The organism is Lysinibacillus sp. Y5S-8 (assembly GCF_036894365.1).
GTDB lineage: Bacteria > Bacillota > Bacilli > Bacillales_A > Planococcaceae > Lysinibacillus > Lysinibacillus fusiformis_D.
Genome location: NZ_CP145889.1, coordinates 4,099,333 through 4,157,003, shown reverse-complemented (window position 1 = coordinate 4,157,003; position 57,671 = coordinate 4,099,333). Strand labels below are relative to the sequence as shown.

Here is a 57,671-nt window from a genome sequence, read left to right as displayed (position 1 = left end):
AATTATTAGGAGGTTGTTTCACTTGTTAAGACCACTAGGAGATCGTATTGTAATTGAACTAATCGAGGTAGAAGAGAAATCTGCATTCGGTATTGTACTACCTGACTCTGCAAAAGAAAAACCACAAGAGGGTAAAGTAGTAGCAGTTGGGACAGGTCGTGTATTAGAGAACGGGCAACGTGTAGAGCTTGACGTTAAAGTTGACGACCGCATTATTTTCTCTAAATACGCTGGAACAGAAGTTAAATTTGAAGGTAATGAATACCTAATTTTACGCGAAAGCGATATTCTTGCAATTATTGAATAAGTACATTATTCACACCTTAAATAAAGGTGAAGGCTTATTGTTTGTTTAACGAAAATGACAATAAGATGAAATTGATATAAATATATTGAAGAAGCTTAACGAATATTCCATTTCAGGAGGGTAAATTCTCATGGCAAAAGATATTAAATTCTCAGAAGACGCTCGTTCATTAATGTTACAAGGTGTAGATAAATTAGCGAATACAGTAAAAGTAACATTAGGACCAAAAGGACGTAATGTTGTTTTAGAAAAAAAATTCGGTTCACCACTTATTACAAATGATGGTGTAACAATCGCTAAAGAAATCGAGCTAGAAAACCCATATGAAAACATGGGGGCAAAATTAGTAGCAGAGGTTGCTTCTAAGACAAATGAAATCGCTGGTGACGGTACAACAACAGCAACAGTATTAGCACAAGCAATTATTCGTGAAGGCTTGAAAAACGTTACGGCTGGTGCAAATCCTGTAGGTATCCGCAAAGGTATTGATAAAGCAGTTGCTGCTGCACTTACAGAATTACACGCTATTTCTCGTCCAGTAAGCAATAAAGAAGAAATTGCACAAGTTGCTGCTATTTCTGCTGCAGATGATGAAGTTGGACAACTGATCGCTGAAGCAATGGAGCGTGTTGGTAACGACGGCGTTATCACAATCGAAGAATCTAAAGGCTTCACAACAGAACTTGATGTAGTAGAAGGTATGCAGTTTGACCGTGGCTATGCTTCACACTACATGGTAACTGACACAGATAAAATGGAAGCGGTTCTTGATAACCCATACATTTTAATTACTGATAAAAAAATTACAAACATTCAAGAAGTATTACCACTATTAGAACAAGTGGTACAACAAGGTCGTCCATTAGTAATCATTGCTGAAGACGTGGAAGGAGAAGCACTTGCAACTCTTGTTGTGAACAAGCTTCGTGGTACATTCAATGCTGTAGCAGTAAAAGCACCAGGCTTCGGTGATCGTCGTAAAGCAATGCTTGAAGATATCGCTATCCTAACTGGTGGTCAAGTAATTACTGAAGAATTAGGCTTAGACCTAAAATCAGCGGATATTTCTTCACTTGGACGTGCAGCAAAAGTTGTTGTAACAAAAGACAACACAACAATCGTTGAAGGTGTTGGCGGTGCAGACGCAATCGAAGGACGCATTGGTCAAATCCGTGCACAACTTGCTGAAACAACATCAGAATTCGATAAAGAAAAATTACAAGAACGTCTTGCAAAATTAGCAGGTGGCGTAGCAGTTATCAAAGTTGGTGCTGCAACAGAAACTGAGCTTAAAGAACGTAAACTTCGTATTGAAGATGCTCTAAACTCTACTCGTGCCGCTGTTGAAGAAGGTATCGTATCAGGTGGTGGTACAGCCCTTCTTAACGTCTATGCAGCAGTTGAAAAAGCAGCTGAATCAGTAGATGGCGACGTAGCTACAGGTGTGAAAATCGTTTTACGTGCTTTAGAAGAACCAGTTCGCCAAATCGCTAATAACGCTGGTCTTGAAGGTTCAATCATCGTGGATCGCCTAAAACGTGAAGAAGTTGGCATTGGTTTCAATGCAGCTACTGGCGAATGGGTAAACATGATGGAAGCAGGCGTAGTGGACCCAGCAAAAGTAACTCGTTCAGCTCTACAAAATGCAGCATCAGTTGCAGCGCTATTCTTAACAACAGAAGCAGTTGTAGCAGATATTCCAGAAGCGGCACCAGCAATGCCAGATATGAGCGGCATGGGCGGTATGCCAGGCATGATGTAAGTTTTAGTTTCAGCTAAAATTTTTGACTAAACATAACCACTTTCCATAATTTTATGGGAAGTGGTTTTTATAATGAATACCTTAAATGCACAGCGCTTGTAACAAGTATATCCCTCTATATTTGTCCCATTCAGTACTCTTTTTCCAATGAGATTTTTTTATAGTTGATGATCCATATAACAGCAGGGTGATTTCATCATAGCTCCAATAAATTGTTTAAATTACCTCCATCATCGATTGCTGATTTTCCTGTTGCCTAACCTCTAGTCAAGGTAGTTAGGTGAGGGGGGTCTAATAGCAATTCTCCTATAGCTAATTCCTCTAGTTCCCAATGAGATAATCATAAACCAAGCCCATAGTTAAAAATAAAAGCAAGCATTTTTACATTTAATTTTTGACTATAATTAGTTAATTGGAAATTCCTAAATTTTCTCTTCTATATAATAAATGGGATTTTTGAACTTATTGTTGTTATGCTCAACGAAAAAATAATTTTAGTGAATGAAAGCGCCATTAGTGGATTATTCATCTACTAAATGTATGAATAATCTATAATTAAAAATTTTCCTGTTGTTTTTCAAAAGATTATCACTTACAATACAAAATGAAAATGATAATCGTTATCATTAACTAATAGTTTGTTAGATAGAGGTGAAATCTTGGATAATCAGGAAGCTAACAGAATAGGAATGGGCAATATTTATTATGTTATTATCTTGCTTTTAATAGGTGCCATTTTAATATCTGCCGTTTTTTCTGTATCAATAGGACAAGTCAGCATACCTTTTAAGCAATCAATGGATATTTTGCTACATACTATATCCAACGGGAAGCTTGGCTCGCTTGATAATGTGGATAGCGAATCCTACTTGAATATTATTTTACAGGTCAGAATGCCTCGTGTGATTTTTGCATTATTGATTGGCGTTGGACTTGCACTATGCGGAACTGTCATGCAGGCGGTTGTACAAAACCCCCTTGCTGATCCATACATACTTGGTATTTCTTCAGGGGCGTCATTGGGTGCAACCTTTGCCATTCTAGTTGGTTTTGGAAGTAGTGCATTGTTGGCACAGTTTGGGGTAGCCTTTGGAGCATTTGCAGGGGCGATGATTACCTCTATGGCAGTGCTGATCTTATCCAGCATTGGTGGTAAAGCGACATCAGTCAAACTTGTTTTATCAGGTGTTGTCATTGGAGCATTATGTAGTTCTTTTTCAAGTCTTATTATCTTTTTTGCGAATAATGCTGAGGGCATTAAAACCGTTACGTTTTGGTCTATGGGAAGCTTGGCATCTGCTAGCTGGGATAAAACACCGATTTTAACAATTGTGATTGTGCTAGGGGCTGCGTTATTCCTTTTCCAACATCGTGTGCTAAATACAATGCTACTTGGAGATGAATCAGCTATCACATTAGGTATCAATCTAAGTGCTTATCGCAAATTGTACATGATCCTTACTTCGCTCATTACAGGAACAATGGTTGCTTATGCGGGTATGATCGGTTTTGTTGGTTTAATTATTCCACATATCACGAGAGGCATTTTTGGAGCAGACCATAAACGATTAATGTTAGGAACATTGCTCTTAGGTGGTCTTTTCATGATTTGGGCGGATATTCTGTCTCGAACATTAATCCAAAACGTTGAATTACCAATTGGTATCATTACTTCTGTCATTGGGTCGCCATTATTTATCTATATGATTGTAAAAAAAGGTTACAACTTCGGAGGGTAGAACAATGGAATTAGTAGCAAAGGAAATAGAGGTAAAGATCGGTAAAAAGGAAATAGTAAAAAACATATCCATTCATGTGAATAAGCAACAATTTGTGGGCTTAATCGGACCAAACGGATGCGGAAAGTCCACTTTGTTGAAAAGTATTTATAAAAGCCTTGTGCCTCAAAAAGGGATGGTTTTTTTAGATGATTTAGATGTTTTGAAGAGTCCTGAAAAAAAGATTTCTCAGCACTTAGGAGTAGTAGGGCAATTCAATGAAATGCATTTTGATTTAACGGTACAGCAAATGGTGATGTTAGGCAGAACACCTCATAAAAAAATGCTAGAGTCAGATAACCAAAAGGATTTTGACATTGTGGAAGAGGCGTTAACGCGCACGAACTTACAATCCTATAGAGGGCGTAGTTTTCTTTCACTATCTGGTGGCGAAAAGCAACGAGTTATTTTAGCAAGAACGATTGCTCAGCAGCCTAAATTTATGATTTTGGATGAGCCAACAAACCATTTAGATATTCGTTATCAAATCGAAATACTATCCTGTGTTAGAAGTTTAAATATCGGTGTTTTAGCAGCGCTTCACGATTTAGAAATGGCAGCCCATTACTGTGATTATCTCTATGCAGTAAAAGATGGTGAAATCTATGCGCATGGCACACCAGCAGAGGTTTTAACACCGGAAACAATAGAAGCTTTATATCATATTAAATGTCAAACGTTTACTAATCCAGTGACAAACGGATTAGGCTTTGCATATGGACTATAGGAGGAAAACCATGAAGAAAAAACTATTATTAGGAATTGGTTTAGCAGCTTTATTAACATTAACAGCTTGTGGTAACACATCAAAAAATACAGCTGAGGAAACACAAACAAAAGATTATTATCCACTGACAGTTGCTAACTTTGCAAAAGCTGAGGGAGGCTCAACGTGGGAAAAGAAAGATCAAGTATTCGATAAAGCACCTGAAAGAATTATGGCTAATACACGCCCAGCAGCAGAATTATTATTACATTTAGGATTAGGTGATAAAATCGTTGGTGTCGGAGCAAACTTTGGGGCAGTCGATAAATCTGTAGAAGAAGAATACGCTAAGTTAAATATTTTAAGTGATGAGTATGTAGGGAAAGAGGTTACATTAGGAACTGATCCTGATCTTGTATTTGGTCGCGGTGGCTTATTTGATAATGCTGAATGGGGCGTAGGGACAGTAGACTCACTTAATGAAATGGGCGTTAAAACATATGTTTTAGAATCATCTGTAACAGGTGGCACATATGATTCTATTTACAAAGATATCGAAAATATTGGTAAAATTTTCAAAGTGCAAGATAAAGCGGATAGCTTTATTAAAGAATTAAAAGGGCGACAACAAAACATTTCTTCAAAATTAGAAAGTATTAAAGAAGAAAAAACTTTTGCTTATTTGCATACAAATGATCCAAAAGAGCTTTTTGTATACCCAGCTCATGATGAAACATTCTTCAATGACGCATTCAAAATGGTTAAATTAGATAACATTTTCAAAGATGAAACAGGCGATGTAAGTGTTGAAACATTAATTGCAGCAGATCCAGATGTATTAATTCTTCCTAACTGGGATGGTTCTGATCTAACAAAAGTACGCGAAGAAATTTATGCAAATCCTAAACTTTCAAGCATGAAAGCTATTAAAAATAAACAAATTTATATCGTAGATTATAATTACATGTTTGGTTATGGCTACAACACAATAGATGGAATGGAAGCATTAGCAAAAGAGATGTATCCAGACTTATTTAAATAAGAGAGTCGATTAGACGACTTAAAAAAGGGGGAGAAATTATTAATTTCTCCTCCTTTCATGTTGTTGAAAAAAGGTAATGTCAACGGTATAATAAGCAATTTTGTAAGGCGAGGGGTTGATTTCCGTTCCGCCAGCGTCCTTTCCAGGGGGCGTCCGATGAGTCGCTTCACTCACTGCGTTCGCTCCAGGGTCTCACCTGTGACGCTAAATCCCCTAGGAGTGACACTGGCTCCACTCCAATCAACCATTCTGCAAAAGTGTCTTTTCCTGAACAAAATAGCCCATTATTTATATTATAAGAGAGGATAGCCTCTTACTTTCAATTTGGAGAAGTGATGTGTGACAACACCCCTCCATAAAAGAGTAGTGAATACCTTCACTTTTTTGCTAAAAAGTGAACATTTTTATGGATTGGAGTGGAAGGCTACTTGACTCCCGTGGGAATAGCGAGACAGGCGAGCCCCTGCACGAAGCGGTAGCAGAGGAAGCGGCTCGGCGCTCGCCCACAGGAAAGCAAGTAGCCTGCAACGGAAATCCTTTTTCACCTTTCACATAAATTCTATGGATGGTTTTGTTTTTCAACACTATGAAAGGGGGAGAAGTTATTAATTTCTCCTCCTTTTTGTTATAGAAATGGAAGCAGCTCTCTATTAAACATTGTAATTGTTTCAGTAGATGGATAAAAGATGTTGTGAATCGAGAACGAGTTAGAAAGTTCTTTCTTGGCTCGCTTAATATTAATGGTATCAAACAAATGAGGTTTATAGCACATGCCCAACCAAGCAATGCTCATTGCTGATTCTGCAAAAGCCTGTATTTCTTAAATTTTCGTTAAACACCAGAGAGGTGTACTTAAAAAAGTATCCCACTCTGTTAGTGTTAACGATATGCAAATAGCTGTATATCCTGTTTGATTATCTTATGTTGACTTGACTTGGAGCAGGGAAGTAGCCTGTATCTATTCCATATTGAATCATTCTGTGAATAAAGGCTGTATTAGGTACTGCACATTCAATTTTCGTATTGACTAAAAATTCTAGTGTTTTTTTGCAATTGAAAATAAACGGGGAATCACCAGCTCCATCACCTTCAAGCTGAGCAATGGCTAACGATAAATATTCCTGTGCTTCTTTTGTATGCTCACTATACAATAGCCAATTTGTATATTCCTGTGCTGAAACGATTGATAGATCATAGCCAAATTCCTTAATCATGTCGATTAATTCTAAATAAGGAAGCGATACAGGATTACATAAATGGAAGACATGACCGTTTGCTGCTGGCTGATTCGCCAGAGAAACGAGTGCTTGGCTCGCATAATTAATAGGAGTAAAGTCAACATGCCATTGTGCGGTAGGTGTTTTACCTAAATAAAGCATCGATTTAATCATACGGTAAAAGGCATTGTCATCAATATTACGTTGGAATTTGCCTGTTTCAGAGTGACAACTTAAATTTCCTACACGATAAATGGAAATAGGAATGGCATCATTTACAGCATTTCGAACAAGATTTTCCGCCTCTAGCTTACTTTGGGTATACACATTATTAAGCTTCACATCGTAATTAAAATTACCTTTTGCCTCATTTGAGCCCCATTGAATGGCAGCTAACTCCTCTGGAATACCAATGGTTGATACATAATGGAAATGCATACCTGGTTTTCGTTTAGCTATTTCAAGCAAATGGCGAGTACCATACACATTGACATTATTGAAATGGTCAGCCGCACCGAAATGACGTACATCGGCACCACAATGAATGATTGCATTGATTTTTTCCAGCAACATTTGTTCAGCTTCATCAGATAAATCAAGTTGTTGCTTTCCTAAGTCGCCTGGGATAACTGTGACACGCTCTTTCATAGGATGAACAAGATCGTTGCCAAAGTAAAATTGCATACTATCCATTAGCTTGTCCTCAATCGTTGCATGGGTACCTGGTCGAATAAGACAGTAAATATGTGCATTTGTTGCTGTTAACAGTTCGTATAATACATGGCTACCTAAATAACCTGTAGCTCCTGTTAATAATACCGACGTCATTGGCAAGGGCCTTACGGTTTGAGAGACTTGCAGCGGACTTGGCTCCATTAAATCCTTAAAAACAAGATTAGCTGGTTGCTCTTGAACGTCATTAGCTTCCGGCTGATAATGACGAATATATTGATCTAGCTCTGCAATCGTTTGGTAGTGGAAGAAATCTTGTATTTTTAAGAATGGTATATGCTTTTTCACTTGTACAAGAATTTCCAGCACTTTTAATGAATGACCTCCAATATGGAAGAAATTATCGTGAATGCCTATTGGCTCGATACCAAGTGCCTTTTCCCACGCGGTAGCTAGCAGCTGCTGTGTATTATTTTTGGGTGGGCTGTATGCATGGCTACGGGATAAAATCACTTCCAGTGATGCTAGTTGTTTTCGATCGATTTTTCCTGTAGGAGAAAGCGGCATTTCAGGCAATTCTATAAAACGCTCAGGCACCATATAATCTGGTAGAAGAGTTGACAGGTAGTCTCTTAAAATATCTTCCTCAAGTTGTATACCACTAGTCACAGTATAGTAGGCAAATAAATGATTGTTACCATCGGACTTTTTCTTCGCAATGATTACGACTTCCTGAATGTTAGGATGATTGCTTAACACCGTTTCAATTTCTCCAAGCTCAATACGGAAGCCCCTTACTTTGATTTGTGAATCCTTGCGCCCAACAAATTCAATAATACCACTAGGTAATAGGCGAACTAAATCACCTGTACGATACATTTTTTGTTCTGGCTTCAATAGATGAGGTACAAATACCTCAGCCGTTTTTTCTGGCTGATGTAAATAGCCTGCTGCTAAACCAGCACCTGCAATACATAATTCTCCAGTTTCATGAACTGGGCAAAGCTGCTCATCATCATTAACAACATACATCTCATAATTAGCGATTGGTCTGCCAATAGGAATACTGGATTGTTTATCTATTATAGAATCCTTTATCTTGAAGTAAGAGGACAATACTGTACATTCAGTTGGTCCGTAAAGATTAATAATTTCTGTAGTTAATCCAAATTTTTCATGCCATTTTTGAACGACAGCAGGTAATAGGGCTTCGCCACCAACAGATAGGTAGTTTAATGTTGTCAGTTTTTCTCGGTATTCCACAGGTAAATGTGTTGCTAGCTGTGTAAAGAAAGCATTGGGTACAGTGGCAGCGGTTACTTGCTCACGACCAATCATATCAGCAAATGCTTCAATCGATAGACGTTCCACACTTGTTAGCATATGCAGCCTTGCTCCAGAAAAGAAAGCGGTAAAAGTCTCTGTTACTGATGGGTCAAAACTATAGGAGATAAACTGAGAATATACATCGTCTTGCGTTGAATGGTAGATTCTTTGATTATCTGTAATCAAATTAATAACAGATTCATGTTTAAGCATAACCCCTTTTGGTTTGCCCGTAGAACCAGAAGTATAAATAATATAGGCTAGGTCGGATGGATGTATTCCACAAGTTAGATTTTCCTGTGAGTAGCCTTTTTCTGATTGGTTGATCGTTAACACTGTACGTGTTTGGGAATCATTATGTATGAAATCATTCAGTAATGCTGTATGTTCGTTTTTTGTTAGAATAAACGGGGCACCTGTATCGTTTAATAGATACTGACACCGTTCTTTCGGGTAGCTTGGATCAATAGGAACATATACACCACCAGCTTTCAGGACACCTAAAAGGCTGATGATTGTTTCTTTACTTCGTTCCATAACGATTGCCACATAGTTTCCTTTTTGCAGACCGTTTGCTATTAGCATGTGAGCAACTTGGTTGGATTGTTCATTTAGCTGATGGTAGGTCATCTTGCCATTTTTAAAGGATAATGCAATGCGTTCAGCAAATTGCTGTGCTGCCTGATAAAATACGTCAGGTATTGTGGTGTTTTGATCGTAGTCAGCTAATGTTTGGTTTAAAGTTTGATAGGCTAGTAAATCTTCTTCGTTCAACAGTTGTGTACGATTGGATGGTAGAGTTTGTGGCTCATAAGAATGCGTATTATTCTCTAATGGGTATACATCAAATTCTCGTTTATTATTCAATCATGACAACTCCTATTTTAGAAAAGGGCAGACACTTATGAAGGAGTGTTTATGCCATTAGTTCCACAGAAAATGAATCATTCTCAGAATTCTAACGGACATACATCTCCTTATAAGAGCAGCCCTTTCGCTTTTTTATTTCACTACAAAGGTATTAACAACATTTAATAGTTCATCAGATAACTCGGATAATACTTGAGCTTCTTCAGAAACTCGTTGTACGGTATTCAGCTGAGAGGCAGAAGTTGCGGCAACTGCTCTCGTATTGTCTTTTGAATTGATAGAGAAGTCTTCCATATCTTTAACAGCAGATGTTACTTCTTCCATACCAGCTGCCATTTCTTCAATCGTAGCAGAAAGCTCTTGAATTTGTCCTGTTACATGATGAATGGAAGTTAGAATCTGGCTAAATGATTTTTCTGAATCATTAATCATGACAATTCCATGATCAACCTCTTCTACAGCGTGAACCATGATATTGACAGATTCGTTTGTATCATGCTGGATATGAGAAATAAGTGTAGAAATTTCCCGTGCAGATGCCTCAGACTGTTCAGCAAGCTTACGTACCTCGTCAGCAACCACTGCAAACCCACTACCAGCTTCTCCAGCACGGGCAGCTTCGATGGCTGCATTCAATGCCAGTAAATTTGTTTGGGAAGCGATTCCCGTAATAATGCCCACAATTTCTTCAATTTTATTGGAGTGATCGCCAAGCAATTTAACAGAAGCAGCAGACTGATTTACAGCTTTACTAATCGCATTCATTTGTGCAACTGATTTATTTGTCGATTCATTACCTTTTTCAGCTTCCTCTGATGCTAAGATAGAGGATTCTGAAATTTGATTGGATGTCATTGCAATGCGTTGGATACCAATACTCATTTCTTCAATAGTAATCGTACTCTCTTTTGCCTTTTGAACTTGAAGATCCGCGCCACTCGCAATTTCTTGCATAGAAGAAGCTACATTATTATAAGAATCGGAAGCTTCCTGCATATTTGCCGATAAAACGTTGGCTGTGTTTGACACACGAGCAGAAACGTTTGTTGTACTTTTAATGACAGTTTTTAGATTTTCAATCATTAAGTTAAAGTTTTGTGTGAGCGTTCCTATTTCATCTGTAGAAGTAACGGATAATGGTTCAAGCTCTAAATTACCTTCTGCTACTTTTTTAGATTGTAAGGAAAGCTGTTGAATTGGTGTTAATTTTTTTCTCAAAAGAGTGTATACAGCAATAGATGAACCAATTAAGAAAATAACAGTGACTAATAATGTCCATAGAGCTTCAGACATGGCTTTTCCAGTTACCATTGATACGTCATAGTCAATGGCATATGCAGCCAACATATCACCATTTTCATCTAAAATGGGTGTGAGACCCGTTTTGTAGCTACCAAACTCATCGCTATAAATATCTGTTGCTGTTGCTTTTTTTGTGTTAAAAACCTCTTTGATTCTTGCTAGGAAATCGGGAGATAGACCCATAGCAATCATATCTTGATTATATTCAGCACCTAGTTCTAGTATACTAGATGAAAGAACAGGTGCATTAATATTTTCTCCATTAACCGTAATTAAAAATAGATTGGTAATGCTATCAGAATTGTCATTGATCGCATCCATTTCTCTCGTTAATTTTAAGGCGTCGGAGTTACTGTTTGTTGGATTATCTAGTATTGATTTCAACGTATTGATATCAATCGTTTTTGCTAAGATCATACCTTTGTCAGAGAGTGATTGATCCATATCTGTTAAATTACTATTTCTGACAATATAATAAGAAAGGCCTAAAGTAACTAAACCAAATAATAATAAAATACTTACCATTATTACGGTTAGTTTTTTGCTAATGGACATATGCTGCTTCTTGCTTTTTTTCATACTTTTCCTCCTAATATGATATAACAAATATTTCAAGCTAAGGATAAGAAATGGATAATTTAGTCAATGTACTGCACATTGAAGATTGTGATGTTATTCGTAGAAGTCCAGATGCATATTAAATATTTATGAATGCAAAGTAATCTATTTATCCCCTAACATTAAACTACTATACTGCCAAAAAAATTGATTCACAACCCAGAAAACTTACTATTTAAAGTCTAGATTTATAAAATTAAAGAGTAGAATTTAGTTTTTTAGTCTGTCTATTTTGTATTTTAGTCTGTATTTTTACAAAAACTCGTACGATTACTAGTATAAAAAAGAAGTTTGCTTGGAACTAGTCGATTTCAATTGAATTAAAAATTTGGTGGAAATCCTATTTTTCAACTCCTTGTTAGGGCTTTTTACTTATTTTGTAATGTCCGATATGCTTGAGAATGTTATGGTTTTCTGTCATTTTTATTATGGGAATAAAATGAAAAAAAGGTTATTTCTTTATTCAAAGATGAACAAAGAAATAACCTTTTCTAGTTGGCTATGGTCGAGGATTACCGAAGATACCTGGTAAAATATTCGGCAATCCTGGTATTAATGGTGGTGGGAAACCGGGATATTGCCCTCCTGGACGTGGTGGATAAGGTTGCGGCGGATAGGGCTGTGGTGGATATGGACGTGGAGGATAGGGTTGCGGTGGATAAGGTTGTGGCGGATATGGACGTGGAGGGTATGGTTGCGGCGGATAAGGTGGAGGATAGGGTGGTGGATATGGCGGAGGATAGGAACTACCAGGTGGTGTACCTGTACCTGCGGCAGTAATTTGACTAACATCCACAGTCACTATTTGACCGTTATCTAGCTGGATTTCAGCTGTTCTTCCTCCAGTGCCAAATGTTCGAATCAATGTACCTGAATAAGTACCTGTGGGGAGTGTTACCCATATTTTCATACCTGGGCGAAATTGACTGTTAAAATCATCAGGAGCTAATCTAGGATAAACCAATGAAACACACCTTTCTTCATTTTTTCTAACATATGCCTATTGCGATAATTGCCATAGGCTTTAGGCTAGTCAATACTTAAGATTGAAATTGTTATAAAATATAACAATTTTCATTATAATAAGGAAAAAGGTTAAAAGGATGTTTAGCAAATGGCGATTATTAAAATAAAAAAGATGAACATACAAAATTTACGAAATGTAAGACAAGGCGAAATTGTACTAGGAGTAAATTTTGAGACATTTCTACAAGCAAATGTTGTAGGGCTGTATGGACAAAATGGCTCTGGAAAGACAACCATTGTGGATGCATTTGAAATATTAAAGACACTTATATCAGGTTGGCTTGCTGAAGTGAAGCTACCCTCACAAGAGAAGCGGCTTATCTTAGCAGGTGAGCAAACAGCCTGCATAGATGTCGAATTTTTAGTTGAAAATCAATTTGGGACGTTTTATGTAAATTACTATGTGGAGCTACAGGAGGATCAGCATCGGTTATATACAACGCTAGAACGTCTTAGCTATCGAGAAAATGCTAAAGGGAAGCGTTCAAAGATATTAGTAGCTGTAACAGAGAAAGACGTCCGAATTCGTCAATCAAAACTGGCTGATTTAAGTGAGCAGGCACGTATCCAATTACTTGTTATTCAACAGTTAGCAAGAAAGCAATATATGTCATTTCTATTCCATAAAGATGTAAAGCCATTGTTACAGGAACGACTTTCGGAGCAAGAGATGCAACTACTTCAAAATATTGCGGTTGATTTTAATAGAGACTTACATGTTGTTAATAATCAAAATATAGCACCATTATTTGAAGAACGGATCATGCCGTTTAGTATTCATTTAGAGAAAACGAGAGGTCTAATACCATACGATTTAAAGGGACCAGCCATATTACCAGAGGATGCATTCTATGCATTATGTGAAGTAATTGAGCAAAGTAACCGTGTGTTAACGGCTATTATTCCAGGTCTAACTATTAAAATAAATGTAATTACAAAGCAAATGATGGATAATGGTGAGCCGGGAATTCGTTTTGAATTTTTATCACAGCGTGGAGAGAGGGAATTACCACTGCGAACGGAGTCTGAGGGGATTTTAAAGATCATTTCTGTTCTTAGTGTATTGATTGCTGTCTACAATAATCCGAATGCCTGTGTGGTTATTGATGAATTAGATTCGGGAGTATTTGAATATTTGTTGGGGGAGTTGTTAACAGTGATAGATGAGGATGGAAAAGGACAACTTATTTTTACATCCCATAATCTACGTGTGTTAGAGGTGCTAGCTATTAAAAACTTATGGTTTACAACGACAAATGAAAATCACCGCTATATGCAGCTAAAAGGCATTAAAGAAGTAAATAATGCTAGGGATGTCTACTTACGTGCTATTCAACTTGGTGGACAGGATGAAGATGTCTATAAGGAAACCAAAACATTTAAAATTAAACGTGCTTTTCGTAAAGCGGGTGTTCAGCATGACTAAAAAGGTACTCTTAATCATTGTGGAAGGACAAACGGAGCAAATCATTTTAGAGGATTATTTAGATGCTCACTTTGCGAATTCAACAATACGTTTTGATGTACAACGTGAAGATATTTTGACAAAATGGGATGCCCATAAACGTATCCCGAATATTAAAAATAGTGTGGTACGAGTAATCCAAAGCTATCTTGAAAAATATAAATTTTTAGCAAATGATTTAACTGCTGTCGTTCATATTACAGATACGGATGGTTGCTTTATTGCACCAGAATGTGTCAAGGTAGATGAGAAAATTGAGCAAAATTTATTTTATACTGAGGATGCTATTCTAGTGAAGTCAGCTAAGCGTAAGGAACAAATTGAACAACGTAATGACATGAAAGCGAAGAATGCTAAAATTTTAATTGCCAACGACCATTTTAGCATTAATCGTATGAAAGTACCTTATCAATTGTTTTATTTCTCTACGAATTTAGAGCATGTTTTATGGGATGAGCGCAATGAAATCCCAACAGAAAAAATACAAAAAGCAGATGCGTTTATGGACAATCTATCTGGCACAATTGAAGAATATTTGAGAGCCTATCTCCCGGTTAGTTCAGAGCTACCTTATAGGGAAAAAATAAAGAAAAGTTGGTCGTTTTTAATGGAAGGTTGCCATTCATTGCAACGAGGTACGAATGTACCACTATTATTTGAAATGATTAAAACGGATGTACAATAAAAACAGGTGACTTGTTTTGTCACCTGTTTTTACTTGGCTTACATTAGCGCATTTGTTCATAGCTACGAATATGAGTTAAAATGGCAGGATCTTTAATTTTAGTATCTTCACTTAGTAATAACAGTTTTGACATGATTTCGGCTGTGCGTGGATCATCATCCACCATCGGTAAGAAAATTCGTCCACGATGCTGTGATGGAACAGCAATAATCGGAATCATCGAACCACCTACTTGATGCACCACACCACTTCCTAAATGTAAGGAGTAGCTTGCTAGCTTACCTTCAATGAGGGCATGCTGTTTTTTCACTTCCACATTGTTTAGCTTCAATAATTTAGCTAATTCTTCTACAATAATACTGCGCATATCAACAGTAGAATGACTTGCCTCAGGGTCTACACCACCAATATGAGCAACGCTGACTACAAGGTCAATATCTCGCATAACCTCAGAGAATATCGTAGCAGGAATAACATCTAACACGATATTTTTGCCGGTTAGACGATCATAGAAGTAAACCCCTTCGATTGCAGGTGCTTCAATTTCTGCTGGGGTAAACCAATCTGCCTGTGCATACAAGGATGCCACAATATTTTCCTTGTAATACACTTTACGAGGCCCTGTTTCATAACTCATTTGCCAGCCTCGTGTTTTCAGCAAAGCTATTGTTTGTGACGGATTTACTTGATGTCCTGCATAGCGTAATGATTGTTTTTGTGCTTTTTCATCTGCATTGATGAGATATAACTCACGGAACACTTGCTTAAATGGTTGTTGTATTTTGTGCTCAAACATATAGGCTTGCCACTGTCTCCATTGACCACTTTCTAGAAGATGATAAGGGTGGGCAATCTTGATGGCGGACGTTGGTGCCAGTGCCACAATGTCAGCAGATAAAAGCTGTAAGCCATCTGGAGTAAGCATGCCAACATGTTCATCACTGATAAAGACGAGCTTTTGTAAAAGGGGAGCTAGAATCGGATGAGCTAATAAATTGATAAGCTCATCAGCTGAAAATACAGTTTCTAATTCCATAGCCTGTTCCAGTGCTGGACGCGCCCGTTTATATTGTTCTTGTAAATCTTTTCGAGCTTCCTGCAAGGTTACAATAGCAGCATGTTTTTTTAATGCAGCAGGAATATTCTTTAGACGTTTACCATCCTTTTCAACAACAATGGCTACAGACGCATCTTCTTCAATTTGCAAATGAGCTGTAATTTGCTCGATTTGTTGTGCTTTAAATAAATGCTTGATGTCGTTAAAGGCTGATAATTCCATACGCCATGTAAAGCGTGTGGCTTCTCCATCACCAGCATTGCGAGCTAAGTTTTCTAGTGCAATACTGGCTGCGCGTGCTTCACTAGCCCGGCGTTGCGCACCAAATTGCTTACTTTCCTTTAAAAATTGTTGAATAAATTGATAGCGTGTTAAGGCATCTTTATCATCAGATTTATTTAAAGGAATCAGGCCAAGTGCGCGTAATTTATCTTTATTGCGCTTGTCTTGAATTTCTTGCATAAATGGTTTGGGACTGAGCTTACCGATAGCCGTATCTGCATAAAGCTGTGCCCGACGATGGTTGGCTCCTTCAGAAGCATATTTTGCTGCATCATAGACGAGTTTGAATTTTTTTGCACCAAGTGTTTCGTAGGCACTTTGGAACCAAGCTAAATCGAATGCACCATCACGAAAATCCTCAGCAGTTATGCTAGAGAAGAGGGCAATCTGATCTTTGGCAAAGTCTGATAAAGAATCAGTTGTATGGGCGATAAAATACCAGGCTGATTCCTTTAATCCATCCCAGTCAATGACCTCACTGACAAGGTCTATCCAATGCTGGTTGTACATCATGGCTTCGATTAAACGTTCTTTTGAAATATCTGTTTGTTCCCACGCCTCTTTTAATTGCTGTGCCGTTTCTTCTTTTTTAGGGTAGCAGCTAGTTAGCAATCGAGAGAATACATCCTTTTTCGTTTCGGCTTGCCAAATATAACCTCGCGCAAGCTTTTCTCCATCAAGTGCCTGTAGAATTTGTAAGAAATAATGAATACCCTCAAAATAAGAAATATTACTAGCAAGCTTGGTTACAGTGGTAGGTGTATCACCACGCTTTAGCTCTATGGCTAAAATACGATCAATCGCTTGTTCACGAATAGCAAAAAAATCTGTTAAGTCTTCAAATGACTGCTGATAGCGTTCTAGTAATTTATTAGGCTCGTTAAATATTTCTGAAGCAAGTGTATCAGTAAAGATGGCTTCAAATAAATGATCCTGTGTCAATAACCCAGCCTTCATAGCATCTAAATATTGGAACAGTGATAAATTGTATACATTAGCACTATAGCCTTCGTTTTTCATACGCTTTGTAAGCTCTTCATTGACCGCGAGCATTTTGACATATTCACCATAGGTTGAGTAACCAGACCAGCATCGCTCTACAAATGTCTCAATAACATCCAAATCAATAATAGTAGATGTAGAACGATAGTAATAATAACTTTGCTCTCTAACATCAAGCTGCCACTGATCTGCAGGGATTTGTTTGAATAGCTGTAGCATTATGCCGATAGCCTGTTCAAAGCTATTAAATTCAGGAGCATGCTTTTCTAGTAATGAGAGAGCTTCTTTATGCAACATTGTCTCTCCTGAAATTTTATCGGTATCTTGCGATAGCACAGAGAAAATTTGTTGAATCGTATAGTTATATTTCAAGGAATCAAATTGAACAACTCGTGCTTTCATTTCTTCGTATTGGAAGAAAGGTTTAATAAGTGTATGGGCTGCATCGGAAAGATCATGGGCAGCAGGGTATTCTGATAGATTATTGTAGAAATTAAAATAGACTAAGTCCTCACGGCTAAATAGAGATGACTTAATCCATTGAACAATTTCCTCAGGAATAGGATAAGCATCTAGACTAGCATCTCGCCGACTGTCCGTTTTATCTGTCAGGACACTATATTGTTGTCCTAACGTTGTAGTAATAGGCGTATCATTCCATTGGTACGTCTCATACTCAAGTTCAGCATGTTCATCAAGTACTTGGATAAGTTGCTCAAGCTTCGACAGCAATTTTTCAATATCATATTGAAAAAATTGTTCAAATGGTGTCGGTGTCTGTACATAGAAAGGAACAAGCTGCTGCCAAGGTTCTTCACCATTCATTTGAATGGCCCCATCGGCAATACGATCATATTGAATAGGGGAATGCGGCGTATATAAGCCAAAGCCATTGCGCTCGTTATACTGTGGTACATCTCTTGCTACTAATTGTTCTAACAGAACTTGTTCATTTTTTGTTACTTTTGGTAATAAGGAACATAAAGTGGTAATTTCCTCACTCGTTAAATTGTCGTCCTTAGAAGCTTCTAACAGTAATTCAAGTCCTCCAAGCCTTTTTAACTGCTTACTATCTTTTATCAGTCGTTCAGCACTTTGCAATAACGGGTCCTGTAGTTGAGCTTTTAACAAGGAGATAGCCTCTTTACGAAGTGCCCCTGATTTATTAGCTAAAAGATCTTCAATTTTTACGATTTCTTCTTCGGTTGGTGTCAGAGCATGTATTTTTTTCAATGCAAGAGAACGATTGATGGAGCTGCGATCTCGTAAAGAATTAAATAAAAATTCACGTTGACCTTGTGTTTTAGGATCAAGACAATAAATATTCAGTAAGCCGATTCTACTTGATGGTGAGTAGGAATCTGCCTGTGCAATAATTCGTTGGAATAATACCTCATCTTGTACATGATGGGCCAAAATAATTTGGGTTGAAATTAAATCTTCTAATGATAAATGGACATGGACAAAGGATAAAGGTTTACCTGTAATATTCAGCCCTTCTTTTGTGACTTCATTCTTAGCCCATTCTAGTTGTTCGAATAATGGATATTCAATGCCTTGCAACTGTGCATTTTCTTGCATGAATTTTTGAAGGTTTTGATCCCATTCATAATCTCTTGCATACTCGCTATTAATATAGTGGTTGGCATAGAGGAAATTGCCCCATGCAAAGGCAAATAACTCGATATCTTTCGTCGTTAAAATTAAATCCTTCACAAATGGCGCTGTAAAGGAGGTCTTAGATAAATTTTTTAAAAAGGCAAGCGTTGTAAGCTGGATATGTTTGTTACGCTTTAAGAGTGCTGTCACGACAGCATCTAGCCTTGTATAGTCCCTTGTAGCAGTTGCCCATAATGCGACATAAATATCAATTGTACGTTCACTCTTTAGTAGCTGTTCAATAAAGTTATCCTGTTCGATGGCTTGGACAGCTAAAGCTAAAACTTCCTCCGTCACTTTTTGATTTTCAAAGCTATTATAGCCAAGCCCCATCCAAGTATCGACTGCTCGAATCACAGAGGAGAAGCGTGTTAGTTGATGTTTTTGAATAAGTTTCATCATTTGTAGCTGTGCATCAAGATTGCCATGATCAATATTTTCAACGATTGCTTGTCGTAGCCCTTCTTGACGGGCAGCTGCTACTAATAATTTGCCAAGAGCTTCATGCATACGGTGGTTATTGGACTTAAAAATACCCCGAATGAACGGATGACCGAAAAAGCTACTGTGATGCTCATCAAATAAAATACTTTCCACTACCTCTTCAATAGAAGGGTTTTCTAAAGAAAGTTCGTCAGCAAGCAACTGTTCAAAGACGTTAAAGCCCATTACTTTTATATTCTCATTCTTCAAAACGTAAGAGCTGTAATTGGGATAGGTACCATGCTCGTATTGATGATGATTCGCTAGTAACTCCTGCAAAGTAATTTCCTCAAAGGTCAGCATTTCTTCTATTAATTGTAAACAGTGGAAAAGATGATCCTGCACGGGTTGAGATGAACGAAATGATCGACGTAAAACATCAGTTTGGAACATTGTAGCATCAAAACGTAATGCTAGTTTCTTAATCTTTAGTGCACGTTCTTGTGAAGAAAATAGCGTAAGCACGTCAAATAGTGGACCACTAAATAGCTCTTCAAGTGATGAATTTTGTTGAGCAGCTATCAGATGTTCTATTTCATAATCTCTGTTGTCCATATATTTTAGTAATGCTGCAGCTAATGGCTGTATAGCTGTAGGTGCGGAATCGACTATACCTTGAAAATGTGTTTTTTGTTCATGTGAAAGTGTCATGAAATATCCCTCCTTACCAAATGCGTCCTGCAAGCATAGTTAATTTAATGAATGTAAAAACATCGTCTTCCTGTATGGTTAAAGGTGTAGTAAGAGAATCTAGCGGCTCCTCATTGTGAAGGACCAAGAACAGCTCATCTTGAAATGCTTGAAGCATATTGGACATGGCTTGGTCAACTGACTGTAAAGAATCATTTTTCTTCTCTCCAAAATGTACTTTCCCATACTGGGTTGCGTCATCTAATTCCTGATCCGTTAAGTAAAGATGAAGTGGTGTGTCGACCATTTTTTCATTAAATTGTTGTACCTGCTGTGTCACAAGTTGAACAAGTAAATCTTGTAAAGTTGTAACAGGCTCATCAATAGAAAATGGAATTTTTTGAAGCTTACGAGATTTCTTGCCGATTACTTTTTGCTGGTAAAATAAACGCAATCTAACACCTCCTTACAATAATTTCATTATACAAGAGTGGTGATAGTGAAAAGAATAAGGCATATGATACTAGTTGCGTTAAATATTTCGGGAAAAGTGCGACAAAAACTAGCGTACAGAGACTTATTTATAAGGTAGAAAGAGGGGGAATTTATACAGAAGGATATGCCATATATAGAACGTTTGTACGATGAATGTTTTAGGGTTGTGTATCATTTTGCGTTTTCTTATACAAATAGTAGAGAAGAAGCAGAAGATAGAACACTAGATATATTGAAAACATTAAGATGAAGGGAAAGTAAAAACATGGATATTATCGAGTGCATGGAATACAGCAATAGGATACATAGCAAACAAAAAATCAGGTGAATGGGGGTTCCGAAGCCTTAGGAAATTATTATTCATACACTAATAAAAAGGATGACAAAATACACCATCCAAAAATTCATCCACTATTCGAAGTAATAGATTTTTGTGGCGTGTAGCAAGACATCTTTTCTTATCGGGTTTCATAAGATTTATAGGTATGATTTTATCAAGCGAGAAGGAGGCAAAATCATTCAAATACATGTTGTACGGGCTGGCGAGTCTTTATGGGGTATTGCGCAGGCGTATGGGACTACGGTTCAGAGCATTGTAGAGGCCAATCAAATTCCCGATCCAAATCGTTTAGTTGTGGGGCAAGCTCTTGTGATCCCAATTGTCGGAAGCTTTTATTATGTACAGCCAGGCGATAGCTTATGGTCAATCGGGCAACGCTTTGGTATTAATTATGTAACGCTTGCTCAAGTAAATGGTATTAACCCCAATCAACCATTAGCTGTTGGAACAAGAGTATATATTCCACAACCGCCAAAAACTAGGGCAGAAACATTGGCGTATTTAGAGCCCAGAGGAACATCTGTTAGCGAGGCCCTCTTGAATCAGGCTAGGGAAGCGGGTCCCTATTTAACATATTTAGCTTTATTCAGTTATGAGGCAAGAAGGGATGGAACCCTACAGAGACCACCGAGTCAAGGTGTGACACAAATTGCGGATGATACAGGAGCATCTCTGGCTATGGTTATTTCTAATCTGGAGAATTTTAGTTTTAGTGGCGAGTTAGCGAGAGATATTTTTCAAAGTACGGCTGTTCAAGATTTATTATTTGATAATATTCTTGCAGAAGCAAAGCGACTTGGGGAAGTGAAAGATATCCACTTTGACTTTGAAAATTTGCCAGCAGATCAACGACAAGCTTATAACAATTTTTTAAGAAGAGCTGTCGAAAAATTCCATGCTCAAGGATATACAGTGTCTACCGCACTAGCTCCAAAAACAAGTGATAGTGAACGAGGTCCATGGACAGCAGCACATGATTATAGGGCGCATGGAGAAATAGTCGACTTTGTTTTACTCATGACCTATGAATGGGGATATTCTGCAGGACCGCCAATGGCCGTTTCGCCTCTCCCTGAGGTAGAAGCTGTTGTAAAATATGCGATTAGTGAAATACCTGCAAGTAAAATTATGCTTGGACAAAATTTATATGGCTATGACTGGACGTTACCTTTTGTACAGGGTGGACCGTACGCGGAAGCACTTAGCCCACAAAGAGCCATTGAAATTGCCAAACGTTATAATGCAGCAATTCAGTTTGATTGGCGGGCCCAAGCACCATTCTTTGAATACTATGATGAGCAAGGTAGGGCACATATGGTGTGGTTTGAAGATGCTAGATCTATTCAAGCAAAATTCAATCTTATTAAACAATATAATCTCCGTGGTATTGGTTATTGGAAGTTGGGGCTACCATTCCCTCAAAATTGGGTATTAATTGGAGCCAATTTTGATGTGGTGAAGAAATAACATGAGGAAGGAAAATAGGGTTTACCCAATGTATTTTCTTCTAAGTGGAAATTATCTGTAAAAAACATGTCTAAATATCGGAAAATACATTATAATTATGGTAAATAGTATTTTAGGAGGGATATTTTGGGTAAATTTAAAAAGTTAGGTATTATTTTGACGTCAACAGCATTTTCTGTTGGTATTTTAGCACCAATTTCGCATGTATCTGCAAATGTAAAGGAATCATCGGAGCGTATCGAAATTCAGGTAGCTTCAACTGAAACAAAAGTTACAAAAAACATGCTGATAAAAAAATTACGTTCACTATTCCCAGAAGAGTTCAAATTTGTAGCGGATAATGACTTTAATTCTGGACCAGGTCATTTTTATAGAGATGATACAACGGTTCGATATGAACTAAACTTCTATAAGACAATTAATGGTAAAGATGCACATGGTAGTTTTGTATTTAAGGGCGATGATTTAGAACTAGAAAGTTTTTATTATCAGCCTGCAAATATAGCAGAAGCAATCTATCCAGCAAAGTATTCAGAGAATGAGGCGCAAAAAATTGCACAAAAATTCCTGGGTAAATTTGTTGATTCGGATAATTACAAACTTCGTGATGATTATAACGAATATGGTTTTAATATTACTAGACCGTTATCAGAACCAATTACTTACTCCTTTGTCTATTCACCAATTTATAATGGGGTTCTTATTGGAGATCAAAGTATTACTATTCATGTTCTGGCAAATGGTGAAATTACGGGGATGTCTAGTAATGCAGAATCTATTAGTAAAGCTTCCTTTGATCGTTTAGATCAAAAAAAGAATGAGGAAGATATGCTGGCACAAGTTCGTGATAATTTAGCTGTCGAGCTTCGTTATTATATTGATTACGACTACAGATCTAATCAACGTAATGTGAAGCTTGTGTATACGCCTGCCACAGGGTTCAATGGTGTACATGCTCTAAATGGGCAATGGCAGACAGCAAATGGTTTTACTGAGCAATTGCCGAAGACAAAGAGTGTTGAGAAAATTTCAGCACAGCCATTACCACCAAGAAAGAACGGTATGACGGCAGCTGAGGCTGAAGAGTTCGCGAAAAATTTCTTAAAGGTTGATGAGAGTAAAGCGAAGCTCAATATAGAATTAGTAGATGAAAGAGAAAATGACAATGGTGAGACGATATACTCTGTAAACTATACGTATATGTATGGCAATGGTGGATCTGGTAGCTCTTTAGAAATCAATAAGGCGACAGGTGAACTAGTTCAGTATCATGACCTATCGAGAGATTTTTTAGTAGATAACAAAGTAAACGCTATTTCGAAGGACGCTGCATTGAAGAAGGCAACTGATTACTTGAAGGAATGGACACCTTCATATCTACATGAGTATTCAATGCCAATCGAGGATGCTGTATTTGATCAATATAGTAAGGAATATTACTTCACCTTCCCACGCATGATGAATGGAATTGCAGTTGTAGGAGATGGCTTATATGTAGGTATTGGCTCTGATGGATCTTTACGCTCACTAAGTGTATATAAGCAAAAGATAGATAGCTGGCCGTCTATCAATAAGGTCATTTCAGCCGACAAAGCAAAAGAAGCCTATAGCAAGGCACTTGCATTGAAACTACAATATGTAAAACAAGATACGGAAAATAAACAACATTATGATTTAGTGTATGCTCCTACTTACAATGGTAGTTTATTTAACCAGATTGATGCTATTTCTGGTGAATGGTTAAATAATGAAGATGACTCAAAAGAGAAGCCTGTTATTTCTCACCCAACGGCTGCCAAAGAGTTAAATTATTTATTAAATCAAAATGTGTTAGAGGTAAAAGATCTAGCAAACTTTAATGCGGATGCTGCTGTGACAAAAGGAGAAGCATTGAAAATTTTATTACATTCCTTAACATATGGTTACTATGGTAATGGAGATGGTGAAAAGCAATCCTTTAACAATATTGATAAAAAGCATCCACTCTATGGAGTAGTAGAACAAGCTGTTAAAATGGGGATCATACAGCCTGCAAATCAATTTGCATTGGATGCGACTCTGACTCGTCAAGAGTTTGCAGAGTGGTCAATCAAACTATTACAATTAGACAATGTTGCTAAATATAAAGATATTTATAAATTAAACTTTGCTGATGCAACTTCAATTGATCCAGCGTATACAGGCTATATTGCTTTAGCACATGGTATGGGTCTAATTGATGCACAGCAAAACAACTTTAATGCTACGAAGAGTGTGTCATATGCTGACTTGGCTATCTCAACAGTCCGTTTAGCAAAGGCTATTCAAGAAAATAAAGTTGATCGCAACTTCTATTATTAATTAGCGTGTCATTAAAAGGACATTTCCTCATCAAAGGAGATGTCTTTTTTGGGTTAGTTTATAGCGGGATGGGGAAATAATATGGAAAGAAGGGAGTGTATAATTTGAAATTGAAATTTTTATTAACGATTTCTTTAATGACTGTTATTCTTTATGGCTGTAATAAGGATGAAGTAAAGGACGTACCTACTAACGCACCAGCAAATCAAAATGGTACACAGCAGACTGGTGATACGCCAACAGACCAAATGACCTTTAATTTTTTAGAGTTTTCATTAGATGTTGATTATTCTGCAACAGAGTCATATGAGGTAGAATATGAAGACAAAAAATCAGGTATAGAAGCGAAGTTACAGGATGACCGTAAGAATGAAAGACTGCAAGGGGATGAAGCTTATACAAAATTAGAGCCATTATTTAAGCAGTTAAATTTCGATTCGACAACACCTAATGATGAGGTAATCGATCAAGTAATTAAAGTATTTAATATTGAAGCCAACTACCAATCCATTGAAGTCGATGTTGAATTTGTTGACGGAAATGAAAAGGAATTTACACGAATTAAATAAGAGAAATACGCCAGCTAACAGATTCAATACGTTAGCTGGCTTTTCCATTCATTATCGTACCCAATGTCGATGCTTAGCAAGGAAACGAATAAAAGAATTCAGATTGTTTGCAACACCATTTTTATTGGCAAGGTGCTGTAAAAACGAAACATTTTCCGTATAGCCTATTGTTTTACAGTGCTGATAGGCTTGTTCAATGAATTGTAGTGCTTTTGATTGCTGATCAGAATTCTGGAAAGCTCCAGTCACATAAACCCCATCATAAAGAACGGAGGAGGTAGTAGCTAATGTTTCTTGAATTTCAAAGCCATTTAGGATGCCTTGCTTAGTACTCACAAGTTCAACCACTATATTTTTACTTAACAATGTAGCCATTAGTTCGTTTAAGTTTTCACTACTATTTTCTGTTACAATCAGAGCTACTTTAAAAGATTTAACACTTTCGACTGCATTGATCATTTGGCTAACAGCAGGTGAGGTTTGTTGAGTATGTGGTACTTCTACTTGGATTGGTGGTACTATACCAATTTGATCAGCAATAGCTGATGCAAGTGTGTAGCTGACATGAGCAAACATATCTACAGCTTGTTTTCGAATGTCTTTATTTTTTACTTTTCCAAGTTCGAAGCTAAAGGCATTAATAATATGCTCTTTCTCCATATCGGTCATACTGAGCCAGAATAATCTTGCTTGTGAAAAATGGTCTTTAAAGCTATCGCTACGTGCACGTACTTTGTGTCCCTCCAATTTTTCTTCATAATGTTTATATCCTCCGTCGCTTTCAGAGACAGGGGAGGGTGAGTTATTGGCTAAGGAGTTTTTATGGTAGCTAACTTGCCCGACATTAATGGTTTGTCGGCCATAGCCATCTCGTTGGTTATTATGGAAGGGACAAATTGGTTTATTAATAGGGATTTCATGGAAGTTCGGTCCTCCAAGTCTTATTAACTGAGTATCTGTATAGGAGAACAAGCGACCTTGTAGTAAAGGATCATTTGAAAAATCAATACCAGGTACAACATGTCCAACATGAAATGCAGCTTGTTCCGTTTCAGCAAAGAAGTTATCAACGTTTTTGTTCAGTGTCATTTTTCCAAGGATACGTACTGGAACTTCTTCCTCTGGCCATATTTTTGTTGCATCGAGAATATCGAAGCTAAAATTAAATTCATCCTCAACGGGAATAAGTTGGACACCAAGCTCCCACTCTGGGAAATCGCCTCGTTCGATGGATTCCCATAAATCTCTACGGTGAAAATCAGGGTCTTTTCCAGCGATGATTTGTGCCTCATCCCATACTAATGATTTAACCCCAAGTATAGGTTTCCAATGAAATTTAACAAAGTGTGCTTTTCCTTCAGCGTTGACAAGGCGATAGGTATTAACACCAAAGCCCTCCATCATTCGATAGCTTCGTGGGATGGATCTATCGGACATATGCCACATGACCATATGGGCAGATTCCTGATTATTTGCAATGAAATCCCAAAACGTATCATGGGCACTTTGAGCTTGAGGAATTTCGTTATTCGGTTCAGGCTTTACAGCGTGTACAAAATCGGGGAATTTAATGGCATCTTGAATAAAGAAAACAGGTATATTATTACCAACTAAATCATAATTACCTTCCTGTGTATAAAATTTTGTAGCAAAGCCGCGTACATCACGGACAGTATCTGCAGATCCTTTTGAGCCTGCAACGGTAGAGAAACGAACAAAGACAGGTGTTTTAGTTCCTTGTCCATTTAAAAATTGAGCCTTTGTAATGTCACTCGCGCATTTATAGGTTTCAAAGATTCCATGAGCTGCAGACCCGCGTGCGTGTACCACTCGTTCAGGAATTCGTTCATGATCGAAATGAGTCATTTTTTCACGAAAATGAAAATCCTCCAATAAAGTGGGTCCTCGTTCACCGGCTTTTAGTGAATGTTCATCTTCCGATATTTTTAATCCTTGGTTGGTTGTTAGAGGCTGATCTTTATCACTTACTCGGAATGCTTTTAGCTGTTGTTGTTTTTGATTGACGTCTTTTTTCATGTAAAATCCTCCTTTATAAGTTACAACTACATTCTACCCGTAGAAGAAGATGGCAAACGTGAGAAACAAAATGATTGCTGATTAAAAATGAATATGTTATTATTATCTCGAATTAAAGATAAATGAATTCGGAGTAAAAGAGGGAGTCGTATGAAGGAAGACAATCGTAACTTAAAAGCATTTACGGTCTTGTTCCGAGCATATCAAACGATTCAGGATGCCACTAAAAGAGATTTACTTCAATATGATTTAAATCAAACCGAATTTTCGGTTCTTGAATTTTTGTACCATCATGGAGAGCAGCCTATTCAAGCGATTGGTAAAAAAATATTAATTGCAAGCAGTAGTATTACTTATGTAATTGATAAGCTCGAGCAAAAAGGCTATGTATATCGAAAGGCATGTCCGAAAGATCGACGTGTTACGTATGTGCTATTAACGTATGAGGGACAGGCTTTAATGGAAGGGATTTTCCCTAGGCATGAACAAAAAATAAACGAGATTTTTGAAGTATTAGAATCGCAGGAGCTGGACACAATGATTTTGTCTCTTAAAAAAGTAGGTAAAAACGCTACTAATTATTAAAAAATTTTACACATATATCTCGAAGTCGAGATAAATGGGAGGAATATTGTATGAATCATTTAAAAGGTGTACACCATGTAACGGCTATTACAAGTAGTGCTGAAGAGAATTATAAATTTTTTACATTCGTTTTAGGTATGCGTTTAGTAAAGAAAACAGTGAATCAAGATGATATTCAAACATACCATTTATTCTTTGCAGATGATAAAGGTAGTGCAGGGACAGATATGACATTCTTTGATTTCCCAAACATCCCAAAAGGGGTACATGGAACAAATGAAATATCAAAAACTTCTTTCCGTGTACCGACTGATGCAGCTTTAGATTATTGGGTAAAGCGCTTTGATCGATTGACTGTAAAACATACAGGTATTAAAGAACAGTTTGGTAAAAAAACATTGTCCTTTGTTGATTTTGACGATCAGCACTATCAGCTTATTTCTGATGAGCAAAATACAGGAGTTGCTTCAGGCACACCTTGGCAAGATGGTCCCATCCCAGTAGAATTTGCAATTACAGGTTTAGGGCCAGTATTTGTTCGTGTAGCTAATGTGAAATATTTTAAAGATATGCTAGAAAAAGTGATGCTCTTTAAAGAAATTGCAGAAGAAGGGGATTTCCATCTATTTGAAGTAGGTGAGGGTGGAAATGGCGCTCAAATTATTGTAGAGCATAACACTGTGTTACCTGTTGCTCGACAAGGCTTTGGTACGGTTCACCATGCAGCCTTCCGTGTAGAGGATCGTGCAGTATTAGATGAATGGACTGCACGTTTTGAAAGCTTTGGTTTCCATACATCTGGCTATGTAAATCGTCATTTCTTTGAATCATTGTATGCACGGGTAGCACCTCAAATTTTATTTGAATTGGCTACAGATGGTCCAGGGTTTATGGGTGATGAGCCATATGAAACGCTAGGTGAGAAACTGTCCTTACCACCGTTTTTAGAACCAAAGCGTGAGCAGATTGAAGGCCTCGTTCGTCCAATAGATACTGTAAGAAGCTCCATTACGTTCGATAAAGAATATGAGTAATATTATTTCATTCAGTAGGGTTACTATTGGATGAATACATAACTATATTGGGGGTTTAATAAGTGGAATTTTCCAAGCTGATTGATAAGCGTCGCTCTGCTAATAATTTTATCAAGGGCGTTAAGATGACTGAGGAAGATATACGTCCTATTTTGGAGGATGTTAAGCTCGCCCCATCAGCATTTAATTTACAGCATGCAAGCTATATCGTTGTGCTGGATGAGGATATGAAGGAAAAGGTGCGAGAGGCGGCATTTGGTCAATATAAAGTGCATTCAGCTTCAGGGGTAATCCTTGTCTTAGGTGATAAAGAAGCTTATAAAGATACTGCTGAACTAAGTCAAGGTATGGTTGATTTGGGTATAATAACAGCTAGTGAACTAGCAGAAATTGTTGCAGAGAATACTAAATTTTATGAAGAACGTGGTGAGACATTTATGAAGGATGAAGCTATTCGAAATGCGTCTTTGTCTGCCATGCTATTTATGCTTGCTGCAAAAAATCGCGGCTGGGACACTTGTCCAATGATTGGCTTTGATCATCAGAAATTGCGAGAACTATTTCATGTGCCAGAAACCAAGGAGATAGCACTGATGATTACAATTGGGAAAGAAAAAGAAGACAGTCGTCGCTTACGAGGCTATCGCAAGCCAGTTGAAGAATTTGCCACTTATTATTAATGTGGTATAAAATAGAATTGCTATACAAATACTATGAATAATGTACATTTAGGAGGAAACATCATGAAAGTGGTAGCTATCGTTGGTAGTATCCGTAAAGAATCTTATAATATGCAATTAGCTCAATTTATTCAAAAACGTTATACAGAAAAGTTAGATCTTGAGGTTTTAAGCTTAAAGGACCTACCAATGTATAATCAAGATATCGAAAATGAAGCACCACAAGAGGTTCTTGATTTTAAAGCAAAAGTAAAGGCGGCAGATGCTGTACTATGGGTGACACCAGAATATAATGGTACAGTACCAGGCGTTATGGTCAATGCCATTGACTGGCTATCTCGTGTAGATAAAGTAATGATTGGTAAACCATCTATCATTATGGGTGCATCTATGGGGAACTTAGGTACTGTAAAAGCGCAATTACATTTACGCGATATTTTATTCTCTCCTGGCATTAATTCACCATTACTAAGCGGCAATGATGTTTACATTGGTGCTGTTCACACTAAATTCGATGCAGAAGGCAATTTAACTGATGAAGGTACAGTAAAATTCCTTGATGTAGTCATCGATAACTTTTTAAACTGGGCAAAAAAATACATTTAATTAAAATCTGACCCATAAGTATACTTTACTTATGGGTCATCTTATTAGAAAAATAAGAATGGCAGTTGAGCAAAGCAAAGTTGATTTCCTTTGTGAACGATCACTTTGTTCTTTGCATAGAGCTAAGCTTTCAAGGATCATCGGATGAGCTGTTTCACCCGCATTATTCTCTCCAAAACTACTTCTGTGACGCTAATCCCCAAGGAGTCGCTTGTTTTTCTTCAATCAATCCACTACTCATCAACTAATTTTATAGCAAGTCAGGTTAACGGAGATAGCTTAAGCAATATTAAATACTAAAATTAATTAACTGTTACAAATTGCTGACGTACTTGGGTTGTGACAATCGTTTTATAAAGTTGTGCCGAATCCAAGACCCTGCACAAAAAGAAGCATTAACATCAAGAGATTTCCCTTAGTGGAGGTCCATTTCGTTATAGACATTTTTTTAATGTTGTTTCTGCATGAAATCTTCATACTTTCACGCTATACTTTTAAGAAATTCTAAAATGGTGGTTACAGATGAGAAAACTATCACTAAAGCTTGGCATCATCTTTTTTATTACATTATTTTGCATCGAAACATTTATGATGTTTTTTTTACATGTCTCCTTAACCAATTCTAGAGTTGAGGAAGAGCTAGCAAGTTTGCAAGCAAGGGGAAATTCACATCGTACGATATTAGAACAGAACTTCAACGAGGAAACGCTAGCACATGTGGTACTTATGGAATCTAATGAAAGTACGGATGTAGTAGTGACTGATTATGAGGGAACAATACTGGTTTCTTCGCAACCTGATTTAGAAATTAGTGATATGATCCATAAGATTGAGGGAAAAATACCGTATGAGGGAAGGATCTTACAAGACGATTGGCAAGAGGTTCAAGCGATTGCCACTATTAGTCCTATTCAAAATCAACAAAGAACGATTGGCTATGTCTTTATGTTTCAAAATACAGACTCCATTCATGCGTTAATGAAACGTTTAAATAAACATTTTCTCATCGTTGGTATAGTATCTGGTCTTGTCACTATAGCAGTCATTATCGTTCTATCTCGACAGCTTGCCAAACCATTAATTCAAATGAAAGAGGCCACATTGAAAATGAGCAAAGGTGATTTTACAGTCGCTCTTTCTACCAATGGAAAAGATGAGCTTGGGGATTTATCGAATGCTATACAGCTGTTGTCTAATGATCTGAATCATTTAAAGCATGAGCGTAAGGAATTTTTATCGAGCATTGCACATGAGCTTCGCACACCGCTAACCTTTATTAAAGGCTATACCGACATTCTTTCGAAACGGGATTTAACAGAGCAGGATCGCCAAAAGTATTTAGCCATTATAATAGAAGAAACAAATAGACTTTCTCGATTAATTAAAGACTTATTTGATTTAGCTAAAATGGATGAAAACTCGTTTGTGATTGAACAACAAAATGTACATTTAAATTCATTTTTTACAAACATTGAAAAAAAGCTAAGCCCTGCTTTTCAAGAGAAGGGTATACATTTTATTGTACGTTATGAAGAGGGCTTGACAGTATGGGTAGATGAAGCAAGGCTAGAGCAAATCCTGATAAATCTATTAAATAACGCATTAATCTATTGTGCGTCAGGAGATACGACTTCAGTCACCGCAAAGAAACACAATGATGTTTTAAGCATTATCGTTCAAGATACAGGAAAGGGGATTCCAAAGAAGGATTTACCCTATATTTTTGAACGATTTTATCGAGTGGAAAAATCTCGTAGTCGTGCTTTAGGTGGTTCTGGACTGGGGCTTGCTATTGTCAAGGAACTTGTACAGGCACATGGGGGCGAAGTGAAGGTTAGCAGTGAAATAAATAAAGGGACTACTTTTGAATTATCTTTTAAAGGAGTAGAAACAGATGAAAACCATTTTATGCATTGATGATGAGCCAAGAATGTTAGATTTATTAACCCTTTATTTAGAGCCAAATTTTTATTGTAGAGCTGCGTCTACCGTTCAAGAGGCTTTCGATTTTTTAGAAGATGGGCATGCAGATTTAATTCTTTTGGATGTTATGATGCCAGAGATGGATGGGTGGCAGGCGTGCCAAGAAATTAGGAAGTTTTGGGATGTACCCATCATTATGCTTACTGCAAAGGGAGAGCATGCGGATATTGTAAAAGGCTTAAACCTCGGTGCTGATGACTACATATTAAAGCCCTTTGATGAGGAAGAGTTATTAGCACGTATACATGCGGTATTAAGAAGATCGAAAATAGATGAAAAAGTTATTAGCTTTGAGGGTCTTCGTTTAGATAAAGAATCCTTTGAATTATATTTTCAACATGAGGCAATTCCTCTAACTCCAAAGGAATTTTCCATGCTTGTTTTATTTTTAGATCATCAAAACAAAGTATTTTCTAGAGAACATCTAATCACCACAGTTTGGGGATATAATGTGACAATTGAAGATCGTACGATTGATTCTCATGTGCGTAATTTACGAGAAAAATTAAGAAAAAGCGGTTTCCCTGTGGATGATTACTTGCAAACAGTATGGGGTATCGGCTATAAATGGCATAAGTCAATTGATAGAAAATCATTACAACACAAAAGCTAGAAAACAACCTCTGCCAGAAATGCTGGAAGAGGTTGTTTATATTATTTTGAGGTTAATTCTTCTTCTGTCACCCATTTATGATTTTTAACAGCTTCACCATTTGTGGTCGAAGTGTAATCAACCATATAAACAGTCGTTTGGATAGCCTCCTCAATACGGACAGTCGCATTTTCCATACCTTCCATATGCGCTGCGTCCGTTTTTACTTTTGTGCCAGGAGCTAGTGGTGCTTCTTCTGGATCAATCAATTCTTCATGAATCACCCACTTATGATTTTCTACACGTTTTCCACCGGAAGTTGGCTCATAGGAAATAACATAGGCAGTTGTGTTATAGGCACCTATTATTGTTGCTTCGGCACCTCTCATACCGTCCATATGTCCATCCGTAATAATCACGTTACTTCCAACAGAAAACTTCGGATTATCCGCGTTTTTTAATGTGGGTGGTACTTCACCTGAGCTTGAGTGGTTCATCGTAGAATGATCCATTTCTTCAGCGGTGTTATTGGAAGTAGATGCAGGCTTCGTTTGCTCCTCCGCACAAGCTGCTAAACTAATTAAGGCCGTTACTGCTAGAAGTCCAGTAGACCATTTTCTTTTAAATATCATGTAATATCCTCCTCACTATTTTCCCTTACTGTAGCAAACAAATGTGCAGAAATGATGGATGTCAATCACTTTTTGACATGAATGAAGAGAACGAAATGTTGTTGATGTATGTGATAGGAAAAGTGGCTAATATGTGGTAGGGTATCCTCCCATGCCAAAACTATTAAGTAATAGATAGCCAATTTATAACGAGCAAATAGCTATTGTGCTCAAAACTGCGAAGAGACAGCTTATATATTGTTCTTCCTTAGAAATAAAATTCCATGTAGACTAACAATCTATAAAAATGTATGATAGAATCGTCACAATTTTATAAATTCAAGTACTATTGGTGTGCCATTTTATAATGTCACTTAAAAGGGAAGTCGGTGTAAGTCCGACGCTGTCCCGCAACTGTAACGAGGAGTCCTATAATATTATTTGCCACTGTGGAAGAATGGGAAGGCAATTATAGGGTGTTGAATCGAAGCCAGGAGACCTGCCAGTTAGTAATACCTGTAATGCCCACGAGGATGCAAGCAATTACGGACAATAGCTGGATTTTTTCTGACTTTGTTTATTCTAGGGTATTTCTATGCGTAGTTGCGTATGGAATACCTTTTTTTATTGCTTCATTCATCAATATTCAGTAGGAGTTTAGAACGGATGAATAAAAAGTTTATATTTTTTTCCTTAATCCTTTTCTTCGTATTAATTGTTTCTATGACCTTTGCAGTCATGGTCGGCTCTGTATCAGTTACGCCATTGTATGTATGGAAAGTTATTCTTTCTAAAATCCCCTTTATACAAAATGCCATAGAGCAGGATTGGAGTCGCTCACAGGAAATTATCATTTGGCAAATAAGAGCACCTCGTGTTTTATTGGCTGCTATTGTTGGTGCTGGATTAGCCATTGCGGGGGCAGCCATTCAGGCACTTGTGCGAAATTCCATTGCTGACCCGTATATTTTAGGGATTTCTTCAGGGGCAGCCGTCGGAGCGACATCTGTGATTATTTTAGGAGCCTTTTCATTTTTAGGTATTTACGCGCTTTCAATATCAGCCTTTCTAGGATCATTACTTGCCATTGCACTGGTGTTTTTCTTATCTCGTGTTGGGGGACGGGTTTCTATTTTTCGTCTGTTATTGGCAGGTATGGCTGTTTCCTTTATTTTAACGGCCATTTCTAATTTTATTTTAATGATGTCAAAGCAAGAGGGGGCTTTAAAGGCTGTTATGTTTTGGATGCTAGGTAGTCTAGCAGGAGCTAAATGGAATAATATTATCATTCCAGCTTCCATATTTTTTGTCGTATTTGGGCTTCTCTGGCTACACTATCGAAATTTAAATTTACTTTTACTTGGGGAAGAAGCGGCAGTGACGTTAGGCGTTAATCTTCAGCAATTTCGGATTCAGCTTATATTACTTGTCTCCCTGTTAACAGGTGTACTGGTGGCAGTCAGTGGCTCTATTGGTTTTGTAGGTCTAATTATCCCTCATATAGTACGTTTAATTGTGGGATCTAACTATAAATATGTGATACCGATTAGTGCTTTAATAGGGGGGATTTTCTTAGTGTGGGCTGATGCCTTTGCTCGAATTATCATTGCTCCTCAGGAAATGCCAATTGGTATTATTACAGCCTTTTGTGGAGGTCCATTTTTCATTTGGCTACTCCGTCGCAATAATTATTCTTTCGGTGAAGGAGATTAACTTATATGACATTAGAAGCAAAGCAAGTATCATTCTCCATTAACGATCAACGTATACTACATGAAGTAAGTATTCAAATAAAGAAAAAGCAGTTTGTTGGGTTAATTGGCCCTAATGGTAGTGGCAAATCAACATTGCTAAAAAATATGTATCGTCTTCTAAAACCTGAAAGCGGGACGGTATTATTAAATGAGCATGATATTTTAAAGCAATCTAGTAAAGCAATTGCGAAGAATTTAGCTGTTGTTAGTCAAGATACACCTGTTTTATTTGATTTCACTGTACATGATTTAGTTAGCATGGGGAGAACGCCACATAAAAAACTGTTAGAGCTAGATCAAGAGCAAGATTTTCAAATTGTTAAAGATGCTTTGAAGCAAACAGGTATAGCTCATTTAGAAAAACGAAGCTTTAGCTCCCTTTCAGGTGGAGAGAAAAAACGTGTAATGGTTGCACGAGCACTAGCACAGCAAGCACAAGTGCTTATATTAGATGAGCCAACGAATCATTTAGATATCCAACATCAACTTCAGCTTATGGACTTAATTCAAACCTTACATTTAACAGTAGTTGCGGCTTTACATGACTTGAATATTGCGGCAATGTACTGTGATCAAATTTACGTGTTGCAGCAAGGTCGAATCGTGTGTCATGGGACACCGGAGGAAGTGCTAACACCAGCATTGTTACAAGAAGTATTTGGTGTTTTTGCTGATATTCAAACACATTCCTTGACTGGTAAACCATACCTCACGTATGTTCCTGATCAATTCGCAAAGAAGGTCAGTCAAGTTTAAAAAAGTAAGGACAACTATTTTACATAATATATTCATTATGAAAGTAGCATTTACGAATATACATGGCATAGGAAACAGTCATATCAGGAAGAGTTTTTATGTTTCTTAGTTAGAAAAATAGTCAATGTTTATACAGGAGACGGATTTTTCATTAGCTAGAGTAATGACCGCAGTGTATCTGTTTAATTATAAAAATGTAACAGGTTCAAAGATATACTCAATGGTTTAAATGACAAAGGACATTCCTCGATATTAGAAGGATGTCCTTTGATTGTAGTTTAATTAAGATACGGCCTTTAACCCTGCTACACCTATGATAATAGCGATGATACTGATAATTCGTGGTAGATTTTTGGATTCACCAAAGAAAATGATATTGACAAGCACTGCACCGACAGTACCAATACCTACCCAGACAACATAGGCAATGCTTAGCTGTAAATAATTGAAGGAAGCATATAAAAGGGCAAATGATAATCCAAAGCCACCGACATATAATAATAAATTTCGTATCGTTTTATTTTGACTATAAAAGCGTAATCCAATAACACCTATAATTTCGGCTATTGCTGCTAATAAAATATATACCCAACCCATTATGCATTCACTCCTTTCTTTTTATCGTGATCTGTTGGTGCGTTATCCGCTAATTTTAATCCAATAACGCCCGATATTAAAATAAACATGAAAATACCTTTAATCGCATTAAACTCTCCATCGAAAATAAAAATGTCCATTAACGTAGTGCCAATTGCACCTGCACCAGCGAAAATAGCGTATACGGTACCAGTAGGTAGGTTTTCACAAGCTTTTGATAAGAAGTGAAAATCGATAGCAATTATAGACACAATAATAATCCAATGCCACCAGGAACTTGCTACATTAAAACCAAATATCCAAAACAACTCAAATAAACTTGTTAGACCGACATATAACCATTCTTTTTGCATAATTAAAATCCTTTCATTGATAGAATTAATGACTGACGTTCAGTCATTTTGTGGATAAAAGAGAACGTCACTTACGCGTGACGTAGGCCAAGTGCATGATATAAAAAGTCTAGAAGTTCAAGCTTAAGCAGTGTCATCGTTTCATCCTTGCTGTCATCAAACAAATAAACTTGTTCTGCGGCAGATTCAATTAGACCAATAATAAGCTTTGCTGACCGTGATGGATTAATTGAATCTCGAATGATGCCTTGTTGTTGAGCCGTTAATAAGAAATTACTCATCCAATCATAGTATGGTGCATAAATGCTTTCCCATTCTTTTAAATGCTCTGTTTGTGCAATTCCAGCATAAATGAGTGCAACGATATCACCATATTCCTTTGTGATCGAGAAAATGATTTCAACAACCTCTTCAAGTTGCTGATCAAAAGGCTTATGATCTGAAACACCTTCATCTACGGTAGTAATAATTCTTTCTACCATATTTTTTGCAATAGCTGGCATGACAGAAAGGCGTGATGGGAAGTAGAGATAAAATGTTCCTTGAGCAATCCCAGCAGCTTTGACGATATCTGAAACCTTCGTCTTTTCAATTCCTTTTTCGCGAAAAACTTCAATTGCAGCTTGAATAATTTTTTCTTCCTTTGACATGCAATCCCTCACTTTTACCTTACTTGTTTATTATGTTACAGGAGGAGAAAAACAATGTCAATAAAAAATGACTGAATATCAGTCATTTTCGTTTTCGTTCAACAAACGTTTGGAAATTAGTTAAATCACAGAGCTGTACGCCATTGTGTTGAGGTGGAATGACGTATACTTTTTTTATTTCAGGGAACTTTATGAGTGAAAGGATTGATGATAATGGAAGACATTAAATTTGCTCAATTAGATCCACAGCAACTTGCGAAAATTAACGAGCTTGAAAAAAAGATTGGTGTGACATTAGTTGCCTATGATTCATCGTCAGGGTCATCACATGGTTCAGATGCTTATGAGACAAATAATAGCACTACCGCCAATCATCCATCATAATAAAGTGAGAAATACCTTGCTGTGATGTAAGGTATTTTTATCTTGAATCCGCTTGAACAAAAAAATTTACGTACTTGAAATATTAAAGGGAGCGATTGAAATGCAAATATTTTATGCAGATTTACATATACATATTGGGCGTACTTATAGTGGGCGTGCAGTGAAAATTACTGGCAGTAAAACGTTAACGTTAGCAAAAATTTTAGAGACTGCTAGTGCTAGAAAGGGATTAGATATTATTGGGATTATTGATTGTCATTCACCCGAAGTAATCGAAGAAATGATGGAGATGATTGAACAAGGTGAACTACAGGAATTAAAAGAGGGCGGCCTACGTTTTCAGGAAACAACGTTGATTCCAGGGTCGGAAATCGAAATTTACGATCAATATTGTCATGGACCTATTCATGTGCTTGCTTACTTTCCAACATTGATGCTTATGAAGCAGTTCTCTGATTGGATGTCCCAGCATATGAAAAATATCCACTTGAGTTCTCAGCGAATTTATTGTGACGGTCTCACATTACAGCAAAAGGTGCATGAATTGGGAGGTTTGTTTATTCCTGCCCATGTTTTTACACCATTTAAAAGTTTGTTTGGTAAAGGGGTTGAGCGTAGCTTAACAGAAGTCTTTGATCCACAGCTTATCGATGCCATTGAATTAGGGTTAAGCTCTGATACCAATATGGTAAGTCGTATCAAAGAATTACAAGCATATACGTTCGTTAGTAATTCTGATGCTCATTCGCTTGGAAAACTGGCACGTGAGTATCAAAAGTTACAATTAGCAGAAGCAAATTTTGCAGAATTAAAAATGGCTCTACATGAACAACAAGGTCGAGCAGTAACAGCGAATTACGGTTTAAATCCTTTGCTTGGCAAGTATCATCAAACGGTCTGTGCTAAATGTGGAGAACGACTAGGTAACGAAGCTACCATATGTACAAACTGTGGAAGTATGCAAATCGTAAAGGGTGTAGCTACACGTATTCAGGAACTATCAGAGGATTTTCTGAATGAACGAAATAGACCGCCTTATATTCATCAAGTACCACTTGATTTCATCCCTGGTATCGGCCCTAAAATGATGGAGCGTTTAATAGAAGCATTTGGTACTGAAATGAATATTTTACATGTGGTAACGCTCAACCAGCTTGAACAAGTTGTGCCACATAAAGTCGCCCATTTAATTGATTTAGCTAGAACGGGTCGATTAGCGATCGAGGTTGGTGGTGGTGGAGTATATGGAAAAATACAAACGGAGTAGAGAAAAGTTTCAAAAAGATTGCTGTAATTTAACCTATTTTTAACTTCCCTCTAGTAAAATAGTGAAAACAATGACTATTTTACAAGTAGAGGAGAGAGTAAATGCGATTATCAAAGAAATTTCGTTATTTAGCAGCGAGTGTACTGGCTTTGCAATTAACCATCCCTGTAGTAGCTAATGCACAAGAACAAGACGACTACATAGCACCAAGCTGGGTTATCCAATCTGATTATGTGGCACTAGGCGACTCATTAGCACATGGAATGAATGAGGTAGGTGTTATTGGGTTAGGCTACACGGATTTTATTGCACAGGCCTTACAGCAGGATGGCTTCCTTACTTCTTATAATAAGGGCTTTGCTATGTCAGGCTACACTACCAAAAATGTTTTAGCAGATTTACAAAATGATGTAGAAAAAACAGTCACAGGTTTTGGATACACAAAGGAACAAGTAAGGTTACGAGCTTCTATTAAAGAGGCAGAAATCATTACATTAACGGCTGGAGCAAATGATTTATTACCATTATTAAAAGAGTCCCAATCAACGGGAATTGATACGATGGCTCTTGTTAAAGCTACTAAAGAAGCTGTATCGAATATTGCTACAATCCTATCTGAAATCAAAAAGATAAATCCACAAGCAGAAATATACGTGATGGGCTATTATAATTCTTTCCCATACTATAGTGAGAATCTACAAAATCAATTTAAACTGTTATTGGCTACAGTGAATTCAACAATTAAAGCAACCGCTGAAAAAGCAGGCGCCATTTTTGTGCCGACATATGATGTTGTTGCAAAGGATGTTGCAAGCTATTTACCAAACCCTGATAACATTCATTTAAGTGAAGCTGGTTATTTAGCGGTCGCAAATGAAGCATTTTTACCAATCATTAAAACTAGCTCGTTATGGGATATAACAAAAGCTATTCAAGTAGATATGAAAAATCGTACAACTGTAGAGGTTAAATGGCAGGACGCGACAGATAATGTAGGTGTGGCAAATTACAATGTCTATGTGAATGGAAAATTAATCTCAACATTGGGTGCAGATACGACAACATTTACACTTGAAGATTTAACAGAAAATACAACCTACAATGTTTCCATCAAAGCAATCGATGCAGCTGGTAATGAAAGTGTTCAAAATCCAACGATTACTTTCACTACAAAGGGAACAGTAAGCTTTACAGATACAGCACAGCACTGGGCGAAAGAATACATTCAAAAAGCTGCGGACGCTGGGCTTATGAATGGTTATACGGATGGGACATTTAGACCTGATAGTAGTGTAACGCGTGCGCAGGCCGCTGCTATTCTTGTGAGAAGTTTAGAGTTATCTACAGATGAGAAGGCACCATTTACTGACATTGCAAATTATGACGCAGTAACACAATCAGAAATTGCAGCAGCATATGTTCATGGGCTTATTAAAGGAACTGATGGGAAATTTAACCCTGGACAGTCTGTTACACGTGCTCAGCTAGCCTTAATGATAAGTCGTGCCTATGAACAGCAATTTAATCAACCATATAGTGCAAAGGGCGATGTGCCATTTACAGATGTAACCTCTTATAATGCAGAAACAAAACGTGCCATTACCATGTTGTATGAGTTGGGGATTGTGACAGGAAATGAAGGGAAATTCTCACCAGAAGCTGTCACAACAAGAGGTCAAGCCGCTAAAATATTTACAAGCCTTAGTCAAATATTCATTAAATAATTCTGAAAAGGTAGGGGACCATCACCTCTACCTTTTGACGTTTTTAATAAAAACGAAGTATAGTCTAACTATGTTGTAGAACGTATTTAAAGAGGAGAATGGGGATGCTGTCATTTATATTATCTGCGAAAAGATTAGTAAAAGGGTTGTGGAAGTCATTTAAACGTCCTCAATTTATCTCATTATTTACTACATTGTTTTTAATCATTTTATCAGGAACACTGTTTTACAAGGGAACTGAAGGATGGTACTGGTTAGATGCTATGTATTTTGCTGTAGTGAGTTTGATACCAACAGGCGTAGAAACAGGGTTATATCCAACAACGACTTATTCTAAAGTATTTACAATGATTTATTTAATAGTTGGTACGGGAGTAATGTTTATTATGTTGCTAATGCTAGGGCGTTCTATCGTAGATTTTTCTCTTAATGAGGAAGAAAAAGAAGAGATGAAGAAACGTTTGAAAAAGTAAAAAGCAGTACGATGAATTTTTGAACAATTCATTGTACTGCTTTTTTTTATGATAGTTTGGCAATAATGCCTTCCTCGTCGTCTAAAACAAGCTCAATCCCAGTTGAGAATGGGTCACTATGTAGAACATCTTTAATCCAAACACGTAATGCACCAATCATAGCTGCTGTATTAAGCACTTCGATTTGACCGTTTACTTCAACCTCTGCACCAAAGCCAGCGTCATCTTCGTAAGTCAATTCGACAAGAACTGCCTCGGGACGAATGTTTTTATAATAAGCTTGAGATAAACAAATAGCATTAATAATATCTTGTTCGTTGATTATTTGTGCCATTGTGCTTCCTCTTTGCGCTTTTTCTCTTTAAACATATTCATAATCTTTACCACAAGCATCACGATAACGGCAATTGCAGCTACATTAATGAGTAGACCTAAAATATTGCCAAGAATCCCCATGCCACTAAATAGACTGCCGAATAATAAACCAGCTAGACCACCAAGCATTAAGCCTTTCATTAGACCGCCAGAGAAAAAGCCGCCTTTTTTAGTAGTATCTACTTTATTAGTAGAGGATGAGTTGTTTTTATTTGTTGTTGCATTATTTTGATCTTTAGAAGTATCCTTAGATTTTTGGATATTCGAGCTATTATTGTTGTTATTAGTGAAGCCTTTTTTACCTGATTTATAGGATTTAGCTTCTGCCGTTGGTGTATCCGAAATGAATAATGTTGCACCAACAGTCGAAAATATCAGTGTCGCTGCAAAAAGAGCGGCAAGAATTTTTTTCATTACTTACATTCCTCCAATATAATTTTGAATTTGGTCATAAACTAGTTCTTATATAGTAATATTACATGAACTATATTAAAAAATAAAACAAACGCCTTCAATAATTGAGCTATATCATCAAATTTGAACAAGTAGTGACAAATGCCATGATTGTGAAAATTCTGCAATAGAAAGGAGTGAAACGATGCTACTAACTTTAACACTTTTCATCACATTATTTATCGTGTTGTACTTAACAGAAAAAAGGCGCTTTCTCAATGCGGTAGCACTAGGTTTAATAGGGATCTATATGATAAGAGCGTTCATTATGCACTATCCATTATTGCTGCCAAATGATCAGGGGATTATTTCAGAAATGGGGATATTTATTATATTGGGAAGCTTTCCAAGCATTATGTTTATTTTATCAATCGCAATGTTTTTCAATAGTAAAGTATTATTAGAGAAGGAAGGGCGTAAAGTACGTAATTTAATGTTAGCGATTCTCGGACTAAGTTTTGTTATTATGATGATATGGTATGTTTTCGTCATTTTTATCCAAATCGAAAATATACTTTGGCATATTCTTTTCTTCTATGCGTTTTTGGTTTTTGGCTATACAATGTTTTTATACACAAGTGTTCTTGCCTATGCAATACTGTATCATTTTACACCCATACGCTATGAACCAAATTATATTATTGTATTGGGCTCAGGGTTAATTGGGGATAAAGTGCCCCCACTTTTAGCAAGTCGTTTAGATGAGGCAGTAAAGCAGTATAAAAAGTATGGGGAGAGAGCTTTTATCATTGTCTCAGGTGGTCAAGGCAATGACGAAAAGCTAACCGAGGCATATGCCATGAAACAATACTTAATAGATGTACAACATCTTCCCACTGACAAAATATTGCTCGAAGATCAATCGACCAATACAGAACAAAATATGGTCTTTTCCAAAAAAATAATGGATCATCATGCGCAGGGAGAAAAATATCGTTCGCTATTTGTGACAAATAATTTCCATGTATTTCGTGCAAGTATTTATGCTAAGAAAGCAAAGCTAGATGCAGAAGGAATTGGCTCAAAGACAGCCTTTTACTATGTTCCCAATGCATTTACACGAGAATTTATAGGCTTATTAGATATGTATAAATGGGCCCATATTACAGTTTTTTTAATCATTACGCTATTCGTTGGCTTATTATTGAGAGCATATGTGTAACCAAATTTCAACTGTCTTCCATATAATAGTGGCAAGGCAGTTTTTTTACATAGTGTGCAAGGGAGGAAAATAATGTACGAGCAAATGTTAGCCAAGCGAAATAAAGAAAGAATTGATTCCCTACAAAATCTGACACAGTCAGAAAATACATGGTTTGCTCAAAATATAAAATTACTTACATTCACGGAAGTTACCCTAACAGCCTTGCAAAAAATATTGTATCAAATAGTGCGAGGGCTATTGAAAGAACAGCAACAACGGCATTTACAAATTATCCATTCAGAACAATCTCAGTCCATACAGGAGAATGTTTTAACATTGTTAGCGGAATATGACGATGTCTTGCGTGACGCCATTCCCGAATCTATCTATATCCTTGTTTGGCAAATTTCTTCGTTAGAAAAGCTAGCAAGCCGTATAGCAGTAGTTGATGATGTACTTGATATTGTGGAGTGGTACTTGCGTCATCAAGATGAACAGCTCCCTATTTTAGATGAAGAGGATTTAGATCATGAAGTCATTATTGATTTATATAAAGAAGCAGTTGAAGAACAAGACGCAGATGCACAATATCAATTGGGAGAATACTACAACGCTAGAGAAGGTGAACATTTTCAACCTGAAAAATCATTGAAATGGTTTGAATTAGCAGCTCTTCAGAATCATGCAGATGCTCAATACGTGCTAGGGAATTTTTACTTTGAGGGGATTGGTGTGGAAGAAAATGATTCCCTTGCTTTTTCATACTATGAAAAAGCAGCTTTACAGGGGCATGCGGATGCCGCTAATAATTTAGCGGATATGTATTTCAATGGGGAAGGCGTACCGCAAGATTTTATATTAGCAAAACAATGGTTCGACTATGCTGCTAAAAAAAATGTGGCAGAGGCGATGTTTACGTTAGGAATTATATACGAGCAGGGACTGGGTGTAGAAGCAGATGTAGAAGCAGCCTTCAATGCCTACAAAAAATCAGCAGAGCTAGGTTATGTCGAAGCGCAATATCGGCTTGGTGGGATATATTTAGAGGGACGCTTGGGTCAAACAAAGGAGGTAAACCGTGGCCTCTTTTGGTATGAAAGAGCTGCTGAACAATATCATGTAGATGCCTTTTATGATTTGGGCTATATATGGAGTAATGGACTAACTGGTATACGCAATATCGAAAAAGGTATTCATTGGTTTAAACAGGCTGCAATTCAAGGAGACGCGGATGCTAAGCTACAGCTAGGGCATATTTACAATAAAGGTGAAGGAATTGCTAGAAACCTGAAAGAAGCCATCAAGTGGTATGGCCTCGCAGCGGATGCTGGTGTTGCAGAAGCTTCTAAAATATTACAGGAACTTAAAGGATTGTAAATTTCGTGTGAAAAAATATAGTTTATTTGAATTATTTATTTGTCATGCATTTATAAAACTTTTGATTTAAAACGGGTTGTGTTTTTAGGTATATAGATGCTCTTGCGGAGAGGGTAAAAAATATTAATATAGTGATATTTAAAGAAGATTAATAAAAAAGGATAAGAAAAATAAAAAAAATAGGCATAATAAACAAGAAAACGGGTAAAAAAGCTACCAAATAATATTGTGGTAGCTTTTTTCTTATGCATTACCATTAATTTTAAGATAGGGACTTTTGGTGTGGTATATGTAAAAAAAAGGAATCGATAAGATTGACAGCAATTTATAAAATGATTAATGTAAATGAGTGATTTTGAAATAAAGCATACGTAAATAAGTCTACTGTTAGTCATGTACTGACTAGGTCTGCTTGCTGAGCGGGAATATTTTTTGTGTGATTGTACAAAGAGGTACTCGACATGCTTTTGGAGGAAGTGTGCCAGACAGAAAGAGTATTAGCCCATAGCATAATAGCTAATCTGTTTTTATCGGTATTTTTTCTTGTATCAATCAATATGTTAAAAAAGGGATTTGGTGTTTCTCAGCCTGCTGAAAGTAAACGGAATGAAAGAGGGAAGATGTGTGATTTTTCAAAAACAGAGAAAGACGAAGGTATTGGATTTACAGCAATATACAGTAAAAATGGATTTGTCTACTCGCCAATCAATGGTGAAACAAATTGAAATGCTGAATCTAACGAAGCAAGACTTACAATATTTAAAAGCTTTCCAGCCATATGTTATGGACAATGTAGATCACATCGTAAACCGTTTTTACAACATGATAGGAACAGAGCATCATTTGGTAGATATTATTAGTCATCATAGTTCTGTAGACAGACTTAAAGTAACACTACGGCAGCATATTATTGAAATGTTTAACGGAACCATTGATGAGGTGTATTACCAAAGACGAGTAAAAATTGCAAAGGTACATGTTCATATTGGGCTTAGAACCCAATGGTATATTTGCGCATTCCAAGATTTATCCATATCATTTATTGATTTAGTCGAAAAAAATATAGAGCATCCCCAAGATCAATTTAATACGATCAGGGCCATATCGAAAATTTGTAATTTCGAGCAGCAGCTCGTTTTGGAGGCTTTTGAAAACACTGTGGAACAAATGAAAGAAAAAATGATGCATGAGAAAGAAGCTATTGAACGACAAATTGTTGATTCTTCCGAAGCACTTGCCACAATTTCTCAGGAAACAAATAATTCATTTTGCTGCTTAAGCAAGCAATCTGACGAAATTAAACAATTGGCTAAAAAATCACTTGATGTCTCAACACTGGCTGAAAATCAAGCACTTGAAGGTCGTGAACGTTTAAAAAATCAATCACAAAATATGCTTAATATTATTCATTCACTTCATGATATAGAAGAAAATATTGAACAATTATCGGATATGTCTAGGGAAATGGAGACAATCATGAATGTTGTTACTAATATTGCTAATCAAACCAATCTGTTGGCATTGAATGCTGCAATTGAAGCGGCGCGTGCTGGAGAAGCGGGCAAAGGCTTTAGTGTAGTGGCTGATGAGGTGCGTAAATTATCTATTCAAACGAAGGATTCGGTTACTTCGGTGGCATTGTTATTGAAAAAAACGAGTGAACGGACAGAGAAATTAGAGCATTCTCTGGCAAATATTCAAGATGAAGTGGCGTCAGGTGAGGAAAACATGTTACAAACTGAAGGTCAATTTACAAGCATATTGGGAGCCATGACAGAAGCAAAGGATCAAAACGACTGTATGGCAACGAAAATACAAGCAATCGTCGGGATATTAAACGAGTTAGGGACATCATTTACAGAAGTAACGAATTCAGCAGAAAACTTAGCAAGCTTTTCCCAAAATCTAAAAGGATAGACTACTAAATTAACGTTTATGTTTCCGTATTTTTTAGACATATTAAACACTATAGTACCTATAAATATGTGTATTTTTGTAAATCTTGAAATGGAAATTCCATATGATTAAGCTAGAGCTATCTCACAGATGAGGTAGCTCTATTTTTGCTAAATTTGTAAAGGGTTTAACGTAATTTTCAATGAAAATAAGTTTATACTGTAGGAAGAACTAAAAATAGGGGCGGTTACTATGAAAACAGTTGTTGTATTAGGTGGCGGTATTACAGGATTATGCACAATGCATTATTTACAACGTCAAGTGAAGGAAAATAATGTAGATGTGCGTCTAGTGCTTGTAGAAAAAAATACATATTTAGGGGGCAAATTATATTCAACACATGAGCAAGGTTTTATTATGGAAACAGGTGCTGACTCGATTGTAGCTCGTCATAAAGGTGTTATGGAGCTTGTACAGGAGCTTGATTTTGAGGAGAATCTAGTTTACAACGAAACAGGTATTTCCTATATTTATACGAATAATGAATTACATGCCATTCCGGCAGATTCTACTTTTGGAATACCAATGAGTTTGGCATCCTTGGAGCAAAGCACATTGATTACAGAGCAAGGTAAACAAGATGCATTAAAAGATTTGACTTTACCAAACAAAGACTTCACAAAGGAAAGTTCAATTGGAGAGTTTTTAACCTATTATTTAGGGGAAGAGCTTGTGAAAAATCAAATTGCACCCGTTCTTGCAGGTGTTTATTCAGGGGATTTACACCAGCTTTCGATTGCCTCTACTTTACCGTACTTGATTGACTATAAGAACGAGTATGGAAGTATCATAAAAGGCTTTGATGCGAATCGTGAGCAATTTGCTAAAGCAGCCAATAAAAAGTTTATATCGTTCAAAAACGGTTTATCTTCTCTAATTGATCGTCTCGAACAAACATTAACTGATGTAGAGATCATCAAGGGTGTCGCAACTGTCAATGTTCAAAAGCAAGAAAACCACTATTCAATTGCCTTAGCTAATGGTGAAAGCATCGAGACAGATTATGTCGTTTTAGCACTGCCGAATGAGGCTGTTCAAGGCCTACTACAGGATGAATCATTAAACCGTTATTTTGACCAATTTACGACAGCTTCAGCAATTACGATCTATTTAGGTTTTGATGTACCAGACTCTAGATTGCCAGCAGATGGAACGGGCTATATTGTCTCACATAATTCTGACGTTACATGTAATGCTGCAACTTGGACAAGTCGTAAATGGAGGCATACATCAAGAGATCATAAATTACTTGTGCGACTCTTTTATAAAAGCATCAATCCAGCATATGAGCAACTCCGTGCCATGTCTGACGAAGAATTAGCAGCGGTTGCTTTAGAGGATGTGCGCAAGAGCCTAGGAATAGAGGAACAGCCAACAGTTATTAATGTCACAAAATGGATTGATCAAATGCCAAAATATGATCTAGCTCACCGTGAAGCATTACAAGGTTTAGTTCAAGAATTACAAGAAAACTATCCTAATCTATCCATCGCAGGTTGTTCATACTTTGGGGTAGGGATTGGTGCTTGTATTCAAAATGGGAAAAAAATCGGTGAGGAGCTTGCAAAGGAACTAGCCAATTTCTAAGCTTTTAAGTGAAAAATATCTTTGTTATGTGAAATAGTCTTGACTCATTCGTCAGTAAACGATATGATTCTTTTAATTATTTAAAAAATTCATACTACATTCTTATCAAGAGAAGCAGAGGGACTGGCCCATTGAAGCTTCAGCAACCAACTTTTTTGTCAGGTGCTAAATCCAGAAGACCATTGAGTCGAAGATGAGAAGGAAAAAACAATGATGAGTCATTAAAGCCTTCTTTTTTTTATAAAAGAAGGCTTTTTATTATACAGAGATATAGGAAGAGAGGCTAGTTTAATGAGATTGCTTGAAAGGTTAAAAACGCATGTATTGACGGCAGATGGCGCAATAGGCACAGTGCTTTATGGCTATGGTTTGGAGTATTGTCATGAGGAAATGAATGTACAGAAACCTGAGTTAATTGAAAAGATTCATAGAGAATATATTGCAGCTGGTGCTGATATCATCCAAACGAATACGTATGGTGCAAATGCCATTAAATTAGCTCGCTATGGATTAGAATCGCGTGTCCAACAATTTAATGAAGCGGCGATTACAATCGCAAAGCGAGCTGCGGCAGATGGAGGTCAGTTTGTCTTAGGGACAATTGGTGGTATTCGTGGTATTCGTAAAAGTGATGCAACGTTAGATGAAATCTTAGCAACTATTGATGAGCAAGCGAGTGTTTTACTTGCTGGAAATCCAGACGGCCTTTTACTCGAAACCTATTATGATTTTGAAGAATTAACAGCTACCTTAAAGATGCTACGGACAAAGACAAAATTACCGATTATTGCGCAAGTTTCCATGCACGAACCTGGTGTTTTACAAAACGGTATGTCTTTAAATAACGCCCTGCATGAGCTAGAAAAACTTGGTGCGGATATTGTGGGTGTCAATTGTCGTTTAGGTCCACACCATACCATTCAGGCGTTTGAAGGTGTAGAACTTCCTGATAAGGCATTTATGTCAGCTTATCCGAATGCTTCACTCCTTGACTTAGAAGATGGACGTGTCGTTTATGAGTCAGAAGCTGAATATTTTGGTCGAGCGGCTGTAGAATTACGTGATCAAGGGGTACGCTTAATTGGGGGCTGTTGTGGTACGACACCGAAGCATATAGCAGCAGCGAAGAAGTATTTAGAAGAGTTATCACCAGTTCATGAAAAGTATGCCAAACCCGAGAAGATTCAGATTGTTCGTGAAGCAGAGCCAACGAAGTATGAACCTCTTCATGAAAAAGTAAAGCGCGAACGCTCTGTCATTGTAGAGCTAGATACACCTAGACATCTGGAAATTGATGGTTTTTTGGAAGGGGCAAAACAATTGTATGATGCAGGAGCAGATGTCGTCATGATGGCAGACAATTCTCTGGCTTCTCCACGTATTAGCAATATTGCTATGGGTGCATTGTTGAAGAGTACTAATGGTGTACGTCCTCTAACACATATTACATGCCGAGACCGTAATTTAATCGGTCTGCAATCACATTTAATGGGGTTAAATGCATTAGGAATTCATGATGTGTTAGCTGTTACTGGCGATCCAACAAAAGTTGGGGACTTCCCAGGTGCCACAAGTGTTTATGATGTCTCATCAATGGAGCTGATCCAATTAATTAAGCAGTTAAATCAAGGTATTTCCTTCTCAGGTAAACCACTTCGTAAAAAAGCAAATTTTTCAGTAGCTGCTGCATTTAATCCAAATGTCCGTGTATTAGATCGTGCTGTGGCACGCTTAGAGAAGAAAATTGAGTACGGAGCAGACTACTTTATTTCACAGCCAGTATATACGAAGGAAAAAATTGTGGAAATTTATGAGGCAACCAAGCATTTACAAGCGCCTATTTATATTGGTATTATGCCCGTTACAAGTTATAAAAGTGCTGAATTCTTACATCATGAGGTGCCAGGCATAAAATTATCTGAAGATGCCTTAGCAAGAATGAAGGCCTGTGGTGAAGATAAAGAACGTGCAACATTTGAGGGGATTGCCATTGCGAAGGAATTAGTAGAGGTGGCTGCGCAGTATTTCAATGGCATTTACCTTATCACTCCATTTTTACGTTATGATGTGACTTTAGAGTTGATGAAATATATTGAGCAATTGGATGAACAGAAAAAAGGGGTAAGTATACATGGCTAAGCACTTGATTGAAAAGCAACTAGAGAAACGTATTTTAATTCTTGATGGCGCAATGGGAACAATGCTACAAAACGAAAACTTATCCGCTGAGGATTTTGGCGGGGAGGAGCTTGATGGCTGTAATGAAAATCTTGTGCTTACTAGACCTGATGTAATTAAGGAAATTCACCATAAATATTTAGAGGCAGGCGCAGATATTATTTGTACGAATACTTTTGGCGGGACGCCTCTTGTGTTAAATGAATATGATCTTGGCGCAAAAGCGGAAGAAATTAATAAACGTGCCGTCGAAATTGCTCGTCAAGCAGTGGATAACTTTTCAACATCAGATTGGCCACGTTTTGTTGCTGGCGCAATGGGTCCAACAACAAAAACATTATCCGTAACTGGCGGTATTACATTTGATGAGCTAGAGGAAAATTTTTATGTACAGGCGAAGGCGTTAATTGAGGCAGGAGCAGACGTCCTTTTACTAGAAACTAGTCAGGATATGTTAAACGTAAAAGCAGGTACTCTAGGTGTAGCACGTGCTTTCGCGGCAACTGGCAAAGAACTACCCGTCATGATTTCAGGAACAATTGAACCGATGGGTACAACACTCGCAGGGCAAACGATTGATGCTTTTTATATTTCTATTGAACATATTAAACCACTATCCGTTGGTTTAAACTGTGCGACTGGACCAGAGTTTATGACGGATCATATTCGTTCATTGGCAGAGCTTTCCACAGGCTATATTAGCTGTTATCCGAATGCAGGCTTGCCGGATGAAGAAGGTTGCTATCATGAATCACCAGAATCTTTATCACAAAAATTAAAAGGCTTTGCAGAAAAGGGCTGGCTTAATATTGTAGGTGGATGTTGTGGGACGACTCCAGCTCATATCACAGCTATCCGTGAGGTTTTAAAAGATGAAAAACCACGCCAAATACCAGAGAAAACACATGGTCATGCGGTATCAGGAATCGAACCATTATTGTATGACGATTCTATGCGTCCATTATTTATTGGTGAAAGAACGAATGTTATAGGCTCTCGTAAATTTAAGAATTTAATCATTGATGGGAAGTTTGAAGAAGCTGCAGAAATTGCACGTGCGCAAGTAAAAAATGGTGCACACGTTATTGATATTTGCTTAGCCAACCCCGATCGTGATGAATTAGCTGATATGCGTGGTTTTATGCAGGAGGTTGTGAAAAAGGTTAAGGTTCCTCTTGTAATCGACTCGACAGATGAAAAGGTCATTGAGGAAGCATTAAAATTTTCTCAAGGAAAAGCCATCATTAACTCTATTAATCTAGAAGATGGTGAAGAACGATTTGATGCAGTAATGCCACTCGTGAAGAAGTATGGAGCCTCATTGGTAGTTGGAACCATTGATGAAATAGGAATGGCCGTTGATCGTCATCGCAAGCTTGAAATTGCCGAACGTTCCTATAAATTATTAACTGAAAAATGGGGACTTGCACCGGAGGATATCATTTTCGACCCGTTGATGTTCCCTGTAGGGACTGGTGATGAGCAGTATATTGGATCGGCTCTAGAAACAATTGAAGGAATTCGACTAATCAAAGAAAAGATGCCACAGACATTAACTGTACTTGGTGTAAGTAATATTTCATTTGGCTTACCGCCAGTTGGCCGTGAAGTACTGAATGCTGTGTATCTTTATCATTGTACACAGGCCGGCTTAGATTATGCCATTGTCAATACAGAGAAACTAGAACGTTATGCATCCATTCCAGAGGCAGAAATTAAACTTGCAAATGACTTACTGTTTAATACGAATGATGAAACATTAGCAGTATTCACAGACTTTTATCGTGATAAAAAGAAAGAAAAAACCGAAGCGGATATACCAAAAACGGTTGAAGGTCGTTTAGCTTATTATATTTTAGAAGGTACAAAAGAAGGGCTGATTGAGGATTTAGATGCTGCACGCGAAATCTTTGCGGCGCCACTTGATATTATTAATGGTCCTTTAATGGCTGGTATGGCTGAGGTAGGTCGATTGTTTAATGATAACCAACTCATTGTAGCGGAGGTTTTACAATCAGCAGGCGTGATGAAGGCTGCTGTTGCCCATTTAGAGCAATTCATGGAAAAGAATGAAGAGAGTGCTGGAAAAGGGAAAATGGTTTTAGCTACCGTTAAAGGAGATGTGCACGATATTGGGAAAAACCTTGTTGATATTATTTTAAGTAATAATGGCTATAAGGTTGTCGATTTAGGCATTAAAGTAACACCAGCACAATTGATTGAAGCGATTCGCAAGGAAAAACCAGATTTTATCGGGCTATCAGGCTTACTGGTAAAATCAGCGCAACAGATGGTCATTACTGCTCAGGATTTCAAAGAGGCTGGCATTGATGTACCAATTTTAGTTGGTGGAGCTGCACTTTCTCGACGCTTTACAGAAACAAAAATTGCAGATGAATACAATGGTCCAGTTATTTATTCAAAGGATGCTATGCAGGGATTAGAGCAAGCAAATCTATTAATGGGTAAAGAAACGCGTGCGAATTTCTTAGCTGAAATCCAGGAATCTCGTCAAAAACGGCTAGAGGCAGATGTAAAAAGAGCTGCACGTCCAGCTAAAGAGATAACAATAAAGCCAGTACGTACAGTAAAGGAAGCGTCAATATTTTTACCAGCTGATTTACGTCGTCATGTGAAGAAAGACTATGCAGTATCGCATTTATATCCATACGTCAATATGCGTACATTGCTGGGACATCATTTAGGCTTGAAAGGGCAGGTTCAGCAATTGCTAGATGTCGGTGATTCACGAGCAACAGAGCTAAAGGATTTAGTAGATGATTATTTAAAAAGTGATTTATTAAAGCCTTCAGGTTTATATCAATTTTTCCCTGCTCAAGCGGATGGGGATGATGTCGTTGTTTATGATCCTGCCGATAGTAAAACAGAAATTGAACGTTTTACTTTCCCGCGGCAGCAAGTAGAACCATTTTTATGTCTAGCCGATTTCTTAAAAACGGTAGAGAGTGGAGAAATGGATTATATTGCGCTCATGGTGGTAACAGCAGGGCAAGGGGTTATGGCAACAGCTCGTCAATTAAAAGAGGCTGGCAAATTCCTTGAAAGCCATGCACTGCAATCGACTGCACTAGAATTAGCAGAGGGCTTTGCTGAACGTATGCATCAAGAAATTCGTGACCAATGGGGCTTCCCAGATACCACTGATTTTACAATGAGAGATCGTTTTGCAGCTAAATATCAAGGGCAGCGTTTTTCTTTCGGTTATCCTGCGTGCCCTAACTTGGAGGATCAGGAAAAACTATTCGGCTTATTAAAGCCTGAGGATATTGGCGTTCACCTTACAGAAGGTTTTATGATGGAGCCTGAAGCATCTGTTTCAGCGATTGTTTTTGCTCATCCCGATGCTCGCTACTTCAATGTTTAAGGCGTAAAATAGGAGGATATAGATAGTCAATTCATTGACTATCTATATCCATTTCATTGAATCATTGAAGAATGTGAGGACAATTTCATTAAGGAAGTGAGCAGGATGATTCGATTCATGGAAGAAAAAGATATACCTGAGGTTTTAGACATCTATAATGATATTATTTTAACAAGTAAGGCTGTCTATCGATATGATATACAAACTTTAGATGAAAAAGTGCAATGGTATAAGGAGCAGCAAGCATTCGGCAATCCACTGCTTGTATTTGAGGAAAATGGGATTGTTGCTGGCTTTGCTACTTATAGTCAATTCCGTCCTTACCCTGGTTATCAATATACAATGGAGCATTCCGTCTATGTGCATAATGAGCATTATCAAAAGGGAATTGCAACGAAGCTCATGCATAAGCTTATAGCTATTGCAGAGGAGCGTGGTGTCAAAACACTCGTTGCTGGTATTGATGGAGAAAACATTGCTAGCATTAAAGCACATGAAAAATTAGGTTTTGAATATGCAGGTACAATTAAAAATGCAGGCTATAAATTTGAACAATGGCTAGACCTTGTGTTCTATCAGTTGCATTTGAATGAACCAACATCATAAAAAGGATATGACAAATGTCATATCCTTTTTATGATGTTTGCGTCTGTTACTGACTTGTACTCTTGTTTTATGATGAGGTCATAAGAAAAAAAGAAACGAGGGAGTATAGGATGGCAACTATTAAAGAAAAAACAAAAAAGTTACGCCAAGATGTAGCGCCATTTGCTAAATCTAATACGGGTAAAAGTGTTTTTCAAATGATAAATACACTTGTACCGTTAATTGCATTGTGGGTGGCTGGTTACTTATTAGTAGATGTTTCACCTTGGCTAACAGTTGGCTTAAGTGCCATTTCAGCGGGGTTTGTCGTACGAACTTTTATTATTTTTCACGATTGCACACACGGATCATTTTTCAAAAGTAAAAAGGCAAACGACTGGGTTGGATTTTTTACTGGAGTGCTAACATCATTCCCATATGAAAAATGGAAACGTGAACATACAATTCACCATGCAACAAGCTCAAACCTAGACAAGCGTGGTATTGGTGATATTGATATGATGACAGTGGAAGAATATATGCAAGCCTCAAAGGGACAACGATTATGGTATCGCTTTTATCGTAACCCATTCGTTATGTTTGGGTTAGGACCATTATATATGGTGCTTATCTTAAATCGTTTTAATCGTAAGGATGCAAGAAAGAAAGAACGCTTGAACACAATTTTAACGAATAGCGTTATGGTCGGAGTTTGTGCTGCTTTAATTTTCTTCATGGGCTGGCAAGCATTTTTATTAGTCCAAGGCGTTACCTTATTTATTGCTGGTTCTTTAGGAATTTGGTTGTTTTATATTCAGCACACATATGAAGATTCTTACTTTGAACATGAATCAGAATGGGATTATGTTAAAGCCGCAGTGGAAGGTAGCTCGTATTATAAATTGCCAAAGATTTTACAATGGGTTACAGGGAATATTGGTTTCCACCATGTCCATCACTTAGCTCCTCGAGTACCTAACTATAATCTTGAAAAAGCACATAATGAAACGCCGCCTTTACACATGGCAACAACGATTACGTTACGTACAAGTTTAGAATCATTACGTTACAAGTTATATGATGAAGATCAAGGCAAATTTGTATCGTTTAAAGAAGTAAATGAAATCATAAAACGCAAAGCAAGAGGCAGTATTGCCGCTTAGTTGAAAACAGCCATCTCTGCAAACGAGATGGCTGTTTTATGTAAAAGGATGGATTTTGTCTAAAGCATGTGCAGGCATAAATTAAATTTTCTTGTTATAATAAGGGAAAAGTAGGAAAGAGCGTGAGATTATGTTGAGGAAATGGCATAGTATTATTCCGAATAGTCCAATGCTCAGTGTATATTTATGGATTATTTTTTGTTTCCTACCGTTTTTCTTCATTTTTAGGAAATCATCTTATATCGAAATCTCGATTGGCATTACGTTTTTAATGCTTTATTTTATTTTTTATCGATTTTCCATGAATTCGAAAAGCGGTTTAGTTTATATGTGGATCAGCTTTGAAATGGCCATCAATATTGTCATGACCATCTTATATGGCTATGTGTATCTATCTATTTTCACAGCATTTTTTATTGGCAACATACGAAGACCTGTCGGCTTTTATATTATGTACGGTCTACATATTGGGTTTACAGTTATATCTACCGGTGTCGGCTTCTTTGTGGAGCTTCACTTATTTTTATCGCAGCTACCTTTTGTTGTGCTAACCATTCTAGCTGTTGTTCTTTTACCATTAACGATTTATTCCAAAAATAAACGTGAAAACTTAGAGGGGCAGTTAGAAACAGCTAATGAACGTATTGCCGAGTTAATTGTTTTTGAGGAACGACAACGAATTGCTCGTGATTTGCATGATACTTTGGGGCAAAAATTGTCCATGATTGGCTTAAAAAGTGATCTAGCTTCTAGGTTGATTGAACGTGATCCACAGCAGGCTTTGATTGAGATTAAGGATATACGCCAGACGGCAAGCATTGCCTTAAAAGAGGTTCGTGAATTGGTGTCAGACATGCGGACGGCAAAATTTGAGGATGAGCTAATGCGTATTTCTCAAATACTAAAGGCAGCAGAAATGGAGTTTGTTTTTGAAGGCGATAAAAATGCATTGCAAGTTCCGCCACTTGTCGAAAATGTTTTATGCATGTGCCTAAAAGAGGCGGTTAATAATGTTGTCAAACATAGTGGAGCAACAAAATGTGAAATTGCTTTCCATCAAAACTTTAAGGAAGTTTACTTAATCGTTCGGGATAACGGACAAGGTATTACGAAAAAACAAGCATGGAAAACGGGGAACGGATTGAAGGGAATGCGGGAACGCTTAGAGTTTATTAATGGGTCCTTTAAGATTGAAAGTGTTGAGGGTACTACATTAACGGTAACTATACCAGTGGCTATTACGCATCAAAATGTCAAAGAAAATCTGAAGAACATATAGAATAGAAAAGAGGCTTGTGACATGATACGAATTGTGATCGCTGAAGATCAGGGGATGCTATTAGGGGCTCTTCGCTCTTTACTTAGTATGGAAGAGGATATGGAGGTCGTCGGCTTAGCAAAAAATGGTGAGGAAGCATTGATGTTGGTGGCAGAGCATCAGCCTGATATTTGTATTATGGATATTGAAATGCCAGTGAAAACGGGACTAGACGCAGCAGAAGAAATGCATAGTATTGGCTCAGATTGTAAGGTCATTATTTTAACTACATTTGCCAGACCAGGTTATTTCGAGCGTGCTAGAAAAGCGAGCGTAAGAGGCTATTTATTAAAGGATAGCCCTATTGAGGAATTAGTAAGTGGGATTCGTACAATAATGGACGGTAAACGTATTTATGCGCCAGAGCTTGTTGATTTTGTCTATGAGGATGATAGTGAAAATCCTTTAACAGAGCGTGAAAGCCAGGTGCTGACACTTGTGGCAGAGGGCAAGACGACAAAGGAAATTGCGGCAGAGCTATTTTTATCTGCTGGAACGGTACGTAATTATATTTCAACCATTTTAGAAAAACTAAATGTTGGTAATCGTATTGAGGCCATTGCACGCTTTAAAGAAAAAGGATGGAACAAATAAAGAGAACCTTATCGCATGAGCGCGATAAGGTTCGTTTTTTTACTTTTTGCGTTTTGTTATACGTCCAAGAACGAATGCACCTGCTGCTACAGCAAGAACAGTATTCGTTTTTTTCGTAAACACTTGTTTTGTTACAAGGTTAAGGTTTTGAGGACGCTCAGCTAAACGGCGCATAAAGTAGCCGTACCAATCTTCACCGAATGGAACGTACACACAGAAGTTATAGCCTTCTTTTGCAAGCTCTTTCTGCATATCAGTGCGGAAACCGTATAGCATTTGGAATTCAAATTTATCAAGTGGAATATTATGATCTGCAACAAAGCGTTTTACGTGTGCGATGATATTATGATCATGTGTTGCGATTGACGTA

At 37.3% G+C, this 57,671-nt stretch carries 46 protein-coding genes and 2 riboswitches (1 of these 48 running past the window's edge); of the genes, 33 read left to right on the top strand and 13 right to left on the bottom strand.

The window, feature by feature from the left end; all coding sequences use genetic code 11:
• Positions 1–22 precede the first annotated feature (22 nt).
• The 5 genes from groES (at position 23) to V6670_RS20260 (ending at position 5,595) form a co-directional block, all read left to right on the top strand.
• Positions 23–307 carry a co-chaperone GroES gene (gene groES / locus V6670_RS20280; protein ID WP_004224358.1) on the top strand — a complete coding sequence of 95 codons (285 nt, stop codon included), beginning with the start codon at positions 23–25 and terminating at the stop codon, positions 305–307.
• Between the two features lie 130 nt (positions 308–437).
• Positions 438–2,069, top strand: coding sequence for a chaperonin GroEL (gene groL, locus V6670_RS20275; RefSeq protein ID WP_058843576.1), 1,632 nt, complete (start codon positions 438–440; stop codon positions 2,067–2,069).
• Between the two features lie 689 nt (positions 2,070–2,758).
• Positions 2,759–3,808 carry an iron ABC transporter permease gene (locus tag V6670_RS20270; RefSeq protein WP_338654689.1) on the top strand — a complete coding sequence of 350 codons (1,050 nt, stop codon included), beginning with the start codon at positions 2,759–2,761 and terminating at the stop codon, positions 3,806–3,808.
• Between the two features lie 4 nt (positions 3,809–3,812).
• Positions 3,813–4,574, top strand: a complete 762-nt coding sequence (locus V6670_RS20265) for an ABC transporter ATP-binding protein (protein ID WP_036118991.1) — start codon at positions 3,813–3,815, stop codon at positions 4,572–4,574.
• Between the two features lie 10 nt (positions 4,575–4,584).
• Positions 4,585–5,595: an ABC transporter substrate-binding protein gene (locus tag V6670_RS20260; RefSeq protein WP_036118989.1), complete on the top strand. Its 1,011-nt coding sequence runs from the start codon at positions 4,585–4,587 to the stop codon at positions 5,593–5,595.
• Positions 5,596–6,509: 914 nt separating this feature from the next.
• Here V6670_RS20260 and V6670_RS20255 read toward each other — a convergent pair.
• The 3 genes from V6670_RS20255 to V6670_RS20245 form a co-directional block, all read right to left on the bottom strand.
• Complete coding sequence (locus V6670_RS20255; RefSeq protein WP_338651968.1) at positions 6,510–9,677, bottom strand: amino acid adenylation domain-containing protein; 3,168 nt, start codon at positions 9,675–9,677, stop codon at positions 6,510–6,512.
• A 135-nt stretch (positions 9,678–9,812) separates the two neighbouring features.
• On the bottom strand, positions 9,813–11,561 hold the full coding sequence (locus V6670_RS20250) for a methyl-accepting chemotaxis protein (protein ID WP_338651967.1): 1,749 nt from the start codon (positions 11,559–11,561) through the stop codon (positions 9,813–9,815).
• A 538-nt stretch (positions 11,562–12,099) separates the two neighbouring features.
• Positions 12,100–12,564 (bottom strand): hypothetical protein, encoded by a 465-nt coding sequence (locus V6670_RS20245; RefSeq protein ID WP_205445841.1) that lies wholly within the window; start codon positions 12,562–12,564, stop codon positions 12,100–12,102.
• A 150-nt stretch (positions 12,565–12,714) separates the two neighbouring features.
• On the opposite strand from V6670_RS20245, the gene V6670_RS20240 reads away from it, so the two are divergent.
• Together V6670_RS20240 and V6670_RS20235 are read left to right on the top strand one after the other, a co-directional pair.
• Complete coding sequence (locus V6670_RS20240; protein ID WP_338651966.1) at positions 12,715–14,052, top strand: AAA family ATPase; 1,338 nt, start codon at positions 12,715–12,717, stop codon at positions 14,050–14,052.
• Positions 14,045–14,776, top strand: a complete 732-nt coding sequence (locus V6670_RS20235) for a hypothetical protein (RefSeq protein WP_036118980.1) — start codon at positions 14,045–14,047, stop codon at positions 14,774–14,776. The genes V6670_RS20240 and V6670_RS20235 overlap by 8 nt, the downstream gene beginning before the upstream one ends.
• 43 nt (positions 14,777–14,819) lie before the next feature.
• Here V6670_RS20235 and V6670_RS20230 read toward each other — a convergent pair whose 3' ends face one another.
• A complete protein-coding gene (locus tag V6670_RS20230) occupies positions 14,820–19,910 on the bottom strand; it encodes a DUF4132 domain-containing protein (protein ID WP_338651965.1) in 5,091 nt (1,696 codons plus the stop codon).
• Between the two features lie 13 nt (positions 19,911–19,923).
• Complete coding sequence (locus tag V6670_RS20225) at positions 19,924–20,343, bottom strand: hypothetical protein (protein WP_338651964.1); 420 nt, start codon at positions 20,341–20,343, stop codon at positions 19,924–19,926.
• A gap of 558 nt (positions 20,344–20,901) precedes the next feature.
• On the opposite strand from V6670_RS20225, the gene V6670_RS20220 reads away from it, so the two are divergent.
• The 3 genes from V6670_RS20220 to V6670_RS20210 all read left to right on the top strand — a co-directional run bounded on the left by V6670_RS20220 (position 20,902) and on the right by V6670_RS20210 (position 25,100).
• Positions 20,902–22,191 carry a glycoside hydrolase family 18 protein gene (locus V6670_RS20220; RefSeq protein WP_141905427.1) on the top strand — a complete coding sequence of 430 codons (1,290 nt, stop codon included), beginning with the start codon at positions 20,902–20,904 and terminating at the stop codon, positions 22,189–22,191.
• A 126-nt stretch (positions 22,192–22,317) separates the two neighbouring features.
• A complete protein-coding gene (locus V6670_RS20215) occupies positions 22,318–24,531 on the top strand; it encodes a YcdB/YcdC domain-containing protein (RefSeq protein WP_338651963.1) in 2,214 nt (737 codons plus the stop codon).
• A 104-nt stretch (positions 24,532–24,635) separates the two neighbouring features.
• Positions 24,636–25,100 (top strand): YusW family protein, encoded by a 465-nt coding sequence (locus V6670_RS20210; RefSeq protein WP_338651962.1) that lies wholly within the window; start codon positions 24,636–24,638, stop codon positions 25,098–25,100.
• Positions 25,101–25,151: 51 nt separating this feature from the next.
• Here the strand turns inward: V6670_RS20210 and V6670_RS20205 are convergent, their stop codons facing one another.
• Positions 25,152–27,137 carry a catalase gene (locus V6670_RS20205; protein ID WP_338651961.1) on the bottom strand — a complete coding sequence of 662 codons (1,986 nt, stop codon included), beginning with the start codon at positions 27,135–27,137 and terminating at the stop codon, positions 25,152–25,154.
• A 150-nt stretch (positions 27,138–27,287) separates the two neighbouring features.
• On the opposite strand from V6670_RS20205, the gene V6670_RS20200 reads away from it, so the two are divergent.
• From V6670_RS20200 to V6670_RS20175, 6 genes are all read left to right on the top strand, one after another.
• Positions 27,288–27,722, top strand: a complete 435-nt coding sequence (locus V6670_RS20200) for a MarR family transcriptional regulator (RefSeq protein ID WP_338651960.1) — start codon at positions 27,288–27,290, stop codon at positions 27,720–27,722.
• Positions 27,723–27,772: 50 nt separating this feature from the next.
• Positions 27,773–28,756, top strand: coding sequence for a ring-cleaving dioxygenase (locus V6670_RS20195; RefSeq protein WP_338651959.1), 984 nt, complete (start codon positions 27,773–27,775; stop codon positions 28,754–28,756).
• Positions 28,757–28,818: 62 nt separating this feature from the next.
• Positions 28,819–29,436 (top strand): nitroreductase family protein, encoded by a 618-nt coding sequence (locus tag V6670_RS20190; protein WP_338651958.1) that lies wholly within the window; start codon positions 28,819–28,821, stop codon positions 29,434–29,436.
• 63 nt (positions 29,437–29,499) lie between these two features.
• Positions 29,500–30,042 (top strand): NADPH-dependent FMN reductase, encoded by a 543-nt coding sequence (locus V6670_RS20185; protein WP_271911067.1) that lies wholly within the window; start codon positions 29,500–29,502, stop codon positions 30,040–30,042.
• Positions 30,043–30,564: 522 nt separating this feature from the next.
• On the top strand, positions 30,565–31,959 hold the full coding sequence (locus V6670_RS20180) for an ATP-binding protein (protein ID WP_338651957.1): 1,395 nt from the start codon (positions 30,565–30,567) through the stop codon (positions 31,957–31,959).
• On the top strand, positions 31,937–32,638 hold the full coding sequence (locus tag V6670_RS20175) for a response regulator transcription factor (protein ID WP_338651956.1): 702 nt from the start codon (positions 31,937–31,939) through the stop codon (positions 32,636–32,638). The genes V6670_RS20180 and V6670_RS20175 overlap by 23 nt, the downstream gene beginning before the upstream one ends.
• Before the next feature lie 41 nt (positions 32,639–32,679).
• Here V6670_RS20175 and V6670_RS20170 read toward each other — a convergent pair whose 3' ends face one another.
• Positions 32,680–33,249 (bottom strand): YdhK family protein, encoded by a 570-nt coding sequence (locus V6670_RS20170; RefSeq protein ID WP_338651955.1) that lies wholly within the window; start codon positions 33,247–33,249, stop codon positions 32,680–32,682.
• A 312-nt stretch (positions 33,250–33,561) separates the two neighbouring features.
• Positions 33,562–33,750, top strand: a riboswitch (cobalamin riboswitch).
• 144 nt (positions 33,751–33,894) lie between these two features.
• Between V6670_RS20170 and V6670_RS20165 the strand changes: the two genes are divergently transcribed.
• Entirely contained in the window at positions 33,895–34,941 is a 1,047-nt protein-coding gene (locus tag V6670_RS20165) for an iron chelate uptake ABC transporter family permease subunit (protein ID WP_036124629.1), read from the top strand.
• 5 nt (positions 34,942–34,946) lie between these two features.
• On the top strand, positions 34,947–35,738 hold the full coding sequence (locus V6670_RS20160; RefSeq protein WP_036124627.1) for a heme ABC transporter ATP-binding protein: 792 nt from the start codon (positions 34,947–34,949) through the stop codon (positions 35,736–35,738).
• 282 nt (positions 35,739–36,020) lie between these two features.
• Here V6670_RS20160 and V6670_RS20155 read toward each other — a convergent pair whose 3' ends face one another.
• The 3 genes from V6670_RS20155 to V6670_RS20145 all read right to left on the bottom strand — a co-directional run bounded on the left by V6670_RS20155 (position 36,021) and on the right by V6670_RS20145 (position 37,338).
• Positions 36,021–36,335, bottom strand: coding sequence for an SMR family transporter (locus V6670_RS20155; RefSeq protein ID WP_058843587.1), 315 nt, complete (start codon positions 36,333–36,335; stop codon positions 36,021–36,023).
• Positions 36,335–36,688, bottom strand: a complete 354-nt coding sequence (locus V6670_RS20150) for an SMR family transporter (protein WP_338651954.1) — start codon at positions 36,686–36,688, stop codon at positions 36,335–36,337. The genes V6670_RS20155 and V6670_RS20150 overlap by 1 nt, the downstream gene beginning before the upstream one ends.
• Before the next feature lie 71 nt (positions 36,689–36,759).
• Entirely contained in the window at positions 36,760–37,338 is a 579-nt protein-coding gene (locus V6670_RS20145) for a TetR family transcriptional regulator (protein WP_036124620.1), read from the bottom strand.
• A 213-nt stretch (positions 37,339–37,551) separates the two neighbouring features.
• Here V6670_RS20145 and V6670_RS20140 point away from each other — a divergent pair, with 213 nt between their 5' ends.
• The 4 genes from V6670_RS20140 (at position 37,552) to V6670_RS20125 (ending at position 41,186) form a co-directional block, all read left to right on the top strand.
• The gene (locus V6670_RS20140; RefSeq protein ID WP_338654733.1) at positions 37,552–37,722 is read left to right on the top strand and encodes a hypothetical protein; all 171 of its coding nucleotides are present in this window, start codon (positions 37,552–37,554) and stop codon (positions 37,720–37,722) included.
• A gap of 100 nt (positions 37,723–37,822) precedes the next feature.
• Complete coding sequence (locus V6670_RS20135; protein WP_338651953.1) at positions 37,823–38,989, top strand: endonuclease Q family protein; 1,167 nt, start codon at positions 37,823–37,825, stop codon at positions 38,987–38,989.
• Between the two features lie 101 nt (positions 38,990–39,090).
• Positions 39,091–40,713 carry an S-layer homology domain-containing protein gene (locus V6670_RS20130; RefSeq protein ID WP_338651952.1) on the top strand — a complete coding sequence of 541 codons (1,623 nt, stop codon included), beginning with the start codon at positions 39,091–39,093 and terminating at the stop codon, positions 40,711–40,713.
• A gap of 104 nt (positions 40,714–40,817) precedes the next feature.
• Complete coding sequence (locus V6670_RS20125) at positions 40,818–41,186, top strand: ion channel (protein ID WP_036124610.1); 369 nt, start codon at positions 40,818–40,820, stop codon at positions 41,184–41,186.
• A 46-nt stretch (positions 41,187–41,232) separates the two neighbouring features.
• On the opposite strand, the gene V6670_RS20120 is transcribed toward V6670_RS20125, so the two are convergent.
• Both V6670_RS20120 and V6670_RS20115 read right to left on the bottom strand, forming a co-directional pair.
• Positions 41,233–41,520 (bottom strand): DUF2653 family protein, encoded by a 288-nt coding sequence (locus V6670_RS20120; RefSeq protein WP_036124608.1) that lies wholly within the window; start codon positions 41,518–41,520, stop codon positions 41,233–41,235.
• Entirely contained in the window at positions 41,508–41,975 is a 468-nt protein-coding gene (locus tag V6670_RS20115) for a hypothetical protein (RefSeq protein WP_141905387.1), read from the bottom strand. Before V6670_RS20115 ends, V6670_RS20120 begins: the two co-directional genes overlap by 13 nt.
• Positions 41,976–42,159: 184 nt before the next feature.
• Between V6670_RS20115 and V6670_RS20110 the strand changes: the two genes are divergently transcribed.
• From V6670_RS20110 to V6670_RS20060, 11 genes are all read left to right on the top strand, one after another.
• A complete protein-coding gene (locus tag V6670_RS20110) occupies positions 42,160–43,176 on the top strand; it encodes a YdcF family protein (protein WP_338651951.1) in 1,017 nt (338 codons plus the stop codon).
• 72 nt (positions 43,177–43,248) lie between these two features.
• Positions 43,249–44,535: a tetratricopeptide repeat protein gene (locus V6670_RS20105; RefSeq protein ID WP_338651950.1), complete on the top strand. Its 1,287-nt coding sequence runs from the start codon at positions 43,249–43,251 to the stop codon at positions 44,533–44,535.
• A gap of 461 nt (positions 44,536–44,996) precedes the next feature.
• On the top strand, positions 44,997–45,260 hold the full coding sequence (locus V6670_RS20100; protein WP_170832567.1) for a hypothetical protein: 264 nt from the start codon (positions 44,997–44,999) through the stop codon (positions 45,258–45,260).
• A complete protein-coding gene (locus V6670_RS20095; protein ID WP_338651949.1) occupies positions 45,244–46,452 on the top strand; it encodes a globin-coupled sensor protein in 1,209 nt (402 codons plus the stop codon). The genes V6670_RS20100 and V6670_RS20095 overlap by 17 nt, the downstream gene beginning before the upstream one ends.
• Positions 46,453–46,683: 231 nt before the next feature.
• A complete protein-coding gene (locus V6670_RS20090; protein ID WP_058843593.1) occupies positions 46,684–48,078 on the top strand; it encodes a protoporphyrinogen oxidase in 1,395 nt (464 codons plus the stop codon).
• A gap of 99 nt (positions 48,079–48,177) precedes the next feature.
• Positions 48,178–48,278, top strand: a riboswitch (SAM riboswitch).
• 91 nt (positions 48,279–48,369) lie between these two features.
• Complete coding sequence (locus V6670_RS20085) at positions 48,370–50,217, top strand: bifunctional homocysteine S-methyltransferase/methylenetetrahydrofolate reductase (RefSeq protein ID WP_338651948.1); 1,848 nt, start codon at positions 48,370–48,372, stop codon at positions 50,215–50,217.
• Positions 50,210–53,641: a methionine synthase gene (gene metH / locus V6670_RS20080; RefSeq protein ID WP_338651947.1), complete on the top strand. Its 3,432-nt coding sequence runs from the start codon at positions 50,210–50,212 to the stop codon at positions 53,639–53,641. Before V6670_RS20085 ends, metH begins: the two co-directional genes overlap by 8 nt.
• Before the next feature lie 105 nt (positions 53,642–53,746).
• The gene (locus V6670_RS20075) at positions 53,747–54,247 is read left to right on the top strand and encodes an N-acetyltransferase family protein (RefSeq protein WP_338651946.1); all 501 of its coding nucleotides are present in this window, start codon (positions 53,747–53,749) and stop codon (positions 54,245–54,247) included.
• 110 nt (positions 54,248–54,357) lie between these two features.
• Positions 54,358–55,389, top strand: a complete 1,032-nt coding sequence (locus V6670_RS20070) for a fatty acid desaturase (protein ID WP_338651945.1) — start codon at positions 54,358–54,360, stop codon at positions 55,387–55,389.
• A 271-nt stretch (positions 55,390–55,660) separates the two neighbouring features.
• Positions 55,661–56,668: a sensor histidine kinase gene (locus tag V6670_RS20065; RefSeq protein ID WP_170829892.1), complete on the top strand. Its 1,008-nt coding sequence runs from the start codon at positions 55,661–55,663 to the stop codon at positions 56,666–56,668.
• A gap of 21 nt (positions 56,669–56,689) precedes the next feature.
• Positions 56,690–57,301: a response regulator transcription factor gene (locus V6670_RS20060; RefSeq protein ID WP_141905380.1), complete on the top strand. Its 612-nt coding sequence runs from the start codon at positions 56,690–56,692 to the stop codon at positions 57,299–57,301.
• Between the two features lie 39 nt (positions 57,302–57,340).
• Here V6670_RS20060 and V6670_RS20055 read toward each other — a convergent pair whose 3' ends face one another.
• Positions 57,341–57,671, bottom strand: the 3' end of a protein-coding gene (locus tag V6670_RS20055; RefSeq protein WP_036124585.1) for a proline dehydrogenase family protein. It continues 644 nt past the right edge of the window; 331 of the gene's 975 nt are visible here — the last part of the coding sequence; its start codon lies off the right edge, out of view; the stop codon is at positions 57,341–57,343.

Bases quoted from the DNA above. Each gene is read 5' to 3' on its own strand.
- V6670_RS20150 (WP_338651954.1), bottom strand. From the start codon at position 36,688: ATGCAAAAAGAATGGTTATATGTCGGTCTAACAAGTTTATTTGAGTTG.
- V6670_RS20260 (WP_036118989.1), top strand. From the start codon at position 4,585: ATGAAGAAAAAACTATTATTAGGAATTGGTTTAGCAGCTTTATTAACA.
- V6670_RS20205 (WP_338651961.1), bottom strand. From the start codon at position 27,137: ATGAAAAAAGACGTCAATCAAAAACAACAACAGCTAAAAGCATTCCGA.
- V6670_RS20120 (WP_036124608.1), bottom strand. From the start codon at position 41,520: ATGGCACAAATAATCAACGAACAAGATATTATTAATGCTATTTGTTTA.
- V6670_RS20110 (WP_338651951.1), top strand. From the start codon at position 42,160: ATGCTACTAACTTTAACACTTTTCATCACATTATTTATCGTGTTGTAC.
- V6670_RS20175 (WP_338651956.1), top strand. From the start codon at position 31,937: ATGAAAACCATTTTATGCATTGATGATGAGCCAAGAATGTTAGATTTA.
- V6670_RS20070 (WP_338651945.1), top strand. From the start codon at position 54,358: ATGGCAACTATTAAAGAAAAAACAAAAAAGTTACGCCAAGATGTAGCG.
- V6670_RS20230 (WP_338651965.1), bottom strand. From the start codon at position 19,910: ATGACACTTTCACATGAACAAAAAACACATTTTCAAGGTATAGTCGAT.
- V6670_RS20180 (WP_338651957.1), top strand. From the start codon at position 30,565: ATGAGAAAACTATCACTAAAGCTTGGCATCATCTTTTTTATTACATTA.
- V6670_RS20270 (WP_338654689.1), top strand. From the start codon at position 2,759: ATGGGCAATATTTATTATGTTATTATCTTGCTTTTAATAGGTGCCATT.
- V6670_RS20265 (WP_036118991.1), top strand. From the start codon at position 3,813: ATGGAATTAGTAGCAAAGGAAATAGAGGTAAAGATCGGTAAAAAGGAA.
- V6670_RS20235 (WP_036118980.1), top strand. From the start codon at position 14,045: ATGACTAAAAAGGTACTCTTAATCATTGTGGAAGGACAAACGGAGCAA.
- V6670_RS20155 (WP_058843587.1), bottom strand. From the start codon at position 36,335: ATGGGTTGGGTATATATTTTATTAGCAGCAATAGCCGAAATTATAGGT.
- V6670_RS20195 (WP_338651959.1), top strand. From the start codon at position 27,773: ATGAATCATTTAAAAGGTGTACACCATGTAACGGCTATTACAAGTAGT.
- V6670_RS20145 (WP_036124620.1), bottom strand. From the start codon at position 37,338: ATGTCAAAGGAAGAAAAAATTATTCAAGCTGCAATTGAAGTTTTTCGC.
- V6670_RS20240 (WP_338651966.1), top strand. From the start codon at position 12,715: ATGGCGATTATTAAAATAAAAAAGATGAACATACAAAATTTACGAAAT.
- V6670_RS20090 (WP_058843593.1), top strand. From the start codon at position 46,684: ATGAAAACAGTTGTTGTATTAGGTGGCGGTATTACAGGATTATGCACA.
- V6670_RS20200 (WP_338651960.1), top strand. From the start codon at position 27,288: ATGAAGGAAGACAATCGTAACTTAAAAGCATTTACGGTCTTGTTCCGA.
- V6670_RS20185 (WP_271911067.1), top strand. From the start codon at position 29,500: ATGAAAGTGGTAGCTATCGTTGGTAGTATCCGTAAAGAATCTTATAAT.
- V6670_RS20130 (WP_338651952.1), top strand. From the start codon at position 39,091: ATGCGATTATCAAAGAAATTTCGTTATTTAGCAGCGAGTGTACTGGCT.
- V6670_RS20125 (WP_036124610.1), top strand. From the start codon at position 40,818: ATGCTGTCATTTATATTATCTGCGAAAAGATTAGTAAAAGGGTTGTGG.
- V6670_RS20060 (WP_141905380.1), top strand. From the start codon at position 56,690: ATGATACGAATTGTGATCGCTGAAGATCAGGGGATGCTATTAGGGGCT.
- V6670_RS20170 (WP_338651955.1), bottom strand. From the start codon at position 33,249: ATGATATTTAAAAGAAAATGGTCTACTGGACTTCTAGCAGTAACGGCC.
- V6670_RS20250 (WP_338651967.1), bottom strand. From the start codon at position 11,561: ATGAAAAAAAGCAAGAAGCAGCATATGTCCATTAGCAAAAAACTAACC.
- V6670_RS20075 (WP_338651946.1), top strand. From the start codon at position 53,747: ATGATTCGATTCATGGAAGAAAAAGATATACCTGAGGTTTTAGACATC.
- V6670_RS20105 (WP_338651950.1), top strand. From the start codon at position 43,249: ATGTACGAGCAAATGTTAGCCAAGCGAAATAAAGAAAGAATTGATTCC.
- V6670_RS20085 (WP_338651948.1), top strand. From the start codon at position 48,370: ATGAGATTGCTTGAAAGGTTAAAAACGCATGTATTGACGGCAGATGGC.
- groL (WP_058843576.1), top strand. From the start codon at position 438: ATGGCAAAAGATATTAAATTCTCAGAAGACGCTCGTTCATTAATGTTA.
- metH (WP_338651947.1), top strand. From the start codon at position 50,210: ATGGCTAAGCACTTGATTGAAAAGCAACTAGAGAAACGTATTTTAATT.
- V6670_RS20115 (WP_141905387.1), bottom strand. From the start codon at position 41,975: ATGAAAAAAATTCTTGCCGCTCTTTTTGCAGCGACACTGATATTTTCG.
- V6670_RS20140 (WP_338654733.1), top strand. From the start codon at position 37,552: ATGGAAGACATTAAATTTGCTCAATTAGATCCACAGCAACTTGCGAAA.
- V6670_RS20065 (WP_170829892.1), top strand. From the start codon at position 55,661: ATGCTTTATTTTATTTTTTATCGATTTTCCATGAATTCGAAAAGCGGT.
- V6670_RS20135 (WP_338651953.1), top strand. From the start codon at position 37,823: ATGCAAATATTTTATGCAGATTTACATATACATATTGGGCGTACTTAT.
- V6670_RS20095 (WP_338651949.1), top strand. From the start codon at position 45,244: ATGGTGAAACAAATTGAAATGCTGAATCTAACGAAGCAAGACTTACAA.
- V6670_RS20100 (WP_170832567.1), top strand. From the start codon at position 44,997: ATGCTTTTGGAGGAAGTGTGCCAGACAGAAAGAGTATTAGCCCATAGC.
- V6670_RS20160 (WP_036124627.1), top strand. From the start codon at position 34,947: ATGACATTAGAAGCAAAGCAAGTATCATTCTCCATTAACGATCAACGT.
- V6670_RS20165 (WP_036124629.1), top strand. From the start codon at position 33,895: ATGAATAAAAAGTTTATATTTTTTTCCTTAATCCTTTTCTTCGTATTA.